General features: G+C 71.7%; 57 protein-coding genes. 28 read left to right on the top strand and 29 right to left on the bottom strand.

The features are described from left to right. Positions 1–50 precede the first annotated feature (50 nt). Complete coding sequence (locus tag ACZ470_RS32550) at positions 51–1,496, top strand: hypothetical protein (protein WP_468433064.1); 1,446 nt, start codon at positions 51–53, stop codon at positions 1,494–1,496. 19 nt (positions 1,497–1,515) lie between these two features. Here ACZ470_RS32550 and ACZ470_RS32545 read toward each other — a convergent pair whose 3' ends face one another. Continuing rightward, positions 1,516–1,929, bottom strand: a complete 414-nt coding sequence (locus ACZ470_RS32545) for a VOC family protein (protein WP_468433200.1) — start codon at positions 1,927–1,929, stop codon at positions 1,516–1,518. A 201-nt stretch (positions 1,930–2,130) separates the two neighbouring features. Between ACZ470_RS32545 and ACZ470_RS32540 the strand changes: the two genes are divergently transcribed. The 3 genes from ACZ470_RS32540 (at position 2,131) to ACZ470_RS32530 (ending at position 5,223) form a co-directional block, all read left to right on the top strand. Further along, positions 2,131–3,729, top strand: a complete 1,599-nt coding sequence (locus tag ACZ470_RS32540) for an ABC-F family ATP-binding cassette domain-containing protein (RefSeq protein ID WP_037937995.1) — start codon at positions 2,131–2,133, stop codon at positions 3,727–3,729. A gap of 362 nt (positions 3,730–4,091) precedes the next feature. Beyond that, positions 4,092–4,313, top strand: a complete 222-nt coding sequence (locus ACZ470_RS32535; protein WP_029385158.1) for a helix-turn-helix domain-containing protein — start codon at positions 4,092–4,094, stop codon at positions 4,311–4,313. Positions 4,314–4,419: 106 nt separating this feature from the next. After that, complete coding sequence (locus ACZ470_RS32530; RefSeq protein ID WP_468433062.1) at positions 4,420–5,223, top strand: enoyl-CoA hydratase/isomerase family protein; 804 nt, start codon at positions 4,420–4,422, stop codon at positions 5,221–5,223. Positions 5,224–5,390: 167 nt separating this feature from the next. Here the strand turns inward: ACZ470_RS32530 and ACZ470_RS32525 are convergent, their stop codons facing one another. After that, entirely contained in the window at positions 5,391–6,128 is a 738-nt protein-coding gene (locus tag ACZ470_RS32525) for a nucleopolyhedrovirus P10 family protein (protein ID WP_468433061.1), read from the bottom strand. An 85-nt stretch (positions 6,129–6,213) separates the two neighbouring features. On the opposite strand from ACZ470_RS32525, the gene ACZ470_RS32520 reads away from it, so the two are divergent. Genes ACZ470_RS32520 through amaP form a run of 5 tightly spaced genes read left to right on the top strand, consistent with a single transcriptional unit; the run spans position 6,214 to position 8,511 of the window. Continuing rightward, positions 6,214–6,708, top strand: a complete 495-nt coding sequence (locus ACZ470_RS32520) for an Asp23/Gls24 family envelope stress response protein (protein ID WP_468433059.1) — start codon at positions 6,214–6,216, stop codon at positions 6,706–6,708. 27 nt (positions 6,709–6,735) lie between these two features. Next, entirely contained in the window at positions 6,736–6,921 is a 186-nt protein-coding gene (locus ACZ470_RS32515; RefSeq protein ID WP_468433057.1) for a hypothetical protein, read from the top strand. Next, positions 6,918–7,298 carry an Asp23/Gls24 family envelope stress response protein gene (locus tag ACZ470_RS32510; RefSeq protein ID WP_468433056.1) on the top strand — a complete coding sequence of 127 codons (381 nt, stop codon included), beginning with the start codon at positions 6,918–6,920 and terminating at the stop codon, positions 7,296–7,298. Before ACZ470_RS32515 ends, ACZ470_RS32510 begins: the two co-directional genes overlap by 4 nt. Continuing rightward, the gene (locus ACZ470_RS32505; protein WP_468433054.1) at positions 7,295–7,930 is read left to right on the top strand and encodes a DUF6286 domain-containing protein; all 636 of its coding nucleotides are present in this window, start codon (positions 7,295–7,297) and stop codon (positions 7,928–7,930) included. Before ACZ470_RS32510 ends, ACZ470_RS32505 begins: the two co-directional genes overlap by 4 nt. A gap of 2 nt (positions 7,931–7,932) precedes the next feature. Next, complete coding sequence (gene amaP / locus ACZ470_RS32500) at positions 7,933–8,511, top strand: alkaline shock response membrane anchor protein AmaP (protein ID WP_468433052.1); 579 nt, start codon at positions 7,933–7,935, stop codon at positions 8,509–8,511. A 136-nt stretch (positions 8,512–8,647) separates the two neighbouring features. On the opposite strand, the gene ACZ470_RS32495 is transcribed toward amaP, so the two are convergent. The 12 genes from ACZ470_RS32495 to ACZ470_RS32440 form a co-directional block, all read right to left on the bottom strand. Further along, a complete protein-coding gene (locus ACZ470_RS32495; protein ID WP_468433050.1) occupies positions 8,648–9,403 on the bottom strand; it encodes an SDR family oxidoreductase in 756 nt (251 codons plus the stop codon). A 4-nt stretch (positions 9,404–9,407) separates the two neighbouring features. Continuing rightward, positions 9,408–11,210, bottom strand: coding sequence for a glycoside hydrolase family 15 protein (locus tag ACZ470_RS32490; RefSeq protein WP_468433049.1), 1,803 nt, complete (start codon positions 11,208–11,210; stop codon positions 9,408–9,410). Positions 11,211–11,222: 12 nt separating this feature from the next. Then, entirely contained in the window at positions 11,223–11,585 is a 363-nt protein-coding gene (locus ACZ470_RS32485) for a hypothetical protein (protein WP_468433048.1), read from the bottom strand. Beyond that, the gene (locus ACZ470_RS32480) at positions 11,582–12,181 is read right to left on the bottom strand and encodes an RNA polymerase sigma factor (RefSeq protein ID WP_468433046.1); all 600 of its coding nucleotides are present in this window, start codon (positions 12,179–12,181) and stop codon (positions 11,582–11,584) included. The genes ACZ470_RS32485 and ACZ470_RS32480 overlap by 4 nt, the downstream gene beginning before the upstream one ends. After that, the gene (locus ACZ470_RS32475) at positions 12,178–13,740 is read right to left on the bottom strand and encodes a sodium:solute symporter family protein (protein ID WP_468433044.1); all 1,563 of its coding nucleotides are present in this window, start codon (positions 13,738–13,740) and stop codon (positions 12,178–12,180) included. Before ACZ470_RS32475 ends, ACZ470_RS32480 begins: the two co-directional genes overlap by 4 nt. 197 nt (positions 13,741–13,937) lie before the next feature. Beyond that, positions 13,938–14,735: an SURF1 family cytochrome oxidase biogenesis protein gene (locus ACZ470_RS32470; RefSeq protein WP_468433042.1), complete on the bottom strand. Its 798-nt coding sequence runs from the start codon at positions 14,733–14,735 to the stop codon at positions 13,938–13,940. Between the two features lie 51 nt (positions 14,736–14,786). After that, positions 14,787–15,020, bottom strand: coding sequence for a hypothetical protein (locus ACZ470_RS32465; RefSeq protein ID WP_142196184.1), 234 nt, complete (start codon positions 15,018–15,020; stop codon positions 14,787–14,789). 99 nt (positions 15,021–15,119) lie between these two features. Further along, positions 15,120–16,106: a DEDDh family exonuclease gene (locus tag ACZ470_RS32460; RefSeq protein ID WP_468433040.1), complete on the bottom strand. Its 987-nt coding sequence runs from the start codon at positions 16,104–16,106 to the stop codon at positions 15,120–15,122. 119 nt (positions 16,107–16,225) lie between these two features. Continuing rightward, entirely contained in the window at positions 16,226–17,194 is a 969-nt protein-coding gene (locus ACZ470_RS32455) for a CopD family protein (RefSeq protein ID WP_468433038.1), read from the bottom strand. 126 nt (positions 17,195–17,320) lie between these two features. After that, a complete protein-coding gene (locus ACZ470_RS32450) occupies positions 17,321–18,694 on the bottom strand; it encodes a CoA transferase (RefSeq protein ID WP_468433037.1) in 1,374 nt (457 codons plus the stop codon). A 65-nt stretch (positions 18,695–18,759) separates the two neighbouring features. Beyond that, complete coding sequence (locus tag ACZ470_RS32445; RefSeq protein WP_468433036.1) at positions 18,760–20,292, bottom strand: S8 family peptidase; 1,533 nt, start codon at positions 20,290–20,292, stop codon at positions 18,760–18,762. A 56-nt stretch (positions 20,293–20,348) separates the two neighbouring features. Next, positions 20,349–21,878, bottom strand: coding sequence for a S8 family serine peptidase (locus tag ACZ470_RS32440; RefSeq protein WP_468433034.1), 1,530 nt, complete (start codon positions 21,876–21,878; stop codon positions 20,349–20,351). Between the two features lie 268 nt (positions 21,879–22,146). On the opposite strand from ACZ470_RS32440, the gene ACZ470_RS32435 reads away from it, so the two are divergent. The 3 genes from ACZ470_RS32435 (at position 22,147) to moaA (ending at position 25,276) form a co-directional block, all read left to right on the top strand. Then, a complete protein-coding gene (locus tag ACZ470_RS32435) occupies positions 22,147–22,503 on the top strand; it encodes a DUF485 domain-containing protein (protein ID WP_468433032.1) in 357 nt (118 codons plus the stop codon). Beyond that, on the top strand, positions 22,500–24,128 hold the full coding sequence (locus ACZ470_RS32430; protein ID WP_468433031.1) for a solute symporter family protein: 1,629 nt from the start codon (positions 22,500–22,502) through the stop codon (positions 24,126–24,128). Before ACZ470_RS32435 ends, ACZ470_RS32430 begins: the two co-directional genes overlap by 4 nt. Positions 24,129–24,286: 158 nt before the next feature. Beyond that, a complete protein-coding gene (moaA, locus tag ACZ470_RS32425; protein ID WP_468433029.1) occupies positions 24,287–25,276 on the top strand; it encodes a GTP 3',8-cyclase MoaA in 990 nt (329 codons plus the stop codon). Between the two features lie 91 nt (positions 25,277–25,367). On the opposite strand, the gene ACZ470_RS32420 is transcribed toward moaA, so the two are convergent. Both ACZ470_RS32420 and ACZ470_RS32415 read right to left on the bottom strand, forming a co-directional pair. Next, on the bottom strand, positions 25,368–25,589 hold the full coding sequence (locus tag ACZ470_RS32420; protein ID WP_468433198.1) for a hypothetical protein: 222 nt from the start codon (positions 25,587–25,589) through the stop codon (positions 25,368–25,370). Positions 25,590–25,815: 226 nt separating this feature from the next. Next, on the bottom strand, positions 25,816–26,214 hold the full coding sequence (locus ACZ470_RS32415) for a DUF3099 domain-containing protein (protein WP_468433026.1): 399 nt from the start codon (positions 26,212–26,214) through the stop codon (positions 25,816–25,818). Between the two features lie 244 nt (positions 26,215–26,458). Here ACZ470_RS32415 and ACZ470_RS32410 point away from each other — a divergent pair, with 244 nt between their 5' ends. After that, a complete protein-coding gene (locus ACZ470_RS32410) occupies positions 26,459–26,737 on the top strand; it encodes a GlsB/YeaQ/YmgE family stress response membrane protein (protein WP_468433022.1) in 279 nt (92 codons plus the stop codon). A gap of 84 nt (positions 26,738–26,821) precedes the next feature. Here ACZ470_RS32410 and tyrS read toward each other — a convergent pair whose 3' ends face one another. The 3 genes from tyrS to ACZ470_RS32395 all read right to left on the bottom strand — a co-directional run bounded on the left by tyrS (position 26,822) and on the right by ACZ470_RS32395 (position 31,071). After that, complete coding sequence (gene tyrS / locus ACZ470_RS32405) at positions 26,822–28,090, bottom strand: tyrosine--tRNA ligase (protein WP_468433020.1); 1,269 nt, start codon at positions 28,088–28,090, stop codon at positions 26,822–26,824. 66 nt (positions 28,091–28,156) lie between these two features. After that, positions 28,157–29,551: a metallopeptidase TldD-related protein gene (locus ACZ470_RS32400; protein ID WP_468433019.1), complete on the bottom strand. Its 1,395-nt coding sequence runs from the start codon at positions 29,549–29,551 to the stop codon at positions 28,157–28,159. Beyond that, positions 29,548–31,071 carry a TldD/PmbA family protein gene (locus ACZ470_RS32395; RefSeq protein WP_468433018.1) on the bottom strand — a complete coding sequence of 508 codons (1,524 nt, stop codon included), beginning with the start codon at positions 31,069–31,071 and terminating at the stop codon, positions 29,548–29,550. The genes ACZ470_RS32400 and ACZ470_RS32395 overlap by 4 nt, the downstream gene beginning before the upstream one ends. Before the next feature lie 266 nt (positions 31,072–31,337). On the opposite strand from ACZ470_RS32395, the gene fabG reads away from it, so the two are divergent. The 3 genes from fabG (at position 31,338) to ACZ470_RS32380 (ending at position 33,331) form a co-directional block, all read left to right on the top strand. Further along, positions 31,338–32,042 carry a 3-oxoacyl-[acyl-carrier-protein] reductase gene (gene fabG / locus ACZ470_RS32390; protein WP_468433016.1) on the top strand — a complete coding sequence of 235 codons (705 nt, stop codon included), beginning with the start codon at positions 31,338–31,340 and terminating at the stop codon, positions 32,040–32,042. Between the two features lie 5 nt (positions 32,043–32,047). Continuing rightward, entirely contained in the window at positions 32,048–32,815 is a 768-nt protein-coding gene (fabI, locus tag ACZ470_RS32385) for an enoyl-ACP reductase FabI (RefSeq protein ID WP_468433014.1), read from the top strand. 162 nt (positions 32,816–32,977) lie between these two features. Further along, positions 32,978–33,331 carry a hypothetical protein gene (locus ACZ470_RS32380; RefSeq protein WP_468433013.1) on the top strand — a complete coding sequence of 118 codons (354 nt, stop codon included), beginning with the start codon at positions 32,978–32,980 and terminating at the stop codon, positions 33,329–33,331. Here ACZ470_RS32380 and ACZ470_RS32375 read toward each other — a convergent pair. After that, on the bottom strand, positions 33,309–34,001 hold the full coding sequence (locus ACZ470_RS32375; RefSeq protein ID WP_468433011.1) for a FadR/GntR family transcriptional regulator: 693 nt from the start codon (positions 33,999–34,001) through the stop codon (positions 33,309–33,311). The two genes, ACZ470_RS32380 and ACZ470_RS32375, sit on opposite strands and share 23 nt — an antisense overlap. A gap of 70 nt (positions 34,002–34,071) precedes the next feature. On the opposite strand from ACZ470_RS32375, the gene ACZ470_RS32370 reads away from it, so the two are divergent. The 4 genes from ACZ470_RS32370 (at position 34,072) to ACZ470_RS32355 (ending at position 36,863) form a co-directional block, all read left to right on the top strand. Continuing rightward, positions 34,072–35,382 carry a CynX/NimT family MFS transporter gene (locus ACZ470_RS32370; protein ID WP_468433009.1) on the top strand — a complete coding sequence of 437 codons (1,311 nt, stop codon included), beginning with the start codon at positions 34,072–34,074 and terminating at the stop codon, positions 35,380–35,382. 370 nt (positions 35,383–35,752) lie between these two features. Beyond that, positions 35,753–35,869, top strand: coding sequence for an SGM_5486 family transporter-associated protein (locus ACZ470_RS32365; protein WP_107061254.1), 117 nt, complete (start codon positions 35,753–35,755; stop codon positions 35,867–35,869). Positions 35,870–36,050: 181 nt separating this feature from the next. Further along, positions 36,051–36,257 (top strand): hypothetical protein, encoded by a 207-nt coding sequence (locus ACZ470_RS32360; RefSeq protein ID WP_468433007.1) that lies wholly within the window; start codon positions 36,051–36,053, stop codon positions 36,255–36,257. Positions 36,258–36,344: 87 nt separating this feature from the next. Then, entirely contained in the window at positions 36,345–36,863 is a 519-nt protein-coding gene (locus ACZ470_RS32355; RefSeq protein ID WP_468433006.1) for a SixA phosphatase family protein, read from the top strand. 85 nt (positions 36,864–36,948) lie between these two features. Here the strand turns inward: ACZ470_RS32355 and serB are convergent, their stop codons facing one another. Together serB and ACZ470_RS32345 are read right to left on the bottom strand one after the other, a co-directional pair. Beyond that, positions 36,949–38,157, bottom strand: a complete 1,209-nt coding sequence (gene serB, locus ACZ470_RS32350; RefSeq protein ID WP_468433005.1) for a phosphoserine phosphatase SerB — start codon at positions 38,155–38,157, stop codon at positions 36,949–36,951. Between the two features lie 94 nt (positions 38,158–38,251). Continuing rightward, the gene (locus tag ACZ470_RS32345) at positions 38,252–40,105 is read right to left on the bottom strand and encodes a streptophobe family protein (RefSeq protein WP_468433003.1); all 1,854 of its coding nucleotides are present in this window, start codon (positions 40,103–40,105) and stop codon (positions 38,252–38,254) included. Between the two features lie 243 nt (positions 40,106–40,348). Between ACZ470_RS32345 and ACZ470_RS32340 the strand changes: the two genes are divergently transcribed. Next, on the top strand, positions 40,349–42,874 hold the full coding sequence (locus ACZ470_RS32340) for an ABC transporter ATP-binding protein/permease (protein WP_468433002.1): 2,526 nt from the start codon (positions 40,349–40,351) through the stop codon (positions 42,872–42,874). A 96-nt stretch (positions 42,875–42,970) separates the two neighbouring features. Here ACZ470_RS32340 and ACZ470_RS32335 read toward each other — a convergent pair whose 3' ends face one another. The 3 genes from ACZ470_RS32335 to ACZ470_RS32325 all read right to left on the bottom strand — a co-directional run bounded on the left by ACZ470_RS32335 (position 42,971) and on the right by ACZ470_RS32325 (position 45,801). Beyond that, the gene (locus ACZ470_RS32335; protein ID WP_468433001.1) at positions 42,971–43,702 is read right to left on the bottom strand and encodes a transglycosylase SLT domain-containing protein; all 732 of its coding nucleotides are present in this window, start codon (positions 43,700–43,702) and stop codon (positions 42,971–42,973) included. A gap of 297 nt (positions 43,703–43,999) precedes the next feature. Further along, positions 44,000–45,106 carry an S-adenosylmethionine:tRNA ribosyltransferase-isomerase gene (locus ACZ470_RS32330; RefSeq protein WP_468432999.1) on the bottom strand — a complete coding sequence of 369 codons (1,107 nt, stop codon included), beginning with the start codon at positions 45,104–45,106 and terminating at the stop codon, positions 44,000–44,002. Then, a complete protein-coding gene (locus ACZ470_RS32325; RefSeq protein ID WP_468432997.1) occupies positions 45,103–45,801 on the bottom strand; it encodes an SDR family NAD(P)-dependent oxidoreductase in 699 nt (232 codons plus the stop codon). The genes ACZ470_RS32330 and ACZ470_RS32325 overlap by 4 nt, the downstream gene beginning before the upstream one ends. A 250-nt stretch (positions 45,802–46,051) precedes the next feature. On the opposite strand from ACZ470_RS32325, the gene ACZ470_RS32320 reads away from it, so the two are divergent. From ACZ470_RS32320 to ACZ470_RS32310, 3 genes are all read left to right on the top strand, one after another. Then, complete coding sequence (locus tag ACZ470_RS32320; RefSeq protein ID WP_468432995.1) at positions 46,052–47,197, top strand: GAF domain-containing sensor histidine kinase; 1,146 nt, start codon at positions 46,052–46,054, stop codon at positions 47,195–47,197. Continuing rightward, the gene (locus ACZ470_RS32315; RefSeq protein WP_468432993.1) at positions 47,190–47,831 is read left to right on the top strand and encodes a response regulator; all 642 of its coding nucleotides are present in this window, start codon (positions 47,190–47,192) and stop codon (positions 47,829–47,831) included. The genes ACZ470_RS32320 and ACZ470_RS32315 overlap by 8 nt, the downstream gene beginning before the upstream one ends. 158 nt (positions 47,832–47,989) lie before the next feature. Further along, positions 47,990–48,235, top strand: a complete 246-nt coding sequence (locus ACZ470_RS32310) for a chaplin (protein WP_468432991.1) — start codon at positions 47,990–47,992, stop codon at positions 48,233–48,235. Positions 48,236–48,443: 208 nt separating this feature from the next. Here the strand turns inward: ACZ470_RS32310 and ACZ470_RS32305 are convergent, their stop codons facing one another. Continuing rightward, entirely contained in the window at positions 48,444–49,238 is a 795-nt protein-coding gene (locus ACZ470_RS32305; protein WP_468432990.1) for a hypothetical protein, read from the bottom strand. 163 nt (positions 49,239–49,401) lie between these two features. Between ACZ470_RS32305 and ACZ470_RS32300 the strand changes: the two genes are divergently transcribed. The 3 genes from ACZ470_RS32300 (at position 49,402) to ACZ470_RS32290 (ending at position 51,823) form a co-directional block, all read left to right on the top strand. After that, positions 49,402–50,199, top strand: a complete 798-nt coding sequence (locus tag ACZ470_RS32300; protein WP_468432988.1) for an ABC transporter ATP-binding protein — start codon at positions 49,402–49,404, stop codon at positions 50,197–50,199. A 94-nt stretch (positions 50,200–50,293) separates the two neighbouring features. Next, a complete protein-coding gene (locus ACZ470_RS32295) occupies positions 50,294–50,725 on the top strand; it encodes an NfeD family protein (RefSeq protein ID WP_468432987.1) in 432 nt (143 codons plus the stop codon). Positions 50,726–50,875: 150 nt separating this feature from the next. Then, complete coding sequence (locus ACZ470_RS32290; RefSeq protein WP_468432985.1) at positions 50,876–51,823, top strand: SPFH domain-containing protein; 948 nt, start codon at positions 50,876–50,878, stop codon at positions 51,821–51,823. 112 nt (positions 51,824–51,935) lie between these two features. On the opposite strand, the gene ACZ470_RS32285 is transcribed toward ACZ470_RS32290, so the two are convergent. The 3 genes from ACZ470_RS32285 to ACZ470_RS32275 form a co-directional block, all read right to left on the bottom strand. Next, positions 51,936–52,442 carry an HNH endonuclease gene (locus ACZ470_RS32285; RefSeq protein WP_073937413.1) on the bottom strand — a complete coding sequence of 169 codons (507 nt, stop codon included), beginning with the start codon at positions 52,440–52,442 and terminating at the stop codon, positions 51,936–51,938. Between the two features lie 211 nt (positions 52,443–52,653). Then, a complete protein-coding gene (locus tag ACZ470_RS32280; protein ID WP_468432983.1) occupies positions 52,654–53,193 on the bottom strand; it encodes a YbhB/YbcL family Raf kinase inhibitor-like protein in 540 nt (179 codons plus the stop codon). Between the two features lie 40 nt (positions 53,194–53,233). After that, positions 53,234–54,016: a sporulation protein gene (locus ACZ470_RS32275; protein ID WP_468432981.1), complete on the bottom strand. Its 783-nt coding sequence runs from the start codon at positions 54,014–54,016 to the stop codon at positions 53,234–53,236. Between the two features lie 158 nt (positions 54,017–54,174). Between ACZ470_RS32275 and ACZ470_RS32270 the strand changes: the two genes are divergently transcribed. Then, entirely contained in the window at positions 54,175–54,816 is a 642-nt protein-coding gene (locus ACZ470_RS32270; RefSeq protein ID WP_468432980.1) for a DNA-3-methyladenine glycosylase, read from the top strand. Positions 54,817–55,176 lie beyond the last annotated feature (360 nt).

The raw sequence follows: 55,176 nt of genomic DNA, 5'->3' as shown, positions 1-55,176 counted from the left end.
CGTCGACATTCCGTTTGGGTTTTCGGACCGTCAACCGCAAGACTGCACCCGTGACGTCCCGTATCCCGCGCGACTCCAGGCTTCGACTCGTCCGCCCGCGACCCCTGGCCGCCGCCCCCAGAGCGATGAACCAGCGGCGCTCGCGCCGCCCCGCGCCACGCCCCCCGGAGGGCACTCCGGCACCGGCGGAGCTGGCCAGAATGGCGCGCTCCGGTCTGGCCGCCGCGGCCCGCGTCGCCCGCTGGGCCGACGCCGCCCTCGGCCCCGGCGGGGACAGCGCCACCGCCGACGGCAAGGCCACCCTCTCCGACGCGACCGCCGAACGGGCGGCCCGAGCCCTGGGCCTGACCCCCGCTCAGGTGCGCGCCGACTGGGACACGGCCCGCCTGGCCGGCCTCATCGAGGTGCACGGCGACAGCGCCCGCCCCGGCTGGCGGCTCCGTGCCTGGGACCGCGACGACAGCGCCGTACTGCGCGGCTGGGTCGCCCTCTGCGACGCCTGGTCGCTCGCCCACCCGGAGCCCGAGGAGTACGAGGCCACCGTCGTTGCGGAGGTCGTCACGGCCATGCCGCAGGTCCTCTCCTTCCTCCAGCTCTCCGCCGGCCCGGTCCCGGTCGCCCAGCTCCTGGACCTCCTCCAGCAGCGGGTGACCGAACTCCGGACGGAGCGCTGCGAAGTCGACTACACCCCGCAGTCCGAGACGCCCGGCCGCGAGCTCAGACCCGGCATCCCGCTCCAGCGGCCCCGCCCCGCGCTCGCCCCGCCGGCCGCCGACGCCCCGCTCGAGCCGCTGCTCGACTGGGCGCTGCGGGCGCTCGCCTCCGTCGGCGCCCTCACCTACGGCGACGGGCAGGCCACGCTCACCCCGCTCGGCAGCTGGGCGGTGTGGGTCAAGCTGGAGCAGATCTGCGTCGCCGCGCAGAGCCCCGCCGGGAACATCGAGCAGGGCGCCGAGGACATGCTGCGCGGCTGTGCCCAACTGCGCCCCAACGCGGCCCGCGCCGAATACCGCGCCTGGCTCGCCGCCCGGCCGGTGGGCAGCGCCGTCACCGAGCTGGTCGACGCCGCCCGGGGTGAGGACGCCCTGCTGCGCGGCCTCGCCTTCGAGGCGCTGCGGGTGGTCGGCGCCCCCGCCGAGCCCGAGGTCCGCGCCGTGCTCGACGAGCCGACGCTGCGGCCGTACGCCCTGCTGTGGCTCGCGGAGCACGACGGCGCCGACCCCGAGGACGCCCACGAGGTCCTCACCCGCGAGGAGGCCACCTGGCTGTGGGTGGACACGGCGGCCGCCGTCGCCGACCACGGCGAGGCCCCGCTGCTGGTCCGGCACCTGGAGTCCGCGATACAGCCGACCGTCCCCGCGCTGCTCAGCGAGGTACGCGCCGTCGGCCACCCGCGCACCGTCCAGGTACTGGTCGCCCTCGCCGCGGCCCACCCCGACCCGGCCCTGGCCAAGGCGGTCCGCCGAGCCGCCTTCCAGGTGCACACCGGCGGCTGACCGGGGGCCGGCCCCCGGCTCAGGCCCCGGTCTCCGGCGCGTACGTGCCGAAGCTCCAGACGTTGCCCTCGAGGTCCCGGGCCATGTAGTCGCGGGAGCCGTAGTCCTGGTCGGTCGGGGGCATCAGGATGTCCGCGCCCTGCTCGACCGCGCGCCGGTGGTGTGCGTCGGCGTCGTCCACGACGACGTACACCCCGGCAGGGCCCGCGCCCTTCATCGCCGCGTCGAACACCCCGCCGCGGCCCTTCGTGCCCAGCATCACCACGCCGTTGCCCTGCGCCAGCTCGGCGTGCATGACCGTGCCGTCCTCGCCCTCGTACACCGACAGCTCGGTGAAGCCGAAGGCCTCCGTGAGCTGCCGGATCGCCGCCTTCGCGTCGGTGTACAACAGCGTCGGCACCACGCTCGGACGCCCGCCGCCCGTACCTGCCATGGCGATCACTCCCCAGTCGAATGTCCGGATCTCGCCCAGTTTGGCACCGGCCACCGACAACGGCCGGGGGAACCGCGCGCAGAAAAAGTGGTTGCACCGCCCCGTTAGAATGGCTCGCATGGCCATTCTCCTCGCGCATTAGACGGCGGGAACGTCCTCAGCCGCCCCCACCGCCACCCACACCTGCCCAGGAGTCTGTCCGTGATCTCCGCCTCCGGCATCGAGCTGCGCGCCGGTGCCCGCGTCCTCATCGAAAGCGCCACGTTCCGCGTCGCCAAGGGCGACCGCATCGGCCTCGTCGGCCGCAACGGCGCAGGCAAGACCACCCTCACCAAGGTCCTCGCCGGCCAGGGCATCCCGGCCGCCGGCAACGTCACCCGCTCCGGCGAGGTCGGCTATCTGCCCCAGGACCCCCGCACCGGCGACCTCGACGTCCTCGCCCGCGACCGCATCCTCTCCGCGCGCGGCCTCGACGTGCTGATCCGCAAGATGCGCGACAACGAGCAGCGCATCGCCAACGGCCAGGGCGCCACCCGCGAGAAGGCGCTCAAGCAGTACGAGCGCCAGGAGACCGAGTTCCTCACCAAGGGCGGGTACGCCGCCGAGGCCGAGGCCGCCACCATCGCCGCCGCGCTGAACCTGCCCGACCGGGTGCTCGGCCAGCCGCTGCACACCCTCTCCGGCGGTCAGCGCCGCCGCGTGGAGCTCGCCCGGATCCTGTTCTCCGACGCGGACACCCTGCTGCTGGACGAGCCGACCAACCACCTCGACGCCGACTCGATCGTCTGGCTGCGCGACTACCTCAAGACCTACCGCGGCGGCTTCATCGTGATCTCCCACGACGTCGACCTGGTCGAGACGGTCGTGAACAAGGTGTTCTACCTGGACGCCAACCGCGCCACCATCGACGTCTACAACATGGGCTGGAAGCTCTACCAGCAGCAGCGCGAGGCCGACGAGAAGCGCCGCCGGCGCGAGCGGCAGAACGCCGAGAAGAAGGCCGCCGCGCTCAACGCGCAGGCCGACAAGATGCGCGCCAAGGCCACCAAGACGGTCGCCGCGCAGAACATGGCCCGCCGCGCGGAGCGGCTGCTGTCCGGCCTGGAGGACGTCCGCCAGTCCGACAAGGTCGCCAAGCTGCGCTTCCCCGAGCCCTCGCCGTGCGGCAAGACCCCGCTGATGGCCGAGGGCCTGTCGAAGTCGTACGGCTCCCTGGAGATCTTCACCGACGTCAGCCTGGCCATCGACAAGGGCTCCCGGGTCGTCATCCTCGGCCTCAACGGCGCCGGCAAGACGACCCTGCTGCGACTCCTGGGCGGCGTCGAACAGCCCGACACCGGCGCCGTCGTCCCCGGCCACGGCCTCAAGCTCGGCTACTACGCCCAGGAGCACGAGACCCTCGACCCCGACCGCACGGTGCTGGAGAACATGCGCTCCGCCGCGCCCGACATGGACCTCGTCGAGGTCCGCAAGGTGCTCGGCTCGTTCCTGTTCTCCGGCGACGACGTGGACAAGCCGGCCGGTGTCCTCTCCGGCGGCGAGAAGACCCGTCTGGCGCTGGCGACCCTCGTGGTCTCCTCGGCGAACGTGCTGCTGCTCGACGAGCCGACCAACAACCTCGACCCGGCCAGCCGCGAGGAGATCCTCGGCGCGCTGCGCACGTACAAGGGAGCGGTCGTGCTCGTCACCCACGACGAGGGCGCCGTCGAGGCGCTCCAGCCGGAGCGGATCATCCTGCTGCCGGACGGGGTCGAGGACCTGTGGGGCGCCGACTACGCGGACCTGGTCGCCCTCGCCTGAGGTCCCGGAGTCGTCAGCCGGGGTTGATCGAAGGTGTGATCCATTGCGTATGGATCATTCGGCCCATCGGTGATCCATCATTCGTGTGAGATCTCCTCATCCCGACGTGTGTCCTACACGGATTTCGCGGCCGAGTCCCCGATGAAGCGGGGCTCGGCCGTCGCGTCTTCCTGACCTGGTACTTCGCGGAAGAACCCGTTCGGGGGTATCGCCGACACGCCGTGGAATGACTCATTCCGTATGTGGGGATGCGCTCCCGTCGTCACAACCTTGTCTCACCGACCTTGCCGAATGGGTGGCCATGAGGGCCTGGAGGGGTGATCATGAGGAGACCAGAGCGCACTTCCCATGAGGAGGCACGGGTGGCCGAGACTCTGAAGAAGGGCAGCCGGGTGACCGGCGCCGCGCGCGACAAGCTCGCGGCAGACCTGAAGAAGAAGTACGACGCCGGTGCGAGCATCCGGGCGTTGGCCGAGGAGACCGGCCGCTCGTATGGCTTCGTGCACCGCATGCTCAGTGAGTCGGGCGTCACGCTGCGAGGGCGTGGCGGGGCGACACGGGGCAAAAAGGCTCCTTCGGCCTGACCCCGGGCGCCCCACGTTCCCGATGGTGGCCACCCGGTCGGCCGACTGACCGGCCGGGTGGTTACTGTGCAGTCACTTGGATGACCGCACCCATCGGAGGCGCCCCATGGCTTCGTCCGCCCAGGACCTCGGTCCCGTACTCGACAAGGACGGCGTACGGCTCACCGTCGATGACGCGATCGCCGCGGTGACGCTGACCAACCCGACCAAGCGCAACGCGCAGAGCCCCGCTCTGTGGCGGGCGCTGACCGAAGCGGGCCGGCTGCTGCCGGGCTCCGTGCGCGTCGTGGTGCTGCGCGGTGAGGGGAAGTCCTTCTCCGCCGGGCTGGACCGGCAGGCGTTCACGCCCGAGGGCTTCGACGGCGAGCCGTCGTTCGTCGACCTCGCGCGCGGCGACGACGCCACGCTGGACGCGACCATCGCCGAGTACCAGGAGGCGTTCACCTGGTGGCGGCGCAGCGACATCGTGTCGATCGCGGCTGTCCAGGGACACGCCATCGGGGCCGGCTTCCAGCTTGCCCTCGCCTGTGACCTGCGCGTCGTCGCGGACGACGTGCAGTTCGCCATGCGTGAGACCAGCCTCGGCCTCGTCCCGGACCTGACCGGTACGCATCCCCTGGTCGGCCTCGTCGGCTACGCCCGCGCGCTGGAGATCTGCGCGACGGGCCGCTTCGTCACGGCCGAGGAGTCCGTGAACACCGGCCTGGCGAACCTCGCCGTGCCCGCGGCCGACCTGGACGCGGCGGTCCAGGACCTCACCGCGGCGCTGCTGGCCGCCCCCCGCGACGCCGTGATCGAGACGAAGGCCCTGCTGCGCGGCGCCCAGTCCCGCACCTACGACGAACAACGCACAGCAGAACGCGCCGCCCAATCCCGCCGCCTACGAGACCTGGCCGGCCTCGCCGAATAACCCGCGATCCGCAGGCCGCCGCCTGCCGCGTCTCCTGCGGCCTGCCGCGCGATCCGCGGGCAGTCGTGCCTCCCCCAGTGCCTAAAGGGCCTGGGAGGTACCCCCAGGGCGGCACGGGTGGGCGCGACGGCACCCCGCGAGCGCCGGGCCGCGCGACCTCCGTACGGTCAGTCCAGCGCCGTGATCAGCACAGCCACGGTAGGCCGATCCGGCAGCGCTTCCGTCACCGCCGAGCGAACCCCCCGGACCACGTCCAGCGGAAAAGCCCCCGCCGCGACCGCGAGGTCCACGCGCACGTGACGCCGAGGCAACGCCGCCCCCGACCGATGCTCGGCCATATGGACCGGCCGCCCCAGCGTGCCGGTCAGCCGCGCCACCCCCGCCACGCCGAGCGCCGCCGCCGCGACGCGCTCCACCTCCGAGTCCCCGGCGTCCGCCGGCTCCGGCGAGGGCTCCCGCCCCGGCCCGTCGGACGGCACCGGAGGCTCCGCGTCCAGCAACTCCGTCACCCGCAGGTCCACCTCAGTGACGGCCAGCCCGATCCGCTCCACCGCCGCTTCCGCCAACGCCGTACGCAGCCGGGATGCTGTCTCCGGCAGCGGCCGCGACGCCACGGCCGCGAACTCCACCGCCAGCCGCAGCGGCCCCGCCGGCAGGGCGCTCGGCGGAGCCGGCACGACCGGCACGCCCGCCTCACCCGCCTCGCCCGCCTCCTCCGGACCGACGAGCCCGATCCGTACCCCGTCCAGGCGTACGCCCGGCGCATCCCGCGCCGCCGCACGCCGCAGCGCCGCCGCCACGGCCCGCTCCGCGATCCACGCGCCGTCGCGCGGTCCTCCCAGGGGCAGGATCCTGCCCAGCCCCACCTGTTGCCGCACCACCTGAGTCCACCGGTCCGCCGTCACTCCTCCAGCCTGACGCATCTCGGGCGCGATACCGCGCAACCGCGCATACCGTGGTCCATGAGGACGATCGAAGGGACCTACGGCGATGACCGACATGACGGAGGGCGGCCCGGTACGGACCCCCGACCCGGAGAAGAACCTCTCGGAGACAGGCCCCCGCAAGGGCCAGGGAACCCGCCGGGGCGGTGGCGACCCCGCGACCCGCGGCCGTACCACCATCGCCGACGGCGTCGTGGAGAAGATCGCCGGGCTGGCCGCCCGGGACGTGCTCGGCGTGCACGCCATGGGCAGCGGGCTGTCGCGGACCTTCGGCGCCGTGCGCGACCGCGTGCCCGGCGGCTCGAAGTCGGTGACGCGTGGCGTGAAGGCCGAGGTCGGCGAGGTGCAGACCGCGCTCGACCTGGAGATCGTCGTCGACTACGGCGTGTCCATCGCCGATGTCGCCAGGGCGGTACGGGAGAACGTCATCGCGGCGGTCGAGCGGATGACCGGCCTGGAGGTCGTCGAGGTCAACATCGCGGTGAGCGACGTGAAGCTCCCCGACGAGGAGGACGAGGAGCCGGAGACCCGGCTCCAGTAAGGCGCCGGCGAGCGAACGGAGCGCACCATGAGCATGGCAGTGATCGGCATGATCGCCGGCATGGCGCTGGGCTTCGCCGGGTACTTCGGCGGATTCGGGGCCTTCCTGCTGGTGGCGGCCCTCGGCGCCGTCGGATTCGTCGTCGGGCGGTTCCTCGAAGGGGACTTCGAACTCGGCGACTTCTTCCGTCCCCGTGACGAACGACGGCGGTGACGGCGTTGAGCACGATCGCCGAGCCCGGCCGGGGCCCGGCCCCCGTCGCGCCGGGCGAGCGCGGGGCGACCAGGATCGCCGACCGGGTGGTCGCGAAGATCGCCTCCCAGGCGGCCCGCGAGGCGGTCGGCCCCCTCCCGCCGGACGCCGCACCACCGCGCGCCACGGTGGTCGTACGGCATGACGCCGCCCGGGTCCGGGTGCAGATCGAACTCGACTACCCCGCCGACATCGGCGGCCGGTGCGCCCGGGTGCGGGCCCAGGTGGTCGACCGGGTGCGTGCCCTGGCGAACATGCACGTGCCGGAGGTCGTCGTCATGGTCGAACGGCTGCACGTGGCGGTCACGCGGGAAGCGGCCCGGGGGAGGACGCGATGAGCGGCCCCGGGGGCACGGTCCTGGAGGACAAGGAGAACCCGCCTCCCGCACGGGGCGCCACGCCCGTGTCCGGCGAGGGCCACCGGCAGCGGCACCGCTTCTGGTCGGCGCGCCGGGTCCCCGCGGGCCTGGTCGCGCTGCTGCTCCTGGTGATCGCGGGCGCGTTCCTGTACGACGTCGCGGCGGTACGGGCCGACCGGGCCGCGCTGAGCTGGCGCCGGGACCTCGCCCGGCAGCTCGCCGAGCGGCCCCTGGACGACACCTGGGTGCTGGTCGGCGCCGGCGTCGCCGCCGCACTCGGACTCTGGCTGCTGCTGCTCGCCCTCACGCCGGGTCTGCGCGCCCTGTTGCCCATGCGGCGCACGGACCCCGACGTCCGGGCGGGACTCCACCGGGACGCCGCCGCGACGGTGCTGCGGGACCGGGCCATGGAGGTGGCCGGCGTGCGCGAGGTGCGGGTCAAGGTGAAACGCTCCCGCGCGGAGGTCCGCGCGGTGTCGCACTTCCGTGAACTGGACGACGTACGGGCCGACTTGACCAGCACGCTCGAGGACGCTGTGACAGGGCTGGGCCTGGCCCGGCCGCCCGCCCTGTCGTTGCGGGTACGGCGGCCCGGCCGGAAGGGGAGGTAGGGGTGCTCAGGGGCGTCAACCGGGTGCTGCTCGGGATCGTGGGGCTGGTGCTGACGGCCCTCGGAGGGTCGGTGCTCGCGATCGGGCTGGGTGCGCCGTCGCCCTCCTGGTGGCTGCACGACGGGCGGAACGACGTACTGCTGACCGAGTCCGAGCGGACCCGGTGGCGGGACGAGGGCTGGTGGTGGCCGGTAGTCATCGCCGCGCTCGCCGTGCTGGTGCTGCTCTGCCTGTGGTGGCTGCTCGCGGTGTTCCGCCGGCGGCGGGCGGCCGAGGTGTTCGTCGACACCGGCGACAACGAGGAGGCGTCGCTGCGCGGGCGAGCCCTGGAACAGGCCCTCGCCGAGGAGGCGAGTCACCTGGACGGCGTAGCCCGGGCCCATGTCGTGCTCACCGGCCGCAAAGGCACCCCGAGAGCCCGGGTACGGCTCCTCCTGGAACCCCACATCGACCCGGCGACAGCCCTGCACGACCTGATCACAGGCCCCCTGACCCACGCCCGCACCTCAACCGGCCTCCCCACCCTCCCCACATCCCTACGCCTACGCACAACAAAACACCCCCCAGAACGAGTGACCTAACCCTCGCGCTCTCCGCGGGCAGCCGCACGCCGCGTTCTCCGCGGGCAGTCGTGCCGCAGGGCGGCACGGGTGGGCGCGACGGCACCCCGCAAGCGCCGGGCCGCGCGACCCACCCCCGCCGAGCTCCCACACGGGGTCAGAACCCGTGCCGAACCCCACCATCCACCGGCACCATCACACCCGTCAGATAGGACGCCGCCGGCGAAAGAAGAAAGGCCGCTGCGCGGCCAAACTCCGCCGGACTCCCATACCGCCGCAACGGAATCCGCGATTCCGCAGCTTGCCGCGTCGCCTCCGGATCCGCCGACAACGAATCCAACTCCCGCACCCGATCCGTGTCGATACGCCCCGGCAGCAACCCCACGACCCGAATCCCCCGCGGCCCCAACTCGTCCGCGAGCGACTTGGCGAACCCCGCCAGCCCCGGCCGCAGCCCGTTGGAGATCGTCAGCCCGGGAATCGGCTCATGCACCGACCCCGACAGCACGAACCCGATGACCCCGCCCTCACCCAGCTCCGCCGCGGCCGCCCGCGCCATCCGCACCGCTCCCAGGAACACCGACTCGAACGCCCCCTGCCACTGCTCGTCCGTGGTGTCGGCGACGAACCCCGGCGGCGGCCCGCCCACGCTGACGAGAATGCCGTCGAGCCGGCCGAACCACTCCCGCGCGGTCGCGATCAGCCGCGCCGGCGCCTCGGGATCGGCGTTGTCGACGGCCACCCCGACCGCCTCCGGCCCCAGCGCCGCCGCCGCCTCCGCGACGCTCTTCTCCTCCCGTCCCGTGACGACCACCTTCGCCCCGTCCGCGACGAGTTCCCGCGCGGAGGCGTTGCCCAGGCCGCGGGTCGCCCCGGTGACGACGTACACCCGGTCCTTCAGTCCAAGATCCATGGCCCTATCCTGCCCCCTCGTCCCCGAACAGGGCGAGAGCGGTGTTCACCAGGCCGATGTGGCTGAACGCCTGCGGGAAGTTGCCCAGCAGCCGCCCGTCCGCCGCGTCGTACTCCTCCGCCAGCAGACCCACGTCGTTGGCGAGCCCCAGCAGCCGCTCGAACAACTCGCGCGCCTCGTCCGTCCTCCCGGTCATGTGCAGGGCGTCCGCCAGCCAGAACGAGCACACCAGGAACGTGCCCTCCACGCCGGGCAGCCCGTCGACGGTCGCGGCGTCCATGGTGTACCGGCGCAGGAACCCGTCCTGCCCCAGCTCCGCCCGGACCGCGTCGATGGTGCCGAGCACCCGCGGGTCGTCGGGCGGCAGGAACCCCACCCGGGGGATCAGCAGCAGCGCGGCGTCGAGTTCGCGCGAGCCGTAGGACTGCGTGAACGTGTTCCGCGCGGGGTCGTACCCCTTCTCGCACACCTCCCGGTGCACCTCGTCGCGCAGCGCGCGCCAGCCGTCCAGGTCCCCGTCCAGCTCCGGGTTGTCCTCCAGCGTGCGCACCGCGCGGTCGGCCGCCACCCACACCATCACCTTCGAGTGCACGAAGTGGCGCCGGCCGCCGCGCACCTCCCACAGCCCCTCGTCCGGCTGCCGCCACGCCGTGCGCAGGAAGTCCATCAGCACCGACTGCAACGCCCAGACGTCCGGCTGTGCGGACAGCCCCGAACTCCGCGCCAGCGCCAGGGAGTCCATGACCTCGCCGTACACGTCCAGCTGGAGCTGGTTCACGGCCTCGTTGCCCACCCGTACGGGCACGGCGCCGTCGAAGCCGGACAGCCACGGCAGTTCGTACTCCGGCAGCCGCCGCTCGCCCGCCAGCCCGTACATGATCTGGAGGTCCGCCGGGTCACCCGCGACCGCGCGGAGCAGCCAGTTGCGCCACGCCTCCGCCTCGTCCTGGTACCCGGCGGCCAGCAGCGCGTTCAGGGTCAGGGTGGAGTCGCGCAGCCAGCAGAAGCGGTAGTCCCAGTTGCGCACCCCGCCGGGCTCCTCCGGCAGCGAGGTGGTGGGCGCGGCGACGATGCCGCCGGTGGGGCGGTAGGTGAGCGCCTTCAGCGTGATCAGCGCCCGGACGACCGCGTCGCGGTGCGGGCCGTCGTAACGGCAGCGGGCCGCCCAGGCGCGCCAGTCCTTGACGCTGTGCCGCAGCGAGGAGTACGGGTCGACCAGCGGCGGGCGCGGCTCGTGCGAGGGGTGCCAGGTGAGGACGAACGCCACCCGCTCGCCCTCCCGCACCGTGAACTCCGAGACGGTGCCCAGATCCTCGCCCCAGGTCTCCACCTCCGGCACACTGCGCAGCCACGCGGAGTCCGGTCCGGCCACCGCCACCCGGTGGCCGTCCGCCTTGCGCACCCACGGCACGACCGAGCCGTAGTCGAAGCGCAGCCGGAGCGTGCTGCGCACGGTCACCTCACCGCGTACGCCCTGCACGATCCGCACCAGGTCGGGTGCGCGGTGGCGTTGCGGCATCAGATCGGTGACCAGCACCGTCCCGTCGGGTGTCTCCCACTCGGTGTCCAGGACCAGTGTGTCCTCGCGGTAGGACCGGCGGGTGTACCGGTCCGCACCGACCGGGGCGATGCGCCAGTGCCCGTTGTCCTCGTCGCCGAGCAGCCGGGCGAAGCAGGCCGCCGAGTCGAAGCGGGGCAGACAGAGCCAGTCGACCGAGCCGTCCGCGCCCACCAGGGCAGCGGTCTGTTCGTCGCCGATGAGCGCGTAGTCCTCGATACGGTGCACGGGGTGCGGGTTCCCGGCCATCGGGGGCGGCAATCAGGGGTGGAGCCGGGGGAGTGACGGACCGTCGGCCGCCGCGGCGCCGTTGCCGTTGAAGATGACACCGGGGTCCGAGGGGGCCTGGTTGAGCACCCACAGGCCGATCAGCGTGGCCAGCGCGAAGACGACCGCGACCAGCACGGTGAGGACGAGCCGTCGTCGGCGTTCCCGGCGCAGCCACTCGCCGCGCGCCGTGCGGTAGGCGTCGGGGTCGGGCAACACCCCGCCGGCCAGGGCCTGGAGGGCGTCGCGCAGCTCCCGTTCGGTGCGCTCCGCGCCCGGCGGACGCGGCTCGGCCGGCTCGTGGTCCGTGCGGTCCGGGCTGGTGCCACGCGACGGACTCGCGTCTCCATGCGTCATCGCCGGGCCTCCATCGCCTGGGTCAGCGCGGCGATGCCGCGCGAGGTGTGCGTCTTCACGGAACCACGGGAGATCCCCATCGCGGCGGCTATCTCGCTCTCCTTCAGCCCGAGCCAGTGGCGCAGCACCAGCGCCTCGCGCTGCCGGGCCGGGAGGTGCTGGAGGGCGTCGATCAGCACCCGCTGGTCGTCGCGCAGCAGCGCGGTGTTCTCCGCGGAGGCGACGGTCTCGTCCGTCGGCGCCGGCGGCTGCTCCTCGTGCCGGCGGGCGACCTGGAGGTGGCGTATCCGCATCCGGGTCAGATTGCAGACGGTGGAGCGCAGATACGCCTCCGCGGCGGCCACGTCCTTCAACCGCCGCCACTTGCGGTAGATCTGGTAGTACGCCTCGGCGACCACGTTTTCCGGATCGTCGGCGCCGAGCAGCACCGCGAGACGCAGCATCGAGGAGTAGTGCAGTTCGAACAGGCGGGCGACACCGGCCTCCCGCTCCAGATCGGCGGGGTCGGTCACCGCGGGCCCGAGCGGTCCCGTCGGTACCGGCGGGGGCGTCGGGGACGGCGGCAGGGTGGCCTGGGGGTGGTGTCTGCGTCTCACGGGTTGTTCGCTCCCGTCTCCGGACGTCGCCTGACCATCAGGCGGGACGGCAGGTCGGTGGCGTCGGCGCCGCGCGGGACGCCGAGGCGGGCGAGGGCCGCGGTGCCGGCCACCGCGACGGTCAGATTGAGCAGCAGGGCCGCGACCCCGGCGTAGATCTCCAGCGGTCCGGCACCGGTGTCGAGGGGCACGATCGAGGAGAACCCCTCGCGCACCACCAGATACGTCCCGGCGGCCATGCCCACGGCCCATCCGGCGAGCAGCGCCCGCGGGTGCAGCCACCGCGTGTACAGCCCGACCGCCACGGCCGGGAAGATCTGGAGGATCCACACCCCGCCGAGCAGCTGGAGGTTGATCGCGTCCTGGTCGCGCAGGCCGAACACGAACGCCACCGCCCCGAGCTTCGCGGTCAGCGACACCGCCTTGGCGACCCGCACCTGGCGCTTCGGTGTGGCCGTCGGGTGGACGTACTCGACGTAGACGTTCCGTACGAAACTGGTCGCCGCGGCGATCGACATCACCGCCGCCGGCACCAGCGCGCCCACGACGATCGAGCCGAACACCAGCCCGGCCAGCGGGCCCGGCATCAGCCGGTCGACGAGCATCGGCACCGCCGCCTCGGCACCGCCCTCGGGAGCCCGCACCCCGGCGGCCAGTGCCGCGATGCCGAGGAACCCGAAGAGCGCGAGCAGCGCCGTCCAGGCGGGCAGGCCCGCCGACACCTTGCGCAGGGTGCGTGGTCCGTCGGCGGCGAACCCGGCGGTGAGCACGTGCGGGTACATCAGCAGGGCGAGCGCGGAGCCGAGCGCGAGCGTGGCGTAGGCGGGCTGCTGCCCGGGCGTCAGCAGCAGCGGGGAGTGGGCCGTGTCCGCGCCGCCGAGGGCGCGGGCCGCCCCGTCGAAGACCGCGCCGGGCCCGCCGAACCGGCGCAGCACCAGCCAGCAGACGGCGGTGAGCGACACGAACACCGCCACCGCCTTCAGCGCCGAGATCACCGTGGGCGCCCGCAGCCCGTGCCGGTAGGTGGCCAGTGCCAGTCCCGCGAACACCGCGACCATCACCAGGTCGCCGGCCGCGCCGTTCGGATACAGTCCGCCCGCGGTGAGCACCGCGCGGATGCCGAGCAGCTGAAGCGCCAGATACGGCATCGTCGCCAGGATCCCGGTCAGCGCGACGACCAGGGCCAGCGGCGGCGACCCGTACCGGCCGCGCACGAAGTCGCCGGCGGTGATGTAGCCGTGCCGCCGGGCCACGCTCCACAACCGGCTGAGCAGCACGAACGCGAGCGGGCACACGATCACCGTGTACGGCACCGCGAAGAAGGCGGGCGCGCCGTTGCCGTACGCCAGACCCGGTACGGCGGTGAAGGTGTACGCCGTGTAGATCGTCCCGCCGAGCAGCAGCCAGGTCCAGCCCGGTCCCAGCCCACGGTCGGCCAGCGCCCAGCCCTCCAGCGAGGGCAGCTTCCCGCTCGGCCGGAGCCGTCGCGCGGTGACGGCGAGCAGCGACGCCCCGCCGATCACGGCGAGGAACGTCGCGGTCATGGCGCCGTCGGCCATGAATCACCGTCCTTGGTGTGCTGTGCCCTCGGGGGAGAGTTGCGCGGACGGCCCTTCCGGATGACAACAGACCGGTGGGACATCCGTCCGGTACGCCGCGTCACTCTCGCACAGACCGCCGCGAACGGGGAGAGGAGCGCAGGTCACAGCACGGACCGGTCATTCCCGGCTACGGCGCGTGTCTCCGGGCGCCGGCGCTACACCGCCGCCGGTTCCGTCTCCTCGGCGTCCGCCTTCTCGGCCTCCGCCCGCCCCCGGTCCCGGGTCTCGCGGCGGACCAGCACGACCCAGCCGACCGGCACGGCCGCCGCGAACAGCCACCACTGGATGGCGTACGCGTAGTTCAGCGCCGCGTTCTCGTTGCCGGGGTTCCCGAGGGGCTCCGGGGTGCCGTCCTTCGGCTCGGGCGCCGTCTGCGCCACATAGCCGCCGAGCACCCGGGCGCCGAGGCGCTCCGCCTCCCGCTCGCTGTTGATCAGCATGATCTGCCGGTCCGGCAGACCCTCGAGGTCCTTGATGCCGCTCGCCTCGGTCGTCTCGTCGGGCATCAGCCGGCCCTTGATCGTGATCTCGCCGCGCGGCGGAGCGGGGACCTCGGGGAACGCGGTCTGGCTCGGTCCGTCCGCGGGGATCCAGCCCCGGTTGACCAGCAGGACCCTGCCGTCCTCGAGGACGAACGGGGTCAGGACGTGGAAGCCGACCTCGTCGTCGGCGTTGGTGCGCCGGCGGACGACGACCTCGTCATCGGTGTCGAAGTGCCCGTTCGCGGTCACGGTGCGGTACCGCTCGGCGCGGGTCACGGTGTGTCCCGGGGCGGCCAGCCGCTCCACCGGTACCGGATCGGCGGCCAGCGCGTCGGCGACCAGCTGGTTGCGGGCGGCGCGCAGATCGTGGCGGTCCATCTGCCACATGCCCAGCCAGATCATCGTGGGGATGAGAAGCAGGGCGACCAGTGTGATGATCACCCATTGGCGGGACAACAGAAAGCGGTACACCCCACGACCGTACAACTCGGTCGCGGGGTGCATTCAGGCGGGTACGTCCATTCACACCCGGTCGACGATCCCCGCCTTTCCCTCCGCGCGGGCGCAGTGGGCGCCGCAGTACCAGTGACCGTCGGCCTCGACGCCCTGGCCGATGATCTGCACCCGGCAGTGCTCGCAGATCGGGGCCATGCGGTGGATCGCACAGGAGAAGCAGTCGAAGACGTGCACCGCGCCCTGCGCGTGCACCTCGAAGGTCATTCCGTAGCTGTTGCCGCAAACTTCGCATGTCGCCATGGGCCACAGGGTGAGCCGTCGGCCCGGCGCGGGCGAGCGGGCGGCGGGCGAGTCGCCCGCCAATCACCCGTCCGTACGGTCCGCCCCGAGGTGCTCCGGTCAGCCTTCCGACGCGGGTTCGACGTCCCCGAGCAGCTGACCGAACGCGGCCTCGTCGACGACCGGGGTGCCGTACTGCCGGGCCTTGACCACCTTGGAGGTGCCGGAGTCCGGATCGTTGGTGACGAGGAGGCTGGTGAGCCGGGACAGGCTGCCGGCGACATGCAGGCCCGCCTCGGTCGCGCGGTCCTCCAGCAGCTCCCGCTCGATCGAGGTGTCCCCGGAGAACGCCACCCGCATGCCCTGCTTGAGTCGCTTGCCCGGTTCGTACCGTCCGGGGTTGGGGTACGGGCACGCGGGCCGCTTGCGGGACGGGCGCCAACTGGTCGGCCGGTAGCCGCCGCCGTGACTCGCCTGCTGCCCGATGCGGGGCCGCTCCGTCCACTCGGTCAGCGGCAGGCACTCGTGCAGCGGCAGCCGCAGGCCGCCCGCCGCCGCGGCCCGCAGGCTGGGCCGGAACGCCTCGGCCAGCACCCGCGCGTCGTCCAGCGCGTGGTGCGCCCGCCGCTGTACGACACCGAAGTGCGCGGCGAGCGACTCCAGCTTGTGGTTGGGCAGCGGGAGCTTCAGCTCCTTGGAGAGGGCGATGGTGCACAGCCGCTGCTTCACCGGCGCCTCGCTCCGCGCGCGTGCGTACTCCCGGGCGATCATCTGCCAGTCGAAGACCGCGTTGTGCGCGACGAGCACCCGGCCCTCCAGCCGGGCCGCGAACTCCGCGGCGATGTCCTGGAAGAGCGGCGCCCCCTCCAGCACGTCGCTCGTCAGGCCGTGGATCCACACCGGCCCGGGATCCCGCTCCGGGTTGACCACCGTGTACCAGTGGTCCTCGACCTCGCCGCGCGCGTCCAGCCGGTAGACGGCCGCGGAGATGATGCGGTCGTCCCGGGCCAGCCCCGTGGTCTCCACGTCAACGACCGCGTATCCCTGCGGATACGCGGCCGGCCACGCGGTGGGGGAGGACGCCGGGGTCGTGAGGTCATCGAGCATGGTTCACGAGGATACGGGCCGCTACCGACACCCCGGTCCGTCAGGTCCCCCACGCGGCCCGGACGTTCGGATGCCGGGAATGTCCGTACGAGTCACGAAGACCTGTCCCGGCGGCCCCTTCACCAGCGGATCGGCACCGGAAGCGCCGTCAGCAGCCCCGACACGGCGACCACGACGCCGAGCGCGTACACCTCGGCCCGCGCGGGGGAGCAGGCCGTCAGCGGGTCCGCCGCACGGGCCAGCCGGATCCGGGACCACAGGGCGAGGGCGGCGACACCCGCCATCAGGATCACCTTGGCGAGCAGCACCCGCCCGTACGCCGTGTCCGTCAGCTGCTCCAGGATCGTCTCCGGCGGCATCCGGCGCAGCGAACTGCACACGCCCGTCGCGGTGATGGCGACGAGCAGTACGGCGGCCACGCGCGCGTAACGCCCCAGCAGTACGGCGCCCGCCTCCGCCCGCCCCCACACCCGCAGGGTGCGCAGCGCGTACAGCAGACCTCCCACCCAGAGCGAGGCGCAGACCAGGTGCACCAGCGTCAGCCCGGAGCCGATCAGCGGGCTGTACTCGGTCGTCGGATGCGCGCGCAGCGCCTCCGCGACGACCACCGCGGCCAGCGGCCACACCTGGGTGCCGGGACGGCCGGACGCCGCGCACAGGGCCGCCGCGAGGAAGGCGTTGACCTCCAGGAGGGCGAGCTTGCCGTCCCTGGAGTCGTAGAGACCGCCGACGTCGATGTCGGCGAGGCCGCCGGGCACCAGGTTGCCGGTGGCCACGACGGAGGCGAGACCGAGGGCGGCCACGAAGCCGACGGAGTTCGCCACGGTCGACCAACTGCGGGGCGCGGCAGGGGGAGCGCCGGGCACGGCACGGACCAGCCGCCGCACGAACAGCTCGCCGACGGATACGGACAGCGCCGCGAACAGCACCGTCCGCAGCAGGGCTATGCCACCGGTCCCGGGCGCGTCGGCCTCCCCGGTGCCCTGCAACGCGGGCGCCGGCCCGAACACCGGTATCAGCCCTCCGACCGCGACCAACACGAGCACCCCCACGGCCCGCCCGCGCCCCGTCCCCACCCCACTCTTCATCAAACCCACCCCAGGATCTTCACATGCCGCCCCCCTCCAGCTGCGGGCAGTCGTGCCGCTGGGGCGGCACGGGTGGGCGCAGCGGCACCCGGCGAACGCCGGCGAGTGAAACCCCCGCGCGCAACGTCAAACCCACCGAGCCGAATCGGCACCCCAACGCCCAGGCCCCCGCGCCCAGTCAAGCGGCCCACCCTCGAACACCACCGGCGACAAGGCATACCGCACCCGCCCCAACGCACTGTCCCGCTCCGCGAGCCACGCCTCGACGGACACGTCCCCGGAACCCCCCTCGGCCCCAACCCCGGAACCCGCCAACAACCACCCCGCAGTCCCCGCCAACGCCACCCGCACAACCCTGCTCCCACCCACCCCCACCTGCTCACTCACCGCCCGCAACACCCCCGCCGCCAACAGATACCCCGTGCCATGGTCGAGCGCCTGCGCCGGCAAAACCCCCGGAGCCCCCACCGATGAACCCTCGACCGACGCGACCCCCGTAGCCACCTGCACCAGACTGTCGAACCCCCGCCGCCCGCCCCACGGCCCATACGCACCCCAAGCCGACAACTGCGCCACCACCACCCCCGGCCGCCGCTCCGCCAGCGCCTCGGGGCTCAGCCCGAACCGGTCCAGCGCGCCCGGCCGATACCCCGTCACCACCACGTCCGCCGAAGCGAGCAACTCCTCGAACACATCCCGGCCGACGGCCAGATCCAGCAGCGCCGACCGCTTCCCGAAGCCCGTGTCGGCGTGCTGGTCGGCGAGTTCGGGCACCCCCGGCGGGTCCACGCGCAGCACGTCCGCGCCGAGCAGCGCGAGCGTGCGGGTGGCGACCGGGCCGGCGATGACCCGCGTGAGGTCCAGCACCCGGAGCCCCGCGGCGGGCAGCAGGGGATCCCGGGCCCGGCCCACCGGCGTGAGCACCCGCGCGGGCGCCGAATCCAGCCGCTCACGCTCCACCAGGGGGCGCTTCCCCACCTCCACGCCCTGTTCGTGCGCCGCCCACTCCTCGGGCGTCCGCAGCGCGACGGCGAGGCCCCCGGCCGCGTACACGGTCTCCTCGACCTCCCGCGCGGGGCGCTCCGCGAGCGCCGCCGCCACCGCCTCCGGGTCCTCCGGCACATTCAGCGCGGACAGCAGCCGGGCCCGGTGGTGCGGATAGTTGGCGTGTGTGCGCACCCACCCGTCGGCCGTGCGCCAGAACCGTGACAGCGGCGCGAAGGTCTCCGGCGCCCGGCCGCCGACCAGCAGATGCCGCTCACTGACGAACGCCGTGGCCACCGCCCCGTCGTCCACCCGCACCGCAGGCACCTCGCCGGTTCCCGCCCGCCGTGCCCCCAGCTCGGCGGCGGCCAGCGCGCACGCGCCCACACAGGCCCGCGCCGCCTCCCGTACCGGCAGACGCGCACGGAGCACACCCGGCCGTTCCACGGTGGACACGCGTGCGAGGAGGGCGGGATCGCCGCCCAGGGCGGACCAGACGGAAGCGATATCAGTCATGACCGCACTATGCCGCGAGGGGGCCGGGCGCATCGCCCGACCCCCTCTCTCACGGCTCCCGCGGACTACCGCGTCACCGCGTCCAGCGCGTCGGTCATGCCCCAGCCGTAGAAGCCGTTGCGGTTCTTCGGGCCCTCGCACACCGCGTCGACCTTGCCGTCGCCGTTGATGTCGTACGGGTCCGTGCACGCGGTGGCGTCGGCCTCCGCGTACAGCAGGGCCTTCACCAGCGCCGGCGAGGCGTGCGGGTGCGTCGACTTGATCAGCGCGGCGACGCCCGCGACATGCGGGGACGCCATCGACGTACCCGCCATGTAGCCCCACGACCCGCCGGGCAGCGTGCCCAGGATCAGACCGCTGGTGGCGGGCGGCTCCGGCGTCTGGTACGCCGTCGAGTCACCGCCGGGCGCGGCGATGTCGACGACACCCCGGCCGTAGTTGGAGAACGACGACTTCAGCCCCTTGGCGCCGGTCGCCGCGACCGTCACGACACCCGGCAGCTGGGTCGGGATGTCGTAGCACTCGGACGGGTCGATCACCCGGTCCGACGGCGTGGAGTCGTTCGGGGAGACCGGGTCGGTGATCTCGTCGGCCGCGAGGTCGTAGTTCTCGTTGCCGGCCGCGGCGACGTTCACCGCGCCCTTGCGCTCCGCGTACTGCGACGCCCGGGTGACGGCCTCGACGAGCGCCTTCTGGTCCGGGTCGTTCTTGCAGTTGAAGTACCAGGGGTCGGTGTAATAGCTGTTGTTGGTGACGTCGACCCCGTGCTCGGCCGCCCACATGAAGCCGCACACCACGGCCTCGGTGTAGAAGAAGCCGTCCGGGTTGGACACCTTGATGCCCGAGACCTTCACGCCGGGCGCGACACCGGTCATGCCGACACCGTTCTTCGCGGCGGCGATCTCACCGGCGACATGCGTGCCGTGCGGGCTCTCGCCCGCGCCCGGGCGCCAGGCGCCGTCGCTGTTGTCCGGCTTGCCCGACACACAGTTGACCGACGCGGCCCGGTCGAAGTTGGGCGCGATGTCCGGGTGGGTGTCGTCCACACCGGTGTCGATGACGGCGACGGTCACCTTCGAGCTGCCCAGCGACTTCTCGTGCGCCTTGTCCGCCTTGATGGCGGGCAGGTCCCACTGGAGGCCCTGGAGCGGGTCCTGCCCCTCGGCCGCCGCGGACTCGGCCCGGGCGATCTCGGCGGCGCTGAGCGCCTTCGGGGTGCCCATGTCCGTCGTGGCCGCCGACGGCAGCGGCGCGGTGCGGGTGGCACCGGCCGACTGCACCCCGCGGACCGTGCGGATGGTCTTCGCGAAGTCCGCGTTCGACGAGTGGACGACGATGACGCCGATCTTGTCGTACGCCGCCACCACGGTGCCGCCGGCCTTGCCGATCGCCTTCTTCACATGCGCCGACGTGCCGTGGCCGCCCTTGACGTTGACCACATAGCTGAGCGAGGTCGCCTCGGCGGTGGCGGCGGGCTGCGCCGCGTCGGCCGGGGCGGCCGTGGCCGCGGTGTTCGGCAGGAACGCGAGGGCCGTCGCCATGGCCATTCCGGCCGGGATGACGAGCGCGCGGCGGTGACGCGGGTGGGACGCTGTCATGGAGTCTCCAGTTCGTTCACGTTTGCGGGCGGACGGGAAGTGCGGGGCGGAGGCGCTCACTTGACGGCGCGCAGCGCGTCGACGATGCCGAAGCCGTAGAAGCCGTTGACCCGGCTGCCGCCCTCGCAGGTCGCGTCCTGGACGCCGTCGCCGTCCTGGTCGTAGGACTCCGGGCAGCCCGGGTTGTTCGCCTGCGCCTTCAGCAGTGCCTGAAGCTGGGCGGGCGTGGCCCACGGGTGCTTGGACTTCAGCAGCGCGGCGACACCGGCGGCGTGCGGGGAGGCCATCGAGGTGCCCTGGAGCCAGGCGTACTCGCCGTTCGGCATGGTGGAGAGGATGCGGCCGTCCTTCGACGGCGTGTCCGGCAGCTGGTAGCGGCGGTCACCGCCCGGCGCGGCGACGTCGACGACACCCTTGCCGTACGTGGAGTAGTACGACTTCAGGTTCTGGACGCCCGTCGCGCTGACCGTGACGATGCCCGGCAGCTGGGTCGGCACGTCGAAGCACTCGCTCGGGTCGATGGTCCGCGTCACCGGCGTGGAGTCGTCCGGGCTGGAGTCGTCGACGATCGCGTCGGAGGCCAGGTCGTGGTTGGAGTTGCCGGCCGAGGCGAGGTGCAGCGTGCCCTTCTTCTGCGCGTACAGCTGGGCCCGGTTGACCGCGTCGACGATCGCCTTCTGGTCCGGGTCGTCCATGCAGTTGTACAGCCACGGGTCCACGTAGTAGCTGTTGTTCGTGATCTCCACGCCGTGGTCGGCGGCGAACACGAACGCGCAGACGACGTTCTCCGGGTAGAAGAGGCCGTTGTCCGGGTCGCTGACCTTGATACCGGCCACCTTGACGCCGGGCGCGACACCGGCGACTCCGATGCCGTTGCGGGCCGCGGCGATCTCACCGGCCACATGGGTGCCGTGGTAGTCGTCGGCCGTGTACGGCCGCCAGGCGCCCTCGCTGGTGTCCGCCTTGCCGCCGACGCAGTTGGCCGACTGGGAGGCGGAGAAGTTCGGGGCGAGGTCCGGGTGGGTGTCGTCGACGCCGGTGTCGATCACGGCGACGGTCACCTTGCCGCTGCCCGGGTTGATCTTCGCGGCCTTGTCGGCGCCGATCGCCCGCAGGTCCCACTGGTCGGCCTCGAGCGGTTCGCTGCCGGGGGTGTCCGCGGAGGCGGCCCGCGTCCTCGCGGCCTCGGCGGCCGTGACGTAGTCGGCGGCGCCCTCGTCCGTCGTCCCGGCCGCGGTCAGCGGGGCGGTGCGGGTGGCACCGGCCGACTGGACCCCGCGGGCCTCGCGTATCTCCTTGCCGAAGTCCGGGTTGGCCGAGTGGACGACGATCACGCCGATCTTCTCGTACGTGACGACGACCTGCCCGCCGGCCGCGGCGATCGCCCGTTTCACCGACGCGATGGTGCGACGGTCCGCCTTGGTGTTGACGACATACGCCAGGGCGGGCGCGTCCGTCGCCTGCTCGGCCGACACGGTCCGCGGGGCCGCCGAGGCCGCCGCCGGAAGGAAGCCGAGCGAGGCGGTCAGGGACAGCACGACGGGCACGGCGAGGGCCAGCCGGCGTCTGGAACGCAGATGAGCCATGGGGTCTCCACATCATCCGGAAACGAAACCGGCCCGAGGCACAGGGTGGTGCTCGGGCAGGTACATGACGGGGTGGTGCAGGGTGAAGCTATCCCGCGCTCTCGCTGGCCAGCAATGTTTCGCCGCAAACGTCTCCGGAAAACGGCTGGGGAAAAGAAGGGCCGAGAGTTGAACCGGTCCTCGCGTGGCGCCGTGCCCTTGGGCAGGAAGCGCGAGGACACTCGCCTTTCGTCCCCGTCCGACCAGAACCGCACCGCGAGGAGACTCCGTGGCCGCCGAAGCACCGCCCCCCTCGACAGAACAACACAAACTCCCCACCCCCGAGGAGTTCACCGAGGTGCAGGAGAGCGCTGAGTTCGGTGAACTGCGCCGCTCCTACCGCTCCTTCGCCTTCCCGCTGACCGTCGCCTTCATCGCCTGGTACCTGCTGTACGTCCTGCTCTCCAACTACGCGGGCGACTTCATGGGCGCCAAGCTGTTCGGCAACATCAACGTCGCCTTCGTCTTCGGCGTACTCCAGTTCGTCACCACGTTCCTCATCGCCTGGTGGTACTCGCGGCACGCCGCCGCCAAGCTCGACCCCAAGGCCGAGGCCATCAAGACCCGTATGGAGGGCGGCGCATGAGCCCCGCGATCACCCATGTGACCCTCGCCGCGAACGAGGCGAGCGAACACCGCGCGCTGATCATCACCCTGTTCGCGCTGTTCGTCGTCGCGACTCTCGGCATCACCATCTGGGCGGGCCGGCAGACCAAGGACGCCGCCGACTTCTACGCGGGCGGACGCCAGTTCAGCGCCTTCCAGAACGGACTCGCGGTCTCCGGCGACTACATGTCGGCCGCGTCCTTCCTCGGCATCGCGGGCGCCATCGCCCTCTTCGGCTACGACGGCTTCCTGTACTCCATCGGCTTCCTGGTCGCCTGGCTGGTGGCGCTCCTCCTGGTCGCCGAGCCGCTGCGGAACTCCGGCCGCTACACGATGGGCGACGTCCTCGCCTACCGCATGCGCCAGCGCCCCGTGCGCACCGCCGCGGGCACCTCCACCATCGTCGTGTCGATCTTCTACCTGCTGGCCCAGATGGCGGGCGCGGGCGTCCTCGTCTCGCTGCTCCTCGGCATCACCTCCGACGCGGGCAAGATCCTCATCGTCGCCCTCGTCGGCGTCCTGATGATCGTGTACGTCTCCATCGGCGGCATGAAGGGCACCACCTGGGTCCAGATGGTCAAGGCCGTCCTGCTCATCGGCGGCACGATCCTCATCACGTTCCTGGTGCTGCTGAAGTTCAACTTCAACATCTCCGACCTGCTGGGCAGCGCCGCGGAGAACAGCGGCAAGGGCGACGCCTTCCTGGAGCCCGGCCTCCAGTACGGCGCCGACGGCACCACCAAGCTGGACTTCATCTCCCTCGGCATCGCCCTGGTGCTCGGCACCGCCGGTCTGCCGCACATCCTGATCCGCTTCTACACGGTGCCCAACGCCAAGGCCGCCCGTAAGTCCGTGAACTGGGCCATCGGCATCATCGGCGGCTTCTACCTGATGACCATCGCTCTCGGCTTCGGCGCCGCCGCGCTGATCTCCCAGGACGAGATCATCGCCTCCAACCCGTCAGGCAACACCGCCGCCCCGCTGCTCGCCCTGCACCTGGGCGGCGTCGACTCGGCCTGGGGCGCGATCCTGCTCGCCACCATCTCGGCGGTCGCCTTCGCGACGATCCTCGCCGTGGTCGCCGGCCTCACCCTGGCCTCGTCGTCGTCCTTCGCGCACGACATCTACGCCAACGTCATCCGCAAGGGGCAGGCCACGGAGAAGGAGGAGATGAAGGCGGCCCGCTGGGCGACCGTCCTCATCGGCATCGTCTCCATCGCGCTCGGCGCCCTCGCCCGCGACCTGAACGTGGCCGGCCTGGTCGCACTGGCCTTCGCGGTCGCCGCGTCCGCCAACCTGCCGACCATCCTCTACAGCCTGTTCTGGAAGCGGTTCACCACCCAGGGCGCCCTGTGGTCGATCTACGGCGGCCTGATCGTCGCCGTCGGCCTGGTGCTGTTCTCGCCCGTGGTCTCCGGCGACCCGAAGGCGATGTTCCCGGACGTCGACTTCGCCTGGTTCCCGCTGAAGAACCCGGGCATCATCTCCATCCCGTTCGGCTTCCTGATGGGCTGGCTCGGCACCGTCCTGTCGAAGGAGGAGCCGGACGCCAAGAAGTACGCGGAGCTGGAGGTCCGGTCCCTGACCGGCACCGGCGCCCACTGATCCACACCCCGCGCGGCCGCGTCGTACGGGACCCCCTGTAGGTCCCTACGACGCGGCCGTACGTCATCTCGTCCCATCGGGCCCGTGTGGGTTGTCGGTGGCGTCACGTAGGCTCGCAGTAGCCGGGCACGAGTGATCCGCGTCGAGGGAGGGGCCACGTGCTCATCGACACCTACGGCCGAGTGGCCACCGATCTGAGGGTCTCGCTGACGGACCGGTGCAATCTGCGCTGCACCTACTGCATGCCCGAGGAGGGCTTGCAGTGGCTGGCCAAGCCGGACCTGCTCACCGACGACGAGATCGTCCGCCTGGTCGACATCGCCGTCACCTCCCTCGGCATCGAGGAGGTCCGCTTCACCGGCGGCGAACCCCTGCTCCGCCCCGGACTGGTCGGCATCGTCGAGCGCGTCGCGGCCCTGGAACCCCGCCCGCAGATGTCGCTGACCACCAATGGCATCGGTCTGCGGCGCACCGCGACCGCGCTGAAGGAGGCGGGCCTGGACCGGGTCAACGTCTCGCTGGACACGCTCCGCCCGGACGTCTTCAAGACCCTCACCCGCCGCGACCGCCACCAGGACGTCCTCGACGGCCTGTACGCGGCCCGCGAGGCCGGCCTGACCCCCGTGAAGGTCAACTCGGTCCTGATGCCGGGGCTCAACGAGGACGAGGCCCCCGACCTGCTCGCCTGGGCCGTGGAGCACGACTACGAGCTGCGCTTCATCGAGCAGATGCCCCTCGACGCCCAGCACGGCTGGAAGCGCGAGGGCATGATCACCGCCGGAGACATCCTCGCCTCCCTGCGCACCCGCTTCGAGCTGACCCCCGAGGGCGACGAGGCCCGCGGCTCCGCACCGGCCGAGCGCTGGCTGGTCGACGGCGGCCCGCACCGCGTCGGCGTCATAGCCTCCGTCACCCGCCCCTTCTGCGCCGCCTGCGACCGCACCCGCCTCACCGCCGACGGACAGATCCGCACCTGCCTGTTCGCCACCGAGGAGACCGACCTCCGCGCGACCCTCCGCTCCGGCGCCCCCGACGAGGAGATAGCCCGCATCTGGAAGCTCGCCATGTGGGGCAAGAAGGCAGGCGCGGGCCTGGACGACCCAACGTTCGTCCAGCCCGACCGCCCCATGTCCGCCATCGGAGGCTAGCTGTCAGGCAGGGGCCGACTGCAGCCCCCCAGGGGCGCGGGGAACTGCGCGACAAGCCACAACGGACCCGCAGCCGCAAACGACCCCCGGGTCAAACCCCCCGCGCTTCCCACTCCTCCAGCAGGACAACCTCCTTCAAGAACCCCCGAACCCCCAGGAACTGGGACAAATGCTCCCGGTGCGCCTCACAGGCAAGCCACGTCTTCCGCCGCTCAGGCGTATGAACCTTCGGGTTGTTCCACGCCAGCACCCAAGCGGCAGCGTCACGGCAGCCCTTGGCGGAACAGATCGGCGTCTCGGGATCGGGGAGCATCACACCCCCGACCCTAACCCGCCCCAAAAAGGCGACGCCGAGCAGCCACGGGGGGAGCTGCCCGGCGTCGGTCCGTCGCTCCGACGGGGGATGCGGAGCGCGTACGAAGTATGTCACGGGTCACCCCGCCCCCGGCACCGGAACAACATGATTGATCTGAGCTTTTCTTGAGCTTGGCGGGGAAGTGCCTTCCGCTTCGAGCTGTTTCCCCCCCACATCCCGATCATCACGGCCGCTCGGGCCGCTCCGTTCGTGCGCCCTGCGCCGACGGTGACGCCACATCTTCCGTATCGGATTCCGTGGAACCGTCATTCGTCCCGGGAGGCGCGATCATCGGCCTCATCGGCGTCGTCACGAAGGTCGACGGCAGCGACGGCGCGTTCTCGCGCCCCGCGTTGGCGATCACCACCGCTATGTACGGCAGGACCGCCCCGAGCACGAGCGCCACGATCGCGACGTGCCGCTCCACGTTCCAGAGGGTCGCCGCGAGGATGACCGAGATCGTACGGACGGCCATCGAGATCACATACCGGCGCTGTCGCGCGCGTACGTCCTCCTGGAGACCGGTCCGGGCTCCGGTGATCCGGAACACCTGGACGCTGCCGCCGCCATGCTGCTTCCGCATCACATTCCACCATCCGCCCGCATAGGAGCTTCCCCGTGTCCGACCGTCCGGCGCCCCGGTCCGTGACACAGGGCCCCAACAGGTCCACGTTACGCCGCGCCCCCGCGGGTCACGAGAGTGGGTCGCCCCGCCCCGCGGCGCACGGCCTGCGCCGTAGCGCGTACGGCATGCCCGACATGCGGCGTACCGTCTCTCGGCCGACACTGGCCGTAATGCTCGCGTCAAGCCGTACGAGGAGGCATCCATGGGCTGGTTGTGGGCGATCATCGTGGGTTTCGTGCTCGGTCTGATCGCCAAGGCGGTGATCCCCGGCAAACAGCACATCCCGCTGTGGCTGGCCACCATCTGCGGCATGATCGGCGCGATCGCGGGCAACGCCATCGCGCGGGGCTTCGGCATCGAGGAGACCCGGGGCATCGACTGGGGCCGGCACATCTTCCAGCTGATCGCGGCGATCGTGATCGTCTTCTTCGTGGACATGCTGTACAACACGATGAAGCGCAGGAAGCAGGAGCGGGTCTGACCCGCCTCCGTCGCCCGACGGCGAAGAGGACGACGGGGCGGCCCCCGGCGCCCGCCGGAAACCGCCCCTCCGCGAGCCGTCGGCTCAGTCGGCCGTGACCTCCACCGCCGCCAGGTTCTTCTTGCCCCGGCGCAGCACCAGCCAGCGCCCGTGCAGCAGGTCCTCCGTGGCGGGGACGGCGTCCTCGGCGGTGACCTTGGCGTTGTTCACGTAGGCGCCGCCCTCCTTCACCGTGCGCCGCGCGGCGGACTTGCTCGGCACCAGACCGACCTCGGCGAACAGGTCGACCACCGGGCCGAGCTCGGCCACCTTGACGTGCGGCACCTCGGAGAGCGCCGCCGCCAGCGTCCGGTCGTCCAGCTCCGCCAGCTCGCCCTGGCCGAAGAGGGCCTTGGAGGCGGCGATCACGGCGGCCGTCTGGTCGGCGCCGTGCACCAGCGTCGTCAGCTCCTCCGCCAGCGCCCGCTGCGCGGCCCGGGCCTGCGGCCGCTCGGCGGTCTGCCGCTCCAGCTCCTCCAGCTCCTCCCGGGACCTGAAGGACAGGATCCGCATGTAGCCGGAGATGTCCCGGTCGTCCACGTTCAGCCAGAACTGGTAGAACGCGTACGGCGTCGTCATCTCCGGGTCCAGCCAGACGGCGCCACCCTCGGTCTTGCCGAACTTGGTGCCGTCCGCCTTCGTCATCAGCGGAGTGGCGAAGGCGTGGACCGTGGCGTCCGGCTCCAGCCGGTGCAGCAGGTCCAGGCCCGCCGTGAGGTTGCCCCACTGGTCGCTGCCGCCCTGCTGGAGCGTGCAGCCGTACCTCCGGAACAGCTGGAGGAAGTCCATGGCCTGGAGCAGCTGGTAGCTGAACTCCGTGTAGCTGATCCCCTCGGAGGACTCAAGGCGCCGGGCGACGGAGTCCTTCGTCAGCATCTTGTTGACACGGAAGTGCTTGCCGATGTCCCGCAGGAACTCGATCGCGGAGAGGTTCTGCGTCCAGTCGAGGTTGTTGACCATCACGGCCGCGTTCTCGCCCTCGAAGGACAGGAACGGCTCGATCTGGCCACGCAGCCGCTCGACCCAGCCCGCGACGGTCTCCGGCGAGTTCAGCGTGCGCTCCGCGGTCGGGCGCGGGTCGCCGATCTGGCCCGTGGCCCCGCCGACCAGCGCCAGCGGCCGGTGCCCGGCCTGCTGGAGCCGGCGCACGGTGAGCACCTGCACCAGATGCCCCACGTGCAACGACGGCGCGGTCGGGTCGAAACCGCAATAGAACGTGACGGGACCGTCCGCGAGCGCCTTGCGCAAAGCGTCCTCGTCAGTGGACTGGGCGAACAGCCCGCGCCACTTCAGCTCGTCGACGATGTCCGTCACGGTTCTCGTGTCTCCTTGATGATCTTCGGCCGGTCGGGTGACGGCCGATTGCGAACGCCTACGAGGTTATACGCCCTGGCTGACAGAGCTCATATTGAAATCGGGGACGCGCAGCGCGGGCATCGCGGCCCGGGTGAACCAGTCGCCCCACTCCCTGGGCAGCGTCTTCTCCGTACGGCCCGCCTCCGCCGCCCTGCCCAGCAGGTCCACCGGCGACTCGTTGAACCGGAAGTTGTTGACCTCGCCGGTGACCTCGCCGTTCTCCACGAGATAGACGCCGTCCCGGGTCAGCCCCGTGAGCAGCAGCGTCGCCGGGTCGACCTCGCGGATGTACCACAGGCAGGTCAGCAACAGCCCGCGCTCGGTGGCCGCGACCATCTCCTCCAGCGAGCGGTCCTCGCCCCCGTCCAGGATCAGGTTGTCGATGGCGGGCGCCACGGGCAGCCCGGTCAGCCCCGCGCTGTGCCGGCTCGTGGTCAGATGCTCCAGCTCGCCCTCGCGGACCCACTCCGTGGCCGTCAGCGGCAGCCCGTTGTCGAACACCGACTGGTCACCCCCTGAGGAGTGCGCGATCACGAACGGCGCCGACTCCAGACCCGGCTCGTTCGGGTCGCTGCGCAGGGTCAGCGGCAGCTCGGTCAGCTTCTCGCCGACCCGGGTGCCGCCGCCCGGCCTGGAGAACACCGTGCGGCCCTCCGCCGCGTCCCGGCCCGACGCCGACCACAGCTGGTAGATCAGCAGATCCGCGACGGCGGTCGGCGGCAGCAGCGTCTCGTACCGGCCCGCGGGCAGCTCGAGCCGCCGCTCGGCCCAGCCCAGCCGTACGGCCAGCTCGGCGTCGAGCGCCGCCGGGTCGACGTCCTTGAAGTCCCGCGTGGAGCGCCCCGCCCACGCCGACCGCGTACGGTCCGGGGACTTGGCGTTCAGCTCCAGCGTGCCGTTCGGCTGGTCGTGCCGCAGCCGCAGCCCCGTCGACGTGCCGAGATAGCTGGAGACCAGCTCGTGGTTGGCGAAGCCGTACAGCTCCCGCCCGCCGGCCCGCGCGCGTGCGAACGCCTCGCCCAGCGCCGGGGCGAAGTCGGCGAACACGGCGGAGGAGGTCTCGGCGGGCGCCTCGGTGAACTCGGGGGAGGGATCCACCCCCGTGACCAGCGGCTGCGCGTCCTCCGCCGGGCCCGCGCCCCGCGCGGCGGCCTCGGCGGCCCGCACCAGCGGCTCCAGCTCGTCCACGGTCACCGCGGACCGGGACACCACCCCGGAGGCCGTGCCCTGCGCGCCGTCCACCGTGGAGATCACGGTGAGCGTGCGCCCGCGCGTGACACCGTTCGTGGTGAGCGCGTTGCCCGCCCAGCGCAGATTGGCGGTCGAGTGCTCGTCGGCGATCACGACACAGCCGTCGGCCCGGGACAGTTCGAGGGCGCGCTCGACGATCTCGTGCGGCTTGTTCGTATCCGCGCTCATCGTCCGGCCTCCTGCGTGGTGTTAAGAATGTTGACTCCCTTGAAGAGGGCGGACGGGCAGCCGTGCGAGACCGCCGCGACCTGCCCCGGCTGGGCCTTGCCGCAGTTGAAGGCGCCGCCCAGGACATACGTCTGCGGACCGCCGACCGCCGCCATGGACCCCCAGAAGTCGGTGGTCGTCGCCTGGTACGCGACATCCCGCAGCTGGCCCGCCAGCCGCCCGTTCTCGATCCGGTAGAAGCGCTGCCCGGTGAACTGGAAGTTGTACCGCTGCATGTCGATCGACCAGGACCGGTCGCCGACGACGTAGATGCCCCGGTCCACACCCCCGATCAGATCCTCCGTCGACATCCCGGCCGGGTCCGGCCGCAGCGACACATTGGCCATGCGCTGCACCGGCACATGGCCGGGGGAGTCCGCGAACGCGCACCCGTTGGAGCGCTCGAACCCGGTCAGCTTCGCGATCCGCCGGTCCAGCTGGTAGCCGACCAGCGTGCCGTCCTTCACCAGGTCCCAGGACTGCGCCTCGACGCCCTCGTCGTCGTAGCCGACGGTCGCCAGTCCGTGCTCGGCGGTGCGGTCACCGGTGACGTTCATCAGCTCGGAGCCGTACTTCAGCTTGCCCAGCAGGTCGAAGGTGGCGAACGAGGTGCCGGCGTAGGCCGCCTCGTAGCCGAGCGCCCGGTCCAGCTCGGTGGCGTGCCCGATGGACTCGTGGATGGTCAGCCACAGGTTGGACGGGTCCACCACCAGGTCGTACAACCCCGGCTCCACGCTCGGCGCCCGCATCTTCTCGGCGAGCAGCTCCGGGATCCGCGCCAGCTCGTCGTCCCAGTCCCAGCCGGTGCCCTTCAGGTACTCCCAGCCACGCCCGACGGGCGGTGCGATGGTGCGCATGGAGTCGAACTCACCGCTGGAGTCGTCGACGGACACGGCCGTGAAGACGGGGTGCAGCCGGACCCGCTGCTGGGTGGTCGTGGTCCCGGCCGTGTCGGCGTAGAACTTGTTCTCGTGCACGGTGAGCAGCGAGGCGTCGACATGGTCCACCCCGTTCGCCGCCAGCAGCCGCGCGCTCCACTCGGCCAGCAGCCCGGCCTTCTCCTCGTCGGGCACGGCGAACGGATCGATCTCGTACGACGAGACCCACGTCTTCTCGGAGTGCACCGGCTCGTCGGCCAGCTCCACCCTCTCGTCCGACCCGGCCGCCCGGATCACCTGCGCGGACAGCTTCGCCATCGCCACGGCCTGCGAGGCGACCTTGGCGGCGGCGTCGAGGGTCAGATCCACCCCGGACGCGAACCCCCAGGTCCCGCCGTGCACCACGCGCACCGCGTATCCCAGGTCGGTGGTGTCCGACGACCCGGCCGGCTTCGCGTCCCGGAACCGCCAGGACGCGTTGCGCACCCGCTCCAGGCGGAAGTCCGCGTGCTCCGCCCCGAGCGCCCGTGCCCGCGCGAGCGCGGCGTCGGCGAGGGCGCGCAGGGGCAGGGCCGTGAAGGCTTCGTCAATGCTATGAGGCACCTACGTCTCTTCCTGTCGGCATTCGCTGTTCGGTTTTCGGTACTGCACCGTCGTCGTTGCGCATCATGTCGCGTCGGCCGGTGCCGGACCACATGTTTCCGACGGGAGCCCGGTGCTTTCTGTAGGGACCCGACAGAGCGGCCCCTCGGCCACTGTCGGTGCCCGAATGTCCCGAGCGGTACCGGGACCGATAGGTTTTCGGGGAAGCCGCCTGTCATCCAGGTGTCCGGGCGGGTGAACCAGACCGCTATCGAAAGGGTGATCCGTTGAGCCGCTCGGTTCTCGTCACCGGAGGCAACCGGGGCATCGGCCTCGCCATCGCCCGTGCGTTCGCCGACGCCGGCGACAAGGTCGCCGTCACATACCGCTCGGGGGAGCCGCCGGCCGGCTTCCTCGCCGTCAGGTGCGACATCACCGACCCGGAGCAGGTGGAGCAGGCCTACAAGGAGATCGAGGAGGCGCACGGCACCGTCGAGGTGCTCGTGGCCAACGCCGGCGTCACCAAGGACCAGCTCCTGATGCGGATGTCCGAGGAGGACTTCACCTCGGTCGTCGACACCAACCTCACCGGCACCTTCCGGGTCGTCAAGCGCGCCAACCGCGGCATGCTGCGCGCCAAGAAGGGCCGTGTCGTGCTGATCTCCTCGGTCGTGGGGCTGCTCGGCTCCGCGGGGCAGGCGAACTACGCCGCCTCCAAGGCCGGCCTGGTCGGCTTCGCGCGCTCCCTCGCCCGTGAGCTGGGCTCGCGCAACATCACCTTCAACGTCGTCGCGCCCGGCTTCGTCGACACCGACATGACCAAGGTGCTCACCGAGGACCAGCGGAAGGGCATCGTGTCGCAGGTGCCGCTCGGCCGGTACGCGAAGCCGGAGGAGATCGCCGCGGCGGTGCGGTTCCTCGCCTCGGACGACGCGTCGTACATCACTGGAGCCGTCATTCCCGTTGACGGCGGACTGGGAATGGGGCACTGAAACCAATGAGCGGAATCCTCGAGGGCAAGCGCGTCCTGATCACCGGTGTGCTGATGGAGTCCTCCATCGCCTTCCACACCGCCAAGCTGGCCCAGGAGCAGGGCGCCGAGATCATCCTGACCGCGTTCCCGCGGCCCACGCTGACCGAGCGCATCGCCAAGAAGCTCCCCAAGCCCACCAAGGTCATCGAGCTCGACGTCACCAACGACGAGCACCTGGCGCGCCTGGCCGACGTCGTCGGCGAGGAGCTGGGCGGCCTCGACGGTGTCGTGCACTCCATCGGCTTCGCGCCGCAGGACGCGCTCGGCGGCAACTTCCTCAACACGCCGTTCGAGTCGGTCGCCACCGCCATGCACGTCTCGGCGTACTCCCTGAAGTCGCTGACCATGGCCTGCCTGCCGCTGATGCAGAACGGCGGCTCGGTCGTCGGCCTCACCTTCGACGCGCAGTACGCCTGGCCGCAGTACGACTGGATGGGCCCCGCCAAGGCCGCCCTGGAGGCCACCAGCCGCTACATGGCGCGTGACCTGGGCAAGCAGAACATCCGCTGCAACCTGATCTCCGCGGGCCCGATCGGCTCGATGGCCGCCAAGTCCATCCCGGGCTTCGGCGAGCTGGCGTCCGTGTGGGACAGCCGCTCCCCGCTGGAGTGGGACCTGAAGGACCCGGAGCCGGCCGGCCGCGGTGTCGTCGCCCTGCTGAGCGACTGGTTCCCCAAGACCACGGGCGAGATCGTCCACGTCGACGGCGGTCTGCACGCCATCGGCGCCTGACGGACGCCCTGCGAGGGCCCGCGTCCCGGAAAGGGGTGCGGGCCCTTCGCGTGTCACCCGACCGGCTCAGCAACGCGCGCGGGGCGCGGGGCCGGCGGGGCACCGTGGAGTACGCGTCCACCGCGTGTTCCCCCTCCCCAGCACGGCCGAGGAGGTTCCCTTGTGCGCTTGTCCCGCCTGGCACCCGCGACCGCTGTCCTCTCCCTCGCCCTCGTACTGGCCCTTCCGTACGAGGCGATGGCGCACGCACGCGTGCACCCCGGCGAAGCCGGGCCCGGTGATCTGTTCGGCGCCGCGTGCGGGATCAGCGTCGACGGCTCCCGTGTGACCGCCCACTGCCACAACCCCTATCCGGCCATCGACCGGGTCGCCCTGCACGTCGAGTGCGTCCACTGGTGGGACCTCGACACCGACGGCGCCCCCGTGGCCGCCTGGCCCGCGCAGACCGTGAAACTGACCGGACGCTGCTGGAGCGAGGTCGAGTCGGCGTGGGTCAGCCACCGGAGGGCGGACTGAACCGCCCCGGACGGCACACGAACGGATAGGCGGCGGCCTCCTCGGCCGCCGTCGCCGCGTCGCCCGCGCGGATCGCGTCCACCAGCCGCCCGTGGTCCATGTGCGTCTCCGGCGTCAGCTCCTCGCCCACGTCGTCGCGGAGCCAGTCCCGCAGGACCTCGCTCAGATCCGCGTACATCGCGGTCATCACGTCGTTGTGCGAGGCGGCCACGACGGCCAGGTGGAACGTCGCGTCCGCCGCGACGAACGCCTCCGCCTCACCCGACTCCCAGGCCTCCTCACGGCGCAGCAGCAGCGCGTCGAGCTGCTTCAGGTCCTTCTCCGAACGCCGCTCGGCGGCCAGCCGCGCCGCCGCCGACTCCAGGGTCGACCGCAGCTCGGCGATGTGCCGGGGATCGGCGTCGGCGAAGCGGCGGTGCATCACGCCCGCCAGCTCGCTCGTGGCCACCACGTACGTGCCCGAGCCCTGGCGGATGTCCAGCAGCCCGTTGTGCGCCAGCGCGCGGACGGCCTCGCGGACCGTGTTGCGGGCCACACCGAGCTGCTCGACCAGCTCCGGCTCGGTGGGGATGCGGGCACCGACCGGCCACTCGCCCGAGGTGATCTGGGCCCGCAGGGCGGCGATGACCTGCTCGGAGAGGGCCGAACGGCGGGGATGGCTCAGTGGCATGACACACCTTCGCACGGCAGGGCCGTCACCGTACGGCCTCGGCATGGACAACCAATCATCCCATGATTCTATGATGGGCCTCATGGCTAGCGAGGAAACCCGGACGATCACGTCCACGACCGTACGCACGTCGGCCACGCCCGGAGCCCGGAAAATCCCGGGGGACCGCGCCGCCCACGCGTGGCGGACGAGGCTGCTCGTCGTCGGCATCGTGCTGGCCGCGCTGAACCTCCGCCCCGCCATCACCAGCCTGGGCGCGCTGCTGGAGGAGGTCCGCGACGGACTCGGCATGAGCGGCAGCGTGGCCGGACTGCTCACCTCCGTGCCCCCGCTCTGCTTCGCCGTCTTCGGCGTCACCGCGCCGCGCCTGGCCCGCCGCTTCGGCGCGGGCGCGGTGGTGTGCGCAGGCATGGTCGCCATCGGCGCCGGCCTGCTGATACGTCCGTACGTGGGCGGCACGGCGGCGTTCCTGGCCACCAGCGCCCTCGCGCTGATGGGCATCGCCGTCAGCAACGTCCTGATGCCGGTCATCGTCAAGCGCTGGTTCCCCGACCGGGTCGGCTCCATGACCGGCCTCTACTCCATGGCCCTCGCCCTGGGCACCGCCACGGCGGCGGCGGTCACCGTGCCGCTGACCGACGCCATGGGCGGGAACTGGCAGTCCGGCCTCGCCGTGTGGGCGGCGCTGGCGGCCACCGCCGTACTGCCGTGGATCCCCTTCGTACGGGGGCGGGAACGGGACGGGGCAGCGCGGGAGGTACGGAACGAGCGGGCCGCCGCTCCCGCCGAGGCGCCCGCGCTGCGCATCACCCGCAGCCGCACCGCCTGGGCCCTGGCCGTCTTCTTCGGGCTCCAGGCCACCGCCGCCTACATCACCATGGGCTGGATGGCGCAGATCTTCCGGGACGCGGGCGTACCCGCCGGCACGGCCGGGCTGCTCCTCGCGGTCACCATGGTGATGGGCGTGCCGCTGGCCTTCGTCATCCCGCGCCTCGCCACCAGGCTGCCCCACCAGGGTCCGATCGTGCTGGCACTGGGGATCAGCGGCCTCGTCGGATACGCGGGCCTGTACCTCGCGCCGGCCGCCGGTGCCTGGGTCTGGGCGGTGCTGCTCGGCGTCGCGAACTGCGCGTTCCCGCTGGCGCTCACCATGGTCGGGATGCGGGCCAGGACCGGCGCGGGCGTGGCCCAGCTGTCCGCCTTCGCGCAGAGCACGGGCTATCTGATCTCCATCCCCGGCCCACTCCTGGTGGGCGTCCTCTACCAGCACAGCGGCGGCTGGGGACTCCCGATAGCACTGATGGCCACCCTGATGATCCCCCAAATAATCGTAGGCACCCTGGCCGGCCGCCCCCGCACGGTAGAAGACGAAGCCACGTGATCCGCGGGCAGCCGCCTGCCGCGTCAGTCGCGGGCAGTCGTGCCGCTGGGGCGGCACGGGTGGGCGCGACGGCACCCCGCAAGCGCCGGGCCGCGCGACCCACCCCCGCCCGACCGGCACTCGCGGTGCCGTCCTCCGCGGGCAGCAGCCCGGCGCTCTCCGCGGGCAGTCGTGCCTCCCCCAGTGCCTCAAGGGCCTGGGAGGTGCCCCCAGGGCGGCACGGGCGGGCCCGACGACACCCCGCAAGCGCCGGCAGGGCGACACCCCCGGCCCCGCACCAACACGGGGCCCCCGAACAACCGCCAGCGGGCGCACCGCACCGTACGACCCCGAAGCCCGCCGCATGGCGAGGTGGTGCGAGACTTGCCGCATGCCAGTCCTCGACCCGAACCCCCAGAACGGCCAGAAGAAGATGCTGCTCGTCTTCGGCGCGTTCTTCGCCATCTTCATCGTCATCGGCGTGATCGCGACGATCCTCGCCCCCTGACGGCGGCGCCCACACGACCCCGCCCGCACACCATGGTGGTGCTGGCACCACCATCCCCTAGGGGGTAAGGCTCAGGGTCAAGTAGGTGGATCACCGGATGGGTTGAGAGCCGAAGAATCCGTACCTTCGAGATGTGACCGCGAGACGCGGCCCACGGACGATCCGAAGAGCGGAGGCTCCCATGTCGGCGCGCACCCACACCCGGCCCCACCCGGCCCCCCGGGGCGGCGTCGACACCCGGCTGCCGTGGTGGGCCCTCGCCCTGCCCACCCTCGCCTTCGTCGCGCTGCTCACCCTGATCCTCAACCCCTCCGAGGCCCACGCGACCGCCGGTGAGCCCGCGCTCACCCAGCTCGTCGAGCGTGCGCAGCAGCTCATAGCCCGCTGACCGTCCCCGGAGGCCCCGCCGAACATCCCCGGAGCCCCCGGTCAACTCCCTGCGCCCCGTGGCCTGTTTCATGCGAAGCTGGGTCTCATGAGCGTCGCAGAACCCCGCAGGATTGTCCTTTTCCGGCATGCGAAAGCCGACTGGCCTCCGGTGTCCGACCACGAACGCCCCCTCGCCGAGCGGGGCCGAATGGATGCCGCCGTGGCCGGACGCAAGCTCGCCGACACCGGCATCGCCTTCGACCTGGCCCTGTGCTCCACCGCGGTCCGGACCCGCGAGACCTGGAAGCTCGCGGTCCAGGAGTTCCCGCAGCGACCGAAGACCGTCTACGAGGAGCGGATCTACGAGGCCTCGCCCGGCGAGCTGATCGCCCTGCTCAACGAAACCCCCGACGACGCGCAGAACGTCCTCCTGGTCGGCCACAACCCCGGTGTCCAGGGGCTCGCCGACATCCTGGCCGGCGCGGCGGAGGGCGACGCCCGCGAGCGCATGAGCCGGCGCGGCTACCCGGCCGCCGCCTTCGCCGTGCTGTCCTTCAGCGGCTCCTGGAAGGCCCTCGAGCCCGGCGTCGGCACGCTGGTCGACTACTGGGCGCCGACCGAGTGACACCCGGCACGGCAGGGGCCCGGCATCCGACGTCCGTCGGTGCCGGGCCCGTCCGTCTCCGTGCCCCGTTCCATTCCCGGGCGGCTCAGCCCACGTCCAGCGTGTCCGCCGCCTCGACCTCCTCGCGCGTGACGCCGAGCAGATACAGCACCGTGTCCAGGAAGGGGAAGTTCACCGCGGTGTGCGCCGCCTCGCGCACCACCGGCTTGGCGTTGAAGGCCACGCCCAGCCCCGCCGCGTTCAGCATGTCCAGATCGTTCGCACCGTCACCGATCGCCACGGTCTGCGACAGCGGCACGCCCGCCTCGGCCGCGAACCGGCGCAGCAGCCGGGCCTTGCCCGCCCGGTCCACTATCTCGCCGGTGACCCGGCCCGTCAGCTTCCCGTCGACGATCTCCAGGGTGTTGGCCTGGGCGAAGTCCAGCCCCAGCCGTTCCTTCAGATCATCCGTGACCTGGGTGAACCCACCCGAGACCACGCCCACTTGGTAGCCGAGGCGCTTCAGCGTACGGATCAGGGTGCGGGCGCCCGGCGTCAGCCGCACCTCGCTGCGCACCTTGTCCACCACGGAGGCGTCCAGCCCCTCCAGCAGCGCCACCCGCGCGTGCAGCGACTGCTCGAAGTCCAGCTCCCCGCGCATCGCCGCAGCCGTCACCTCGGCGACCTTGTCCTCGCAGCCGGCGTGCGCGGCGAAGAGCTCGATCACCTCGTCCTGGATGAGGGTGGAGTCCACGTCCATGACGACCAGGCGCTGGGCACGCCGGTACAGCCCCGCCGCGACCACGGCGACGTCGACCCCGAGCCGCGCCGCGTCCGTCACCAGCGCGGTCCGCAGCGGTTCGGTCTCCACGCCGGACACCGCGAACTCCACGGCCGTCACCGGGTACTTGGCGAGCCGGAAGATGCGGTCGATGTTGCCGCCGGTGCCGGTGATCCGGGCCGCTATGGCCGCCGTCGCCTCGGAGGTGAGGGGGTGGCCCAGCACGGTGACCAGGGACCGGCCCAGGCCGCGCGGACGGTTGTCGCCCATGCCGGAGATGATCTCCGCCTGCATCTTCATCGACTCCGCCCAGCTGTGGACGGTCGCCCGGAGATCGCCCTCCAGGCCCTTGGGCGGCTCGGTCACGAGCGCGCAGAGCACGATGCGGCCGCGGGTGACGACCTGCTCGATGTCGACCACGTCGACCGAGTAGGCGGCGAGGGTGTCGAAGAGGCCGGCCGTGATGCCCGGCCTGTCCTTGCCGAAGATCTTGACAAGGAGAGTGGGAACGTCGGTGGTCTGCGATGCGTCCATGGTGCTTCCACCGTATCCGGCACCCAGTGCCTCCCGCCTCCGAGGTCCGCCTGCCGGACAGCGAAAACTGGGCGTCGCCGGGATGTCCCGGACCTTACGAATCGTCCGGCCTCCGGGGAGCCGGCGGAGGGGGCGGCGGCGGAGGCGGCGGTTCCTCCGGCCACAACGGCGACCGGTCCCGGCCCGATGGCCCGGACCCCCGCCGGGGCGGCTCGATCGGCCCGATCACCGTGGGCGCCCCGTAGACGTCGTCGGACCCGTCGGGGTCGACGGGCGCCTGCGGGTCACCGGCCCCCGGCGCACCACCCGGCGACGGCACCGCGTCCTCCGGCCCCCGAGGTCCCTGCTGTCCCCGCCCTCCGCGTTTCCACGGCTCCTGCTCCCCACGCGACTCCGGTCCCACCCGCAGATACGGATTGGTGTCCGGGTTCGGCGGCCGGTAGGAAGCCCGGGGCCCGTACGGCCCGGCGCCCCTCACACCGTCCGCACCCCCTACCCCCTCCGCACCCCCGGCGCCCTCCGCCGACCGCCATGCGGCCGCCCCCGTGTCACCCCGTGCCAGCGGCGCCGCGCGCACCCCCGCCGCACCGCTCACCCACGCCAGCAGCGCCCCCGCGGCACCCGCGCCCGCGCCCCACACCGCGCCCAGCAGCACCGCCATGCCGAGGTCGCCGCGCAGCTCGACACCCGCACCGAACGCGTCGAAGCCCAGCACCGAGAGCGAGGCGTTCACGGACACCTCGGTCAGCCAGGCCAGCAACGGCAGGGTCAGCGCCGTGGCCACGCCCAGCCGCAGCGCACACCGCCCCGCGAAGCCGGCCGCTCCGCGATCCACCCCGCCCCCCACCGGCGTCCGCACTCCCGTGAGCACCCCCGCCAGCAGCATCATCAGCGCGGCGGCCACCGCCAGCAGCCACACCCGCCCGTCCAGCTCCGCCAGCCGCCCCAGCGTGACGGGCCGGTCCGAGCCGACCCGGAGGAGGTCGTCCACCGGGTGCGGCAGCACCCCGAGCAACGCCCCGCTCGCCCGCCCGTCCCACGGCACGAACAGTCCGAGCGGTATCCCGAGCCACACCCCGTTCGGCGCGCCCAGCAGGGCCGCGCCCGCGATCCGCCGGGGATGATCGTCGCCGGTCGCCGCGTAGCCCGCCGCCGCGAGCCCCGCCGCCACCGCCACCAGCAGCACCGTGACGAGGGCCGACACCACCGGCCGTACGACCCGGTGCACCGCGTCCCACCCACGCGGCAGGGGAGTGCGGCGGGACGCCAGCAGCGCGACGAGCAGGACCCCGGCCGACCAGCCGAGGCCACCCAGCAGGGTCGGCACCGTGTCGACGGTGAACCCCACCGCCGCCTCCGCGTCGACGAGATCACCGATCCGGTCCGGCAGCAGCCCTTCGATGTCACCGATGTCGCCCAGCCCTGGAATCTCGACCCCGCCACCACCCCCGCCGGGCAGATCGTCCAGCCCCAGCGCGCCCCCGTCGATGGTGACGACGTCGTGCCCCGCCCACACCAGCCCGCCCGTCATCGCCACGAACAGCGCGACCACCGCGCCCGCCCGCGCGAGGAGTTCACCGACGGACACCACAACTCCCGCCGCCCGCAAGGACCGCAGGAAGAAGTACGACAGCAGCAGCGCACCCACCAGACCCACACCCAGTGGCGTGATCTCCACCGCCGTCCCGGCCTCCGCGCCCGACAGCCCGAACGCGGACACATCACCGGACGGAGTGACCGAACCCCCCGCCCCCAGGGCCACCACCGCGGCGGTCATGGGCCCCAGCGAACCGGCGGCGTCAGCGTCGAGCAGTCGCAGCCCGAGCGCGGCGGTCCCCGCCATCCCGATCAGCGCCCAGCTCACCGCGGCGACCGCGGACATCACCACATCGACCCAGGGCACGCGCGCACCCCGTTCCGCGGGACCAACGCCCGTGGCACCACTCATGGCAGACCCCCCGATCCGCTGCGCGGCGGGACGAACCGCACGTGTCCCCCTCGCGTGGTTTACCACTCTCCGGGCCGATTTCAACCCCCGTCAGTGAAAGACGGTGAACACCTTGGTGCGCGCTCGTGACAAGGCCCGACTTTCGGTCAGAGGGCCGAGCCTGAAATAGTTCCCCCCGATGTTCGACATCCCTAGACTCCCTGCGATGGGGGAAACTCGGGGGACAACTCAGTGGGGCATGGAGTGCCGGAACTCGTACTGGAATCAAACGGACGGACCTGGACGCTCGATCCGTCCAGGGCTTACACCCTCGGACGCGATCCGCAGGGCGACGTCGTACTGGACGACGCCAGGGTCTCCTGGCGTCACGCCACCATCAGCTTCAACGGCCGCGGTTGGGTCATCGAGGACCACGGCAGCACCAACGGCACGTTCGTGCAGGGGCAGCGGATCCACCACCTGGAGCTCGGCTCCGACACGGTGCTGAACCTGGGCAACGCGACCGACGGACCGCGCGTGACGCTGTCCGGCGTAGGTGCCGCCGCCCCGGCCGCCACGCCGCAGGCCCAGCCGCAGCAGCCGTACGCGGCGCAGGGCGCGAACGCAGGCTGGGCCCAGCAGGCGCCGCAACAGCAGCCGCCCGCCCAGCAGCCGGGCTGGCAGCAGCCGGCACCGCAGCAGTCCGCGCCGCAGATCCCGCAGCAGCAGGGCCCCGGCGGTGGCGCGGGGGCGCCGCCGGTCTACGGCGACCGCAGCCCCACCACGTTCCACCAGTTCTCCCTCGGCCGCGTGATGCGCATCGGCCGTGCCCTGGAGAACGACCTGGTCGTCTCCGACCTCCAGGTCTCCCGCAACCACGCCGAGTTCCACTCGACGCCCGACGGCCGCATGGAGATCCGCGACCTCGGCTCGCACAACGGCACGTACGTCAACGGTCAGCCGATCCCCAAGGGCGGCGCCCAACTGCTCGGCCCCACCGACATCGTGGGCGTCGGTCACTCGACGTTCCGGATCGTCGGTGACCGGCTCGAGGAGTTCGTCGACACCGGTGAGGTCTCCTTCTCCGCCCGCCATCTGACCGTCACGGTCGACGGCGGCAAGCAGATCCTCAAGGACGTCTCCTTCGGCGTCCCGGAGAAGTCGCTGATCGCGGTCATCGGCCCGTCCGGATCCGGCAAGTCGACCCTGCTCAAGGCGCTCACCGGTTACCGCCCCGCCAACCAGGGCGAGGTCCTCTACGACAACCGGAACCTCTACAAGCAGTTCGCCGAGCTGCGCCAGCGCATCGGTCTGGTCCCGCAGGACGACATCCTGCACAAGGAGCTGACCGTCAAGAAGGCCCTCAAGTACGCGGCCAAGCTCCGCTTCCCCTCCGACACCACGGCCGCCGAGCGCGACGCCCGTATCGACGAGGTGCTGCGCGAGCTCAAGCTGGACATCCACAAGGACAAGAAGGTCACGTCCCTGTCCGGCGGCCAGCGCAAGCGTGTCTCCGTCGCCCTGGAGCTGCTCACCAAGCCGTCGCTGATCTTCCTGGACGAGCCGACCTCGGGCCTGGACCCGGGCATGGACCGCGACGTCATGCAGCTGCTGCGCGGCCTGGCCGACGACGGCCGTACGGTCCTCGTCGTCACGCACTCGGTGGCCGAGCTGGCGATCTGCGACAAGCTCCTGGTGATGGCGCCGGGCGGTTCCGTCGCCTACTTCGGTCCGCCCGAGGAGGCGCTGAACTTCTTCGGCTACGACACCTGGGCCGACGTCTTCTCCGCCTTCGAGAACTACCGCGACTACGACTGGGCGGGCCGCTGGAAGGGCTCGCAGCACTACCAGATGTACGCCGCGGACATCGACGCCGTCGCGCCGCAGTCCGTACAGGTCCCGGCGATGCAGGCGATGAAGCCGCCGAAGCCGCAGGGCTGGATGTCGCAGTTCGTCACGCTGGTGCGCCGCTACATCTCGGTGATCGTCTCCGACAAGGGCTTCCTCGCCCTGATGGTGATCCTGCCGGCGGTACTCGGCGCGGTCAGCCTGCTCATCGACGCGGACAAGGGCCTGCTGCCCAACCCGCCCAACCCGCAGACCGGCCGGATCATCCCGAACGGCACGGCGACCACGGTCCTGCTGATACTCGCGGTGGGCGCGTGCTTCGCGGGTGCCGCGAACTCCGTGCGTGAGCTCATCAAGGAACGGGTCATCTACGAGCGGGAGCGCGCCACCGGCCTGTCCCGCTCGGCGTACCTGATGTCCAAGGTGTTCGTGCTCGGCATGATCACCGTGTTGCAGGGACTGCTGGTCGGCGTGATCGGCTTCTCCAGCCGGGAGATCCCGGAGGAGGGCCTGGTCTTCGGCGGCTTCACGCTGCTGGAGCTCTCCGTGCCGATCATGGCGCTCGGCTTCACCTCGATGATGTTCGGCCTGATCATCTCCTCGCTGGTGAAGACGGCGGAGAAGACCATGCCGCTGCTGGTGATGTTCGCGATCATCCAGGTCGTCTTCACCGGCTGTCTGTTCGCGCTGCACGGCTCGATCGGCGTGAACCAGTTCTCGTTCCTGATGCCGTCGCGCTGGGCGGTCGCCGCGTCGGGCGCCACGCTGGACTTCAACAAGATCAGTCCGCCGGAGACGGCGGGCGACACCGACCCGCTGTGGGAGCACACGGTCGGCGCCTGGGCCATGGACATGGGCGCGCTCATCGTCCTCGGCGTGATCTGCGGCTTCTTCGTGGCCCGCTTCCTGCGCCGGCACGAGCCCGAGGTCATGCGCAAGTAAGCGCCGTACGACCCCGAAGGGCGGCACCCCGTCAGGAGGGTGCCGCCCTTCGGCGTATGCGGTCGTCGTGATCGCGAGAAGAGGTCCGCGCCGACCTCAGTACGCGCTGTCGACGTTGTCCATGGTGCCGTACTTGTCGGCCGCGTAGTTGCAGGCGGCGGTGATGTTGGCGACCGGGTCGTAGATGTTCTTCGAGGTGCCCGGGACGTGGTACGCCTCGAAGGTCGGCGGGATCACCTGGAGCAGACCCTTGGACGGGATGCCGTTCTGGGCGTTGATGTCCCAGAGGTTGATGGCCTTCGGGTTGCCGGAGGACTCCCGCATGATGTTGCGGTGGATGCCCTCGTAGGAGCCGGGGATGCCGTGCTTCTTCATGATGGCCAGGGACTCACGGATCCAGCCGTCGAGGGTGTTGGGGTAGCTCTTGGGAGCCGCCTTCTTCACCTCGGCGCGCTCGGCGGCCCGGCTGGCGGCCTCCTTGGCCTGGCGGGCCTTCTCGGCCTTGGCCTCCGCGGCGGCAGCGGCGGCCTTCTTCTTGGCGGCGGCCTGGGCCGCGGCCTCCTTCTTCGCGGCGATCTGCTCGGCCTTGACGCTGGCGCCGGCGAGCTGGTCGTTCACACTCGCGTGGACGCCCTTGATCTGCTCGGTGCTGTACGCCACCTTCGCGGTGGGCGCGGCGGCCTCGGTCGTGGTCGTCGTGGACGCGTTGCTCGGAATGGCCGAGAACCCGATGGCGGCGGCACCGAGGGCGGCGACACCGGCAGCGGCGATCTTGTGGTGACGGGTCAGGGCACGACTATGACCACGGGTGAGGATGTTCTTGGGCATGCGAATGGGACCTCTTCGAATAGCGCGGAGGTCGCTCAACGTCCGGTGGGGACAGGGTGCTTCCGGCACAAACGCCGCGGGCAGATACCCACGGCGCCGAGCGACGCAGCCATTCTTAGCGGCCGCAAAATCGCGGGGCAAAGGTGTGACGTACGAAGGCGGGTAGTGGATCAGGGGGTGATAAATCGGGGCGGACAGGACTATCTGTCCCGCTCACGTGGGCGGTTTGTCTCTCCTATGCCTCTTCGTACGTGATGTGCGCCCTATGCCCGGCCTCACATGGAGGGGCCCAGCGTCTCACCCGTAGTTGCTGGAGCAATGCAGTGTGTGAGGGGGCTGCGGCTCCGGTCGGAGGGGCCCCCGCTCCGCCAGGACGAGATGCACGTCCCCGAACTCGTGCCACAGATAGCGCCCGCGCAGCGCCTCCTCGTACCCCCGGTCGATCGCGGCCCGCCCCGCCACCGCCTCCAGCATCAGCAGATGCGAGGCCTCCGGCTCGTGCAGCCCGGTCAGCAGCCCGTCCACCACCCGCACCCCGCGCTCGGGCGTCACCACCAGATCCGTCCACCCCGAGCGAGCCCGCACCACACCGTCCGCACCGGCCGCCGACTCCACCGCCCGTACGGCCGTCGTCCCCACCGCGATCACCCGGCCGCCCCCCGCCCGCACCGCACCGATCAGCCGCGCCGACGCCTCCGGCACCACGAACCGCTCCGGATACGGCGGCTCGTGCGCCTCCGCCGAGGCCACCCCCGTGTGCAGCGTCACCGGAGCGAACTGCACCCCCCGGCTCACCAGCTCCGCCACCATCCGCGCGGTGAACGGACGCCCCGCACTCGGCATCTCCGCACTCCCCGCCCCGTCCGGCGACGGCAGCGCGAACACCGTCTGGTACGCCGACAACGGCTGGTCCCGCTCCGTGTACGCGTACCGGATCGCCCGCCCGTGCTCCCGCAGCAGCGTGAGCACGTCCCCCGACACCCGTGCCCACCACAGCCGCTCCCCGCGCGCGCTCAGCGGCTCCTCCAGCACCAGCCGCGCACCCCCGGCCAGCCGCACCTCAGTACCCGCGGGCGCCCCCGCGCGCGCACGCGTGGTGCCACGCCCATCGGGATCCCGCAGCTCGACCGCCCACCGGCCGTCGTCACCGCGCGTGGAGAAGTGCACCACCACGCGCGCGTGCCCGATCCACCCCCCGACCGCCGCCGCCAGGGTCGGCGAGGTGTTCACCACCAGCAGATCCCCGGCCCGCAGCAGCCCCGGCAGCTCCACGAAGGCGTGATGCGACACCGCCGTGCCCCGCGACACCAGCAGCCGCACCGAGTCCCGCTCCAGACCCGGCCCCCGCTGCTCCACCGGCACCCGCGCCGACAGCTCCTCCGGCACCTCGACGGTCACGGTCATCGGCGCTCCTCCAGCAGCGCGGGAGCCCCGTAGCGGCCGCTCGCCGGCCGCTCGTCCAGCAGCCGCAGGAAGGCGGGCACCACACCGGCCGGCTCCGGACGCGGATCGTGGTCGTCCGGCACGGCCGCCGCGTACAGGTCCGTCGCCATGTCCCCGGGGTCGACCGACCAGACCCGCAGCCCCGGCTCCTCCACCGCCAGCACCGCCGCCAGCTGGTCCAGGGCCGCCTTGGACGCCCCGTACCCGCCCCAGGTCGGATACGCCTCCGCGGCGGCGTCCGAGCTGACCACCAGCACCGCCCCGGCCGGCGCGGCCCTGAGCAGCGGCAGCGCCTCCTGCACCAGGCCCAGCGCCGCCACCAGGTTCACCTCCAGCGCCCGCCGCAGCCCCTCCAGCGGCAGCTCCTCCAGTGGGACGAGCGGCTCGGCGCCCAGCGCGCTCGCGTTGTGCACCAGCAGATCCACCCCGCCCAGCCGCCACGCGGCCGCCACCAGCTCCGCGCGGTGCGCGGCGTCCGTGACGTCACCGGGCAGCGCCGTCACGCGCGTGCCGTGCGCCGACACCAGCCCGGCCGCCTCCGCCAGCGGCACCGGATCCCGCGCGTCGAGCACCAGATCCCAGCCGCGCTCCGCCAGCCCTCGGGCGAGCGCCTCCCCGAGCCCCTTCGAAGCCCCCGTGATGATCGCAACCGGCATGGCAACCGTCCCCTCGTCGTCGGACGCCGCTTTTGATCGGCGTGCCCTCAACCTAGGGACCGCCCCACCGCCACCGCCTCGGCCCCGGGACGCAGCGACCCGGGGCCCTTCGCCCTACGCCACCGTCCCCAGGCCCGTGGTCCTACGCCGCCGCCCCGGACCGCGGGACCTCCGGCCTAGGCCCTCCGGCCCGCCCGGCGACCGCCACACGTCCGATCCCGCTGTCACCGCCCGCCGGTACCGTGAGGTCATGAGCCACGGCCCCCGGTCCGGCCTAGCCGCGGTGAGCTCCGCGTTGCTGGCCATGAGCAGGCACCTCGAGGTGCGCGACGTCCTCAAGACGATCGTCGCCTCGGCCCGCGAACTCCTCGACGCGCAGTACGCGGCGCTCGGCGTGCCCGACGACCACGGTGGCTTCGCCCAGTTCGTGGTCGACGGCGTCAGCGACGACCAGTGGAAGGCCATCGGCCCCCTGCCACGCCAGCACGGCATCCTCGCCGCGATGCTGAACGAGGCCACCCCGCAGCGCCTCGCCGACGTGCGCCGGGACCCCCGCTTCGAGGGCTGGCCCAGCGCCCACCCCGAACTGGCCGACTTCCTGGGTCTGCCCATCCGCGACGGCGACGAGGTCATCGGCGCCCTGTTCCTCGCCAACAAGAGGTGTCCCAAACCCGAGGGCGCCTGCGGCTTCACCGAGGACGACGAGGAACTGCTCGGCATCCTCGCCCAGCACGCGGCGATCGCCCTGACCAACGCCCGGCTCTACGAGCGCAGCCGCGAACTGACCATCGCCGAGGAACGCTCCCGCCTCGCCCACGAGCTCCACGACGCCGTCAGCCAGAAGCTCTTCTCCCTGCGGCTCACCGCCCAGGCCGCCGCCCGCCTCGTGGACCGCGACCCCTCCCGCGCCAAGGGCGAGCTCCAGCAGGTGGCCGCCCTGGCCGCCGAGGCCGCCGACGAACTGCGCGCGGCGGTCGTCGAACTGCGCCCCGCCGCCCTCGACGAGGACGGCCTCGTCGCCACACTGCGCACACAGATCCAGGTCCTGGACCGCGCCCACACCGCGCGCGTGACCTTCACCGGCCACGGTGTACGCGCCCTGCCCGCCGCCCAGGAGGAGGCGGTGCTGCGCGTCGCCCAGGAGGCCCTGCACAACGCCCTGCGGCACTCCGGGGGCGACCGCGTCGACGTCACCCTGGACCGGCGCGGCAGCGGGGCGGTCCTGAAGGTCAGCGACGACGGCAGCGGCTTCGACCCGCGGGTCGTCCGCCGGGCGGGCCGCCATCTGGGCCTGGTCTCCATGAGGGACCGGGCGAGCGGGGTCGGCGGCAGGCTGACCGTGGAATCGGCGCCCGGCAAGGGCACCACGATCGAGATGGAGGTCCCCGGTGGCTGACGCAATCAAGGTGCTGCTGGTCGACGATCACCAGGTGGTACGCCGGGGTCTGCGCACCTTCCTCGAGGTGCAGGACGACATCGAGGTCGTCGGCGAGGCCGCGGACGGCGCCGAAGGAGTCGCCCTGGCGGGAGAGCTGCAGCCCGACGTCATCCTCATGGACGTCAAGATGCCGGGCATGGACGGCGTGGACGCCCTGCGCCGGCTCCGCGAACTGGACCACCCCGCGCGCGTGCTGATCGTCACCAGCTTCACCGAGCAGCGCACGGTCGTCCCCGCCCTCCGCGCGGGCGCCGCCGGTTACGTGTACAAGGACGTCGACCCCGACGCGCTCGCCGGGGCCATCCGCTCCGTGCACGCCGGACACGTCCTGCTCCAGGCGGAGGTGGCCGGTGCGCTGCTCACCCAGGAGGAGACCGGCTCAGGACCGGGACGCGCCGGATCCCTCACCGAACGGGAGCGCGAGGTGCTGGGGCTGATAGCCGACGGCCGCGCCAACCGGGAGATCGCCCGCGCCCTGGTCCTCTCCGAGAAAACCGTGAAGACCCACGTCTCGAACATCCTGATGAAACTCGACCTGGCGGACCGCACCCAGGCCGCACTGTGGGCCGTACGTCACGGCCTCAGCGGCTGACCCGTGACGCCGGGGGCCGGTCGGAAGGTTCCCCTCCGATCCGAGATTCATACCGTAGTGGGAATGTCCCCCAGACGGCCGTATCTCTCCTCGGCCCACGCCGTTCTCCAGTGCGTGCCGCGGCGCCTGCCGCGGTCATCGCAAGGAGGGCTCGGAAAGTGAAGATCATGAAGAAGGCAGCGGCCGTGACGATGGTGGCCGGTGGCCTGCTCGCCGCCGGCAGCGGCATGGCCTCCGCCACCGACGGCAGCCACGCCGACGGCAAGGCCGTGGGCTCCCCGGGTGTCGTCTCCGGCAACGTCGTCCAGGTCCCGGTCCACGTCCCGGTCAACGTGTCCGGCAACAGCGTCAACGTCATCGGCGCCCTGAACCCGGCCTTCGGCAACACGGCCATCAACCACTGACACCCCCCAAACCCCGGCCGCCCGCCCCCACCGGGCGCCCGGGGTGTCAACGCAACTGCGGGCAGCCGCGCCCCCCCACCTTCCCGCCCACCTGCGGGCAGTCGTGCCGCTGGGGCGGCACGGGTGGGCGCAGGCGGCACCCCGCAAGCGCCGGGCAGCGCGACCACCCCCCGCCCAGCACCAACGCCGGTGACCAACACAACGAACGTCACCCCACCCCCCGCTCCTCCACAACGGAGTTGTACGCAGCCACCTGCGCCCGCCGAGCCGTCCGCTCCACCGGCCGCAAGGCAACCGCCCGCGCCGACATCTCCGACGCACTCACCGCACCCCCGTGCCCATGCGCCCCCGCCAGCGAAACCAACGCCCCCACCCGCTGCGCCATCTCCAGCACCCGCACCGCCCGAGGCGGATACCCCGGCGCCAACACCTCCCGCCCCCGCGAGGCCGACGCCGCCACCCGCGCCCGATACGCATCGATCGCCGCCTCGGCCACCGGCCCAGACCCGGCCACATCCAGCCGCGTCAGCACCTCCGTGGCCTCCCGCAGCGCCTCCGCCAGCTCCCGCTCCGCCTCCCCGAGCGACGGTACGTCGGCCGGCGGCGCCTCCCGCACGGGCAGGCAGTGCCACACCACCTCCACATGCACATCACCCTCGGGCCCGGCCTCGTACACCTCCGGCACCAGCCCGAGAGCCGCCCCGTGGCACACCACCGCCTCCTCCGCCTCCAGCGCCCGCGCGTTGAACTCCGGCGGCCCGCTCAGCCCCAGCGGATGCCCCGGCGCCGGCAGCGCCACCCGCAGCCCGGTCACCCCCAGCGCCCGCAGCCGCCCCAGCGCCAGCGTGAGCCCGACCGGCGCGGACTCACCCGGCAGCCCTTCCACCCGGTGCACCGCGTCCTCGGCGACCACGGCCAGCACGGCGTCATCCGGCGAGACAAGTCCGGCAAGAAGGGCATTTCCCCAAGCGGCAAGACGTCCAGAGCGAGGTTCCGAAAGCATGCGTACACCCTAGACAGGGCCCAACAGCCGGACCGATGGAATGCCCGCCCCGACCGGTGGCGTAGATTTCATGAAGGGCTGCGCCCACGGGTGCGGCGGACCGACCCACAGGCGTACGCGACAGCCGAGACCCGGCCACACTGCAAGGGGAGACACTGCGCTCATGAGCGATGTTCTGGAGCTTCAGGACGTATCCGTGGTCCGCGAGGGCCGGGCTCTGGTGGACCAGGTCTCCTGGTCGGTCAAGGAGGGCGAGCGCTGGGTCATCCTCGGCCCCAACGGCGCCGGCAAGACCACCCTCCTCAACATTGCGTCCAGTTACCTCTACCCGAGCACGGGCACCGTCAGCATCCTCGGCGAGACCCTCGGCACCCCCGGCACCGACGTCTTCGAACTGCGCCCCCGCATCGGCGTGGCCGGCATCGCCATGGCCGACAAGCTCCCCAAGCGGCAGACGGTCCTCCAGACCGTGCTCACCGCCGCCTACGGCATGACCGCCGGCTGGCACGAGGACTACGAGGACATCGACGAACAGCGCGCCCGCGCCTTCCTCGACCGCCTCGGCATGTCCGAGTACCTGGACCGCAAGTTCGGCACCCTCTCCGAGGGCGAGCGCAAGCGCACCCTCATCGCCCGCGCCCTGATGACCGACCCCGAGCTGCTCCTCCTCGACGAGCCCGCCGCGGGCCTCGACCTCGGTGGCCGCGAGGACCTCGTACGCCGCCTCGGCCGGCTCGCGCGCGACCCGATCGCCCCCTCCATGATCATGGTCACGCACCACGTCGAGGAGATCGCCCCGGGCTTCACCCACGTCCTGATGATCCGTCAGGGCAAGGTCCTCGCCGCCGGCCCCCTGGAGCTCGAACTCACCTCCCGCAACCTCTCCCTCTGCTTCGGCCTCCCGCTCGTCGTCGAGCAGGTCGGCGACCGCTGGACCGCCCAGGGCCTCCCGATGGCCTGAACCCCACCCGAACCCCAAAGCCCCGAGCGGCAAGGCGCGTTCAAACTGATCGGCGCCCTGTCCGCGACGGGGTGCGCGGACCTACCATGAGCACGTGGACATCGACGCATGGCTGTGGTGGCTGATCGGCGCGGCGGCACTCGGTATCGGGCTCGTGATCACCGCGATGCCCGAACTCGGCATGCTCGCGGTGGGCGCCGTCGCCGCGGCAGTCGTCTCCGGCATCTTCGGCGGCGGCGCCGTCGCCCAGGTCGCGGTCTTCGCCGTCGTGTCGACCGCCCTCATCGCCGTCGTACGGCCCATCGCGAACAGACACCGCGCCCAACGGCCCCAACTCGCCACCGGTGTCGACGCCCTGAAAGGGAAACAGGCCGTCGTACTGGAGCGCGTGGACGGCTCCGGCGGCCGGATCAAGCTGGCCGGCGAGGTGTGGTCGGCCCGCGCCCTCGACACCGGCCGCGCCTATGACGTCGGCCAGGAAGTGGACGTCGTGGACATCGAGGGAGCCACAGCCATCATCATGTGACCGTGCGCGCGACACAACTGGGGCGAACAAACCCCCAGTTGCACCGATGGTCTGTCAGACTCGTCCAGCAAGATCTTCAACCGCGAGATCTTCCACAGGCACAAGATCTGCCGTAGGCGCCGAGGCGAAGAAGGGTTCGGGGAACCGACGATGCAACCGATCATCATCGTCCTGATCATCCTGGTGGTGTTGGTCTTCATCGCCCTGATCAAGACGATCCAAGTCATCCCACAGGCCAGCGCCGCCATCGTCGAGCGCTTCGGCCGCTACACGCGGACCCTCAACGCGGGCCTCAACATCGTCGTCCCGTTCATCGACACCATCCGCAACCGCATCGACCTGCGCGAACAGGTCGTGCCCTTCCCGCCGCAGCCGGTGATCACCCAGGACAACCTGGTCGTCAACATCGACACCGTCATCTACTACCAGGTGACCGACGCCCGGGCCGCCACCTACGAGGTCGCCAGCTACATCCAGGCGATCGAACAGCTCACCGTCACCACACTGCGCAACATCATCGGCGGCATGGACCTCGAGCGGACCCTCACCTCCCGCGAGGAGATCAACGCGGCCCTGCGCGGCGTCCTCGACGAGGCCACCGGCAAGTGGGGCATCCGCGTCAACCGCGTCGAACTCAAGGCCATCGAGCCGCCCACCTCCATCCAGGACTCGATGGAGAAGCAGATGCGCGCCGACCGCGACAAGCGCGCCGCGATCCTCCAGGCCGAAGGTGTCCGTCAGTCCGAGATCCTGCGCGCCGAGGGCGAGAAGCAGTCCCAGATCCTGCGCGCCGAGGGTGAGGCCAAGGCGGCGGCCCTGCGCGCCGAGGGCGAGGCCCAGGCCGTCCGTACGGTCTTCGAGGCCATCCACGCCGGCGACCCCGACCAGAAGCTGCTCTCCTACCAGTACCTCCAGATGCTCCCGAAGATCGCCGAGGGCGACGCCAACAAGCTCTGGATCGTCCCCAGCGAAATCGGCGACGCCCTCAAGGGCCTCTCCGGCGCGATGGGCAACTTCGGCTCCATGGGCGGCAACGGCACCTCGGCCCCCGCCAACGTCCCCGCCCAGGAACGCCGCGAAAAGCCCTCCATCGACTGACGCCCCCAAAAAACACACGTTCCCCGCACCCCCTCAAGGGGCGCGGGGAACTGCGCGATCAACCACACACAACCGGCGGCCGGGAACCACCCAAACCCCTACGGCGAAGCCGTCACGCCGCGTCCAGCGCCAACCACTCGGGCAACGCCTCGAACTCCTCGGCGCCCAGCGCCAACAACATCGCATCGGCCGGCGTCGGCTCGAACGGCCGCCGCAACAGCGGCATCCCCGCCTGCTCAGGCGTCCGGTTCGCCTTGCGGTGGTTGTCCTCCGCGCAGGACGCCACCGTGTTCAGCCACGTGTCCTGCCCGCCGTGCGACCGCGGCACCACGTGGTCCACGGTCGTCGCCCGCCGGCCGCAGTACGCGCACCGGTGCCTGTCCCGCACCAGGACACCCCGCCTCGACCACGGCGCTTGTCTTCGGAACGGCACCCTCACGTACTGGCAGAGCCTGATCACCCTCGGCGCCGGTATGTCGACCGCGGCTCCACGCATCCGCAACTCGGGGTGGGCCTGCTCGACGACGGCCTTGTCCTGAAGCACCAGAACAACGGCTCGGTTCAGCGTCACCGTCGACAACGGCTCGAAGCTCGCGTTCAGTACCAGCGTGTCCCGCATACCAGCCCACCTCCCGTGTGCACCGGCCCACCCCTCGGCGGGCTGGGATCAACTCTGGCCGGGCACGCCGAGATGGACAACGCAATATCTGCTGCTCCTGCGGGAGCTGACCCCCGCGACCCCCGGCAACAAAAATGCCCGCCCCTGATCAATTCCAAGACCAGGGGCGGGCAAACGTTCCATGAACGCTCGGAGCCGCGCGGGACGCCGTTCAGGACGCCGCGGGCACCTCGTACTCACCGATCAGCTGGGCGCGCCCGAGCGTGTGGAACCGCAGGTTGAAGCCCACGACGGCAGGGGACGCGTCCGCGTCCGGACCGAGCTTCTCCTGGTCCACGGCGTACACCGTGAACACATACCGGTGCGGACCGTCACCGGGCGGCGGCGCGGCACCACCGAAGTCCTTGCTGCCGTAGTCGTTGCGCGCGTGGACCGCGCCCTCGGGCAGCCCCTCGAACGCGCCGCTGCCCGCACCGGCCGGCAGCTCGGTCACCGAGGCCGGGATGTCGAACACCACCCAGTGCCAGAACCCGCTGCCCGTCGGGGCATCGGGGTCGTAGCAGGTCACGGCGAAGCTCTTGGTCTCCGCCGGGAACCCCTCCCACCGCAGCTGCGGCGAGGTGTTCCCGGCCGCGTGGACCTGAGCGTCCTTGAGCGTCGCCCCCTCCGTGACGTCCTCGCTCGTCACCGTGAACGACGGCACGGGCGGATGGAAGTCGTGGGGGAGCGGCCGCCGCTTGAGCTCGGTCACCTCGGTACCTCCTGATCGTTTACGTCAGTGGGAACCGAGCCTAGAACCAGTTGCGCTTGCTGCCGACCTCCGACAGCCACTGGTTGAGGTAAGCCGTCCAATCGGTGCTCTGGTAGTCGTTCAGCCCCACCTTGAAGGAGCGGAACGTGTCGCTGCCCTCGCTGAACAGACCCGGCTTCTTGTCCATCTCCAGCACGACGTCCATGGCCTGCTCATCGGCCACGAAGCTCAGCTCGACCTGGTTCAGCCCCCGGTACTGCTGCGGCGGGAGGAACTCGATCTCCTGGTAGAACGGCAGCTTCTGCCGGGTGCCCCGGATGTGGCCGCGCTCCATGTCCGCGTTCTTGAAGCGGAAGCCCAGCTGGATGAACGCGTCCAGGATCGCCTTCTGCGCCGGCAGCGGGTGCACGTTGACCGGGTCCAGGTCACCCGAGTCCACCGCCCGCGCGATCGCCAGCTCGGTGCTCACCCCGATGTTCATCCCGCGCAGCGGCTGCCCGTCGATCATGGTGATCGGCGTCTCCCACGGGATCTCCAGCCCGAACTGCACCGCGTGCACCGCGCCCGCCTGGAGCTCGAAGGCACCACCCAGCGAGGACTTCGTGAACTCGATGTCCTGCTTGTACTCCTGGTCGCCGCTCTCCACCTCGACCTTGGCCTGGAGCCCGACCGACAGACCCTCGATCTGCTGGTTCACGGACCCGCCCTGGATCCGCACCTCGCCCTGGACGACCCCGCCCGGAACGACGTTGACCTCGTGCAGCACCGTCTCGACCGAGGCCCCGCCGGCACCCAGACTCGCCAGCAGCTTCTTGAACGCCATGTCTCTCCCTCTGTCGTCCTGCCATCGCTTCTGTGCAAGGACCGCTGATCCCTAACAACGCGATCCGGCCGTGGCCGGTTCCGTCGCCCTCACCCTGACAAGTGCGGCGCCCGGTGACCACCCCGCGGCACCGGCCGTCTCCAGTACCCTCGGACGGCATGATCGCGACCCCCGACCGTACGCCCCTGCCCAGGAAGTTCTTCGACCGCCCCGTCCTCGAGGTCGCACCCGATCTCCTCGGCCGGATCCTGGTCCGCGGTACCCCGGACGGTCCGATCGCCCTCCGCCTGACCGAGGTCGAGGCCTACGACGGCCCGAACGACCCGGGCTCCCACGCCTATCGCGGCCGCACGGCCCGCAATGAGGTGATGTTCGGTGCGCCCGGCCATGTGTACGTCTACTTCACCTACGGCATGTGGTTCTGCATGAACCTGGTGTGCGGTCCCGAGGGCCGGGCGAGCGCCGTACTGCTGCGGGCCGGCGAGATCATCGAGGGAGCCGAGCTCGCCCGCACCCGTCGACTCTCGGCCCGCAACGACAAGGAACTGGCCAAAGGCCCGGCCCGCCTGGCCACGGCCCTGGGCGTCGACCGAGCACTCAACGGCACGGACGCCTGCGCCACCGGCGACACCCCGCTACGGATCCTCACCGGCGCCCCCGTGCCCTCCGACCAGGTGAGCAGTGGCCCGCGCACCGGGGTCTCCGGCGAGGGGGCCGTTCACCCCTGGCGCTACTGGATCACCAACGACCCGACGGTGAGCCCCTACCGGGCCCATGCACCCCGCCGCCGCCGAAGTTGACTCGACCTTGGAAGGTGCGTAATGTAGCCCGAGCCGCTTGAACCGGGTACGGCGATTGCCTGCAGCCGGAAGCGGCCAACCCACTACCTACGATCACCCTCAGCGGGGTCGAATTCGTCATGTCCGCATGTCTGAATTCCGCACCGCGAAGCCCGATTATGAATCGAGCGGGGGAATCGGCTAACGTAGTGAATGTCGAAAGGCCGACAGGCGAAAGCCGAAGGCTCGACGGCAAAACCCGCCGACTGGGAATCAGGCCCGAAAGGATCTGATAGAGTCGGAAACACCGAAGGGAAGCGCCCGGAGGAAAGCCCGAGAGGGTGAGTACGAAGGAAGCGTCCGTTCCTTGAGAACTCAACA

The organism is Streptomyces sp. NPDC031111, from assembly GCF_055570675.1.
Note: the sequence above shows the minus strand (reverse complement) of the source record. Positions and strands in the feature narration are given on the sequence as shown.

Excerpts from the sequence above, each read along its gene's own strand:
- ACZ470_RS32465 (WP_142196184.1), bottom strand. The coding sequence starts at position 15,020 with ATGGCGACATGCGAAGTTTGCGGCAACAGCTACGGAATGACCTTCGAG.
- ACZ470_RS32345 (WP_468433003.1), bottom strand. The coding sequence starts at position 40,105 with ATGAGTGGTGCCACGGGCGTTGGTCCCGCGGAACGGGGTGCGCGCGTG.
- fabI (WP_468433014.1), top strand. The coding sequence starts at position 32,048 with ATGAGCGGAATCCTCGAGGGCAAGCGCGTCCTGATCACCGGTGTGCTG.
- ACZ470_RS32445 (WP_468433036.1), bottom strand. The coding sequence starts at position 20,292 with ATGACAGCGTCCCACCCGCGTCACCGCCGCGCGCTCGTCATCCCGGCC.
- ACZ470_RS32320 (WP_468432995.1), top strand. The coding sequence starts at position 46,052 with ATGAGCCACGGCCCCCGGTCCGGCCTAGCCGCGGTGAGCTCCGCGTTG.
- ACZ470_RS32290 (WP_468432985.1), top strand. The coding sequence starts at position 50,876 with ATGCAACCGATCATCATCGTCCTGATCATCCTGGTGGTGTTGGTCTTC.
- ACZ470_RS32325 (WP_468432997.1), bottom strand. The coding sequence starts at position 45,801 with ATGCCGGTTGCGATCATCACGGGGGCTTCGAAGGGGCTCGGGGAGGCG.
- ACZ470_RS32430 (WP_468433031.1), top strand. The coding sequence starts at position 22,500 with ATGAGCCCCGCGATCACCCATGTGACCCTCGCCGCGAACGAGGCGAGC.
- ACZ470_RS32460 (WP_468433040.1), bottom strand. The coding sequence starts at position 16,106 with ATGCTCGATGACCTCACGACCCCGGCGTCCTCCCCCACCGCGTGGCCG.
- ACZ470_RS32495 (WP_468433050.1), bottom strand. The coding sequence starts at position 9,403 with ATGGATCTTGGACTGAAGGACCGGGTGTACGTCGTCACCGGGGCGACC.
- ACZ470_RS32305 (WP_468432990.1), bottom strand. The coding sequence starts at position 49,238 with ATGCTTTCGGAACCTCGCTCTGGACGTCTTGCCGCTTGGGGAAATGCC.
- ACZ470_RS32300 (WP_468432988.1), top strand. The coding sequence starts at position 49,402 with ATGAGCGATGTTCTGGAGCTTCAGGACGTATCCGTGGTCCGCGAGGGC.
- ACZ470_RS32360 (WP_468433007.1), top strand. The coding sequence starts at position 36,051 with ATGTCGGCGCGCACCCACACCCGGCCCCACCCGGCCCCCCGGGGCGGC.
- ACZ470_RS32285 (WP_073937413.1), bottom strand. The coding sequence starts at position 52,442 with ATGCGGGACACGCTGGTACTGAACGCGAGCTTCGAGCCGTTGTCGACG.
- ACZ470_RS32400 (WP_468433019.1), bottom strand. The coding sequence starts at position 29,551 with ATGAGCGCGGATACGAACAAGCCGCACGAGATCGTCGAGCGCGCCCTC.
- ACZ470_RS32420 (WP_468433198.1), bottom strand. The coding sequence starts at position 25,589 with ATGCTCCCCGATCCCGAGACGCCGATCTGTTCCGCCAAGGGCTGCCGT.
- ACZ470_RS32355 (WP_468433006.1), top strand. The coding sequence starts at position 36,345 with ATGAGCGTCGCAGAACCCCGCAGGATTGTCCTTTTCCGGCATGCGAAA.
- ACZ470_RS32365 (WP_107061254.1), top strand. The coding sequence starts at position 35,753 with ATGCCAGTCCTCGACCCGAACCCCCAGAACGGCCAGAAGAAGATGCTG.
- ACZ470_RS32485 (WP_468433048.1), bottom strand. The coding sequence starts at position 11,585 with ATGACGCATGGAGACGCGAGTCCGTCGCGTGGCACCAGCCCGGACCGC.
- ACZ470_RS32515 (WP_468433057.1), top strand. The coding sequence starts at position 6,736 with ATGAGCATGGCAGTGATCGGCATGATCGCCGGCATGGCGCTGGGCTTC.
- ACZ470_RS32455 (WP_468433038.1), bottom strand. The coding sequence starts at position 17,194 with ATGAAGAGTGGGGTGGGGACGGGGCGCGGGCGGGCCGTGGGGGTGCTC.
- ACZ470_RS32520 (WP_468433059.1), top strand. The coding sequence starts at position 6,214 with ATGACCGACATGACGGAGGGCGGCCCGGTACGGACCCCCGACCCGGAG.
- ACZ470_RS32410 (WP_468433022.1), top strand. The coding sequence starts at position 26,459 with ATGGGCTGGTTGTGGGCGATCATCGTGGGTTTCGTGCTCGGTCTGATC.
- serB (WP_468433005.1), bottom strand. The coding sequence starts at position 38,157 with ATGGACGCATCGCAGACCACCGACGTTCCCACTCTCCTTGTCAAGATC.
- ACZ470_RS32440 (WP_468433034.1), bottom strand. The coding sequence starts at position 21,878 with ATGGCTCATCTGCGTTCCAGACGCCGGCTGGCCCTCGCCGTGCCCGTC.
- ACZ470_RS32490 (WP_468433049.1), bottom strand. The coding sequence starts at position 11,210 with ATGGCCGGGAACCCGCACCCCGTGCACCGTATCGAGGACTACGCGCTC.
- ACZ470_RS32370 (WP_468433009.1), top strand. The coding sequence starts at position 34,072 with ATGATGGGCCTCATGGCTAGCGAGGAAACCCGGACGATCACGTCCACG.
- ACZ470_RS32375 (WP_468433011.1), bottom strand. The coding sequence starts at position 34,001 with ATGCCACTGAGCCATCCCCGCCGTTCGGCCCTCTCCGAGCAGGTCATC.
- ACZ470_RS32335 (WP_468433001.1), bottom strand. The coding sequence starts at position 43,702 with ATGCCCAAGAACATCCTCACCCGTGGTCATAGTCGTGCCCTGACCCGT.
- ACZ470_RS32275 (WP_468432981.1), bottom strand. The coding sequence starts at position 54,016 with ATGGCGTTCAAGAAGCTGCTGGCGAGTCTGGGTGCCGGCGGGGCCTCG.
- ACZ470_RS32270 (WP_468432980.1), top strand. The coding sequence starts at position 54,175 with ATGATCGCGACCCCCGACCGTACGCCCCTGCCCAGGAAGTTCTTCGAC.
- ACZ470_RS32475 (WP_468433044.1), bottom strand. The coding sequence starts at position 13,740 with ATGGCCGACGGCGCCATGACCGCGACGTTCCTCGCCGTGATCGGCGGG.
- ACZ470_RS32450 (WP_468433037.1), bottom strand. The coding sequence starts at position 18,694 with ATGACTGATATCGCTTCCGTCTGGTCCGCCCTGGGCGGCGATCCCGCC.
- ACZ470_RS32415 (WP_468433026.1), bottom strand. The coding sequence starts at position 26,214 with ATGCGGAAGCAGCATGGCGGCGGCAGCGTCCAGGTGTTCCGGATCACC.
- ACZ470_RS32505 (WP_468433054.1), top strand. The coding sequence starts at position 7,295 with ATGAGCGGCCCCGGGGGCACGGTCCTGGAGGACAAGGAGAACCCGCCT.
- ACZ470_RS32330 (WP_468432999.1), bottom strand. The coding sequence starts at position 45,106 with ATGACCGTGACCGTCGAGGTGCCGGAGGAGCTGTCGGCGCGGGTGCCG.
- ACZ470_RS32545 (WP_468433200.1), bottom strand. The coding sequence starts at position 1,929 with ATGGCAGGTACGGGCGGCGGGCGTCCGAGCGTGGTGCCGACGCTGTTG.
- ACZ470_RS32530 (WP_468433062.1), top strand. The coding sequence starts at position 4,420 with ATGGCTTCGTCCGCCCAGGACCTCGGTCCCGTACTCGACAAGGACGGC.